We start from the raw sequence: 57671 nt of genomic DNA on the forward strand, positions 1-57671 counted from the left end.
AAGTAAATATTTCATCTACTTGTTAAGTGTCCCAATTTAGGACACTTAAGCAGTATAGGGGATTGGTCAAATGGTATGATAGGGGTCTCCAAAACCTTTGGTGGGAGTTCGATTCTCTCATCCCCTGCTAGAAAGCCTTGAAAACACTGAGTTTTCAGGGCTTTATTTTTTTAGGTGGGCAATGAAGTGGGCAAACTAAACGAAAGGAGAATGAACTATATTCATATAAAGATAACTCTATAATTGTCGGACAAGGCATAATGTATTAGAAGAGTTATGTATGTTGATAACAGAGAGGCGGTTGTGCCACAGATGAATTATGTGGTTGTATTTAATATTGATGGAAATGTTGTGAATGTTCTAGTTTTTTCCCATCAACTTGAGAGCTGTTCACACAAAATATAAATAGCAGAACTTGTGAACAAAAAGGTTTCTAAAGCATGGTTGACCAGATAGTTAGTTTCTGATAAGAAAGATTAGATTGTTGAACAATAATTAGCATTGACTTGCACAGGAAGTGCGGAAGTATAATTTATATAACTGGGGATATACTAAGCATATATCAGCAGATGATTGACACATATTTGTCAGAAGAAAGGGTGGTTATTATGATGTCATTATCAAATGCAGCGGATGGATTTTGTTCAACGATCGCGTGGAACTGTGCAGATAAAGAATTATTTGGAGATTGTCCGTTAGATACGGGGGATGAGGTTCAGGTGGTATCATCGTTTTTCGGAAATGTCATCGTCCGGGTACACGGACGATGCCTTGCAATTACCAAGGATACGGCAGAGCGGATCAAGATGTGCCAGCCGGACGCACAGTAAGAGATAAAATTTATAACTGTTCTTAAAGTCGTGGGCAAATGTTTTATTGTGTAAATGTCAAATGAAAATGAGTTGGTTGAAATAATAAATAATATATATTATTATTTATATATCAATAATTTGGAGGGAGACATTTACGAAAGAAAAAGAAGTATTTTATTATTATGTGCATTATTGATCATTGCACTCATACTGCCATGTAGTGGAAGCGAGACAGCATCTAAGTTTACTAAAAAGCAAAGGCAACATACAAGAAGTGTTTGGATAAATATTTTTATAAGACAAATGGTAAATCTTTAAAGTTTAAATATTATTATAAAGGAAAACTTAGAAGTAAAAGTACATAGAGTGATCAACATGGAATATATACACGTATAACAAAAATGTCTGATAAAGCATTTGTAGATGAATTTACCGGACGTATGGGTGTGTATATAAAGACATATTTCAAAAAGACAAAGTCGGGTGGAACAGAGGTCGCGAAATATAGCACACGCATGGATCCGGTAACAATAAACGAGTATTATGTAAATGGTAAGAGAACAACAAAAAAAGCTTATCAGAAAAAAGTAAAATCATTAGGAAAGTTAAAAAAAATTACATATCAGAATTATAATGATGTCTGGTAAAATGGGAATATATTTAATATGAATACAAACGCCTGCCATTGGATTGAATAAGAACCAATGACAGGCGTTTGTATTACCTGTGCGAGGACAGTAAGCTAAAGTCTGTATTTATACAATGTGCTCTGATAATTGCCCACGATATAAATATTATTTTGTAATAAACGTGCTGTAGATTGCTTTGATTGCTGTCTCGAAGTCACGGTTTTCAACACCGATGATGATGTTAAGCTCAGAAGAACCCTGATCGATCATCTTGATATTGATGCCCTTGTTTGCGAGAGCAGTGAAAAGCTTACCTGCTGTACCGCTGGCTGACTTCATACCACGACCTACAACCGCGATCAGTGCAAGACCGGATTCGATCTCAACAGAATCCGGTTCTGCCAGACGATGGATAGCAGATACAACGCTCTGTTCCTTATCGATGAATTCGTCTGCATGAACAACGATGGTCATAGTATCAATACCGGATGGCATATGCTCGAAGGAGATATTGTTCTCTTCAAATGCCTGAAGAACCTTACGACCGAAGCCGATCTCTGAATTCATCATTGCTTTTGTAATGAAGATTGTACAGAAATCTTTCTTTCCGGCAATACCGGTTACGACATAATCCTGCTTCTGGCAGGTACTTTCAACGATCCATGTTCCTGCATCTTCCGGTGCATTTGTATTCTTGATATTGATAGGAATACCACAGCTTCTTACTGGGAAGATTGCATCTTCGTGGAGAACAGAAGCACCCATGTAGGATAACTCACGAAGCTCGCGGTATGTGATATATTTGATCGGCTTTGGATCCGGAACGATTCTTGGGTCAGCTACAAGGAAACCGGATACATCTGTCCAGTTCTCATATACATCTGCGCGGCTGGCTCTTGCAACGATAGAACCTGTTACATCGGAACCACCACGAGAGAAGGTCTTAACATTTCCATCTTTACCCATTCCGTAGAAGCCGGGGATAACGGCGCGTTCATTTTGAGCGAGACGCTCGGTCAGACGCTTGTATGTCTTATAATCATTCAGATTTCCTTCTTCGTTGAAGAAGATGACTTCTGCCGAATCGATAAATGGAATACCAAGGTAAGCTGCCATGACTTTACCGTTTAAGTATTCACCTCTGGATGCAGCATAATCGCTCTGAGGATTCTCGGCGAGGTTCTTTTTGATCTCCGCAAAATCGTCATCCAGACTGAAATCCTTCAGCTCAAGACCTGTGATGATCTCATCGTATCTTGCTTTGATCGCCTTTAATTCTTCGTCAACATCATTGCCTTCGCTGGCGGTCTGATATGCATGAAGTAACATATCGGTTACCTTAGTATCTCCATCAAATCTTTTTCCCGGAGCAGAAGGAACAACATATACACGGCTATCATCTGCATGGATGATTTTACCGACCTTCTTGAACTGCTCTGCACTTGCCAGGGAACTTCCACCAAATTTAACAACTTTCTTCATAATAAACTCCTGCATTTTTATTTTTATTTACAAATTATCTCTATCTTAATATTATTGTGCCGATTAGACAAGGAAAAAATGTGATTTTTTTGAATTTTGAATGATCGAATAAAAACCTCTTGTATAATGGTTTTGTTTTAGGCAAAATGTTGAACCTTTTCAGAAATAATCTGAGATTTTTGATAGATGAAATATAAGAATATGGATTTCACACGTAAATTGTGCAAAATGACTGAAACAGCTGAAAAAATTCGTTATCTCCAAATGTGAAAAAATGCTGTACTTCCTTGAATTTGCTTGTTTTCTATACTAGAATAGCAGTCGAAAAGGTAGCATAATGCCCAAATGGCTAGAAGATTGAGGTGATAATGTGATTGATTATTATAAGTGCCAGTATCATTTTAACGCCAGCCATAGCTTTGATGGCAATAAAGAACAGGCACACAGTCATACATTTACGATGATACTGTATATTCGTAATCTTTCTGGCCGAGATATGGATTTTAAACGGCTTGACAGAATGATAGAGATTTTTCTCGGCAGATATGAGGGCTTATATCTGAATGAACTTTCCTGTTTTGTCGGGAATGCAAGTATAGAGGCAATCGGAGATTATTTTTACGAACAATTAAAGATAAAATTATCGGAATTGAATGCGGAGCTGATGCAGCTTGATATAGGGGATACACCGCTTGGGGTGTATCAGGTGTGTGATCGCATTTTGTTACCGACGGTTAATGAGAAACGGAGCAGAGAAAATCTGGAGGCAATCTTGTTCTATAAGAAACAGATGCCTGACCAGAAAAAATAGATAGGGACTCATTCGGATAAGATGGGTCTTTTTTGTGTGGAATGTCATAAAACAGACAGAAAGAAGGCATGTATGATGAGACATAAGAAAATCTGTAAAAAACTAATAACTGTAGGGATAGCGGTATTATTGATCGCTGTTTCCTGTATGCCAATGACAGGAATGAGGAGTCAGGCAGCAACGTTTGAAGATAATGGAAATACAGTAGATATATATACGGATAATGATTATTTGTGCATCCGTTATAATGGAAGCTGGTCAGGATATCTGAATGAGCGTTTTGACCTGTCGGCAGACGGAGTGTCACTGGATCGATTGAATGCGATCATATTGAATAATGGAAATAATGGAGACGGAAGTTCATTTTCAGTAAAGGATGCATGGAGTTCGGAAATCAGCGGGGCTTCCGGAATGGTTACAAATACCGGAAAAAAACAATATTACGGATATGAATTTATGACATGGAAGATTCAGGTTCCACTTGATACTTATGAGGCTTTTAATCTTGATACGCTGAAGGTAACATATAAAGGGCAGAGCACGGAAGTTGCGATTGGTACAAAGAATACTACGGAAGAAGCTTCTACAGAAAATACGGAAGAAATTACATCTGCTACAGAGAAGGACTCAACGGAAGAAATTCTGACGACCGAAGATACAACTGAAACTGAAAAAAATGATACAACAGTTCCCGGGACAACGGAACAGGGTGTTACTGAAGCAGTAAGTGAAGATACTACTGCAGACAGTACTGATGAGAGCACAACAGAGATATCCGGTACGGAATCAGAAGACAGCAGTGCAACAATTACTGAGACTACATCGGAGCATAACAATAATGCAAGCACTACCGGAGAAATGACGGACGAGGCAACAACAGAAACAACAGGCGGAATCTATGTAGGCGGCAATATCCAGATCGATGGATATTATGATGATTGGGAAGGAAGACCGAAGACGGAGATTACATATTCTAGTAATAACAAACAGTGTAATCATTATGGTCAGCTTGCATTAGACGGGGATACCTTATATGGCCATTTTAAGATGAATGAATTATATACCTCCGGTATGCAGCTTCAGATCTGGTATCTGACGATCAACGGCAAGACATTTGCCATGCAGATCCAGCCGGAAAAGAACGGAAATATCGACTGGAGTACGCAGGCTCCGAGATCAGAAGGAATCCATACTAACTTGAAAGCTTTTATCGGATATGGAAATAATAATGAATGTGACAGTAAAGTAGCATATACAGTGTATGATGCAGAACATAAGGATAATACGCCGGGAGATGAGGTGGAATTCTCGCTCAGTCTGAAACGTCTGGCAGAATTAACAGGTATTCCTGCGGATGAGATGGGAACTATCACGATCCAGAATCCGAATATCGGAGGTCAGGGTGTGTCGATTGCCGGATCTTCTACAGGACCGGTCGTAGGTGTGTTGATCGCTCTATTACTGGCAGCAGGCTATGTTGCAAAGAAAAGAAAGGATAAAAGGTAGAGGATGAACTGGCTGGTATTTGTCTGTCTTCTTGGTTGGATCTATATATTAACAGTATTATATCGGGCAGAATTGAATTTCTGGTATTATATCTGCGGAAGTGTGGGATTGTTTATTTTCAGTCTGATACTGATAGAACCGTATGTCGTAGTTCCGCTTCAAAAGGCTGTCTCTGCTGTTGCCGGTGTGATCGGTGGGCTGACGCATCTCTATGATTCTTATTTTCAGCAGGGGATTCTGTTTATCCAGAATGGCGGAACCAGTCTGTCCTTATATATTGATTTTGAGTGTTCCGGTGTGATCGAGATGCTGGCGTTTCTTGCACTGCTCTGGTTCTTTCCGGTTTATGACAAATATGAGAGAGTGGTTGTAAGTATGATCGGAGTGATGGCGATCTTCCTCGCAAATGTACTTCGAATCTTCTTTATCTGCCTGTTAGTTCATATATGGGGCATCGATATGTATTTCTTTGCACATACGATATTTGCCAGAATCCTGTTCTATGGATGTACAGTATTCCTGTATTTCTATGTATTCACGAAACCACAGATTGTCAGACAGAAGGTAGGTGCATTCCGTTATGACAGCAATTAAAAATATGCTTATGTCTTCCGTGATCTTCTGGGTGGCATGGATCGTCATTCCGTTGATCATGGAAGTGATTCCGACGGTCGGGAATTTTATCATCCTGTTAAAACGCAGGATCATGAAGAAGAAATATAAGCCGTTATCCCATTATCCGGAGGTATCTCTGATCGTTCCGGTCTATAATTCGGCTGAAACCCTGTATGCCTGTGTGCAGTCGATCTATCAATCGAATTACCCGAAGGATAAGATATTTGTTCTGCTTGTCAATAATATGAGTCAGGATAACAGCTTTGAGATATACAGCAAATGTCAGAAGGATTTCCCGAATCTTTCGATTAATTGGATGAATTCGAAGCAGGGAAAATCCAAAGCCCTTAATCTGGCATTGTTTAACTGCCAGGGTAAATATATTATCCATATTGACAGTGATGGAATGTTAGAACCGGATGCTATCAGAAATATTGTAACAATGTTTGAGAATGAACAGGAAGTCCACAGCCTGACCGGAACAGTACTGACGAATCCGGAGTTGATCGATCAGACGAATCGATGCGCTTTACGGTTACTGCAGAAGATGGAGTTTGGTGAATATTGTCAGGCATTTCTATCCGGCCGTAATTTCCAGTCGGAGTTGAACAGTATCTTTACTCTGTCGGGTGCTTTTTCGGCGTTCCGTAAATCTGCGATCATGAAGACGCAGTTATATAATACGGATACCCTGTGCGAGGATACGCATGTAACTTTTCAGGTACGGTTTCAGATGAAGAAACGTGTGGCACTTTGTCCGAATGCGATCTTTTTTGTAGATCCGATCGAGAGCTTAAATAAACTATATGTTCAAAGACAGCGGTGGCAGAGCGGTGAACTGGAAGTGCTTCATATGTTCCGAAAGGACAAGATGAACATTGGCAGGAGTTTCTTTAAAGATTTCGTCATGCGGATCCTTGTGTATGATCATACGTTTGCGTTTCCTCGAATGATCTGGTATTTTGCGATTATCTGTCTGGCATTTATCAATTATCCGATGAAGCTTATTGTGACATCACTCGTATTCTTATTCTTTTTATACAGTATGGCCAACTTCCTGTTGTATATCTGTATTATTCTGTTTTTAAAGGATTTTCCGTATTTGAGAAAATATTATGCAAGGAAATGGTATCTGATCTTTTTACTTCCGCTGTTTAATTTTATTGTATTCTGGTTCCGGTTTGCAGGAATTATTAATTCAACCAGAAAAACAAGAACATGGCGGACAAGAGACCTGCATGAAGAATGGAATGACTTTAAACAGGTCGTGATGCATGATTTTGCAGGAGCACACCGGGTGCTGGAGAAGATCAGAGATGAGGTAAATACCAGTGAATAAAGAGAAAAAACAATCATGGATAAAAAAATTATATACATCACCGAATCATAGGATTTTTTCGATATCCGCAACCGTGATCCTGTTTATTATGATATTTATGGGATGTATCTGTTATGAGCTGTTACAGAACCGGGAAGCAGTGATACAGGCGTATGTGGATGATCAGGAGGACTATCTACAGTTATTAGCCTGCAACATTCAGTCAGTTCAGAAGTCAGGAAAAGATGCGGAGGTTCTTGCTTTTTTACAGGAGCAGACTGTTTCCTCCGGAGAGAGGTTCTTGGTATATACAAGAGGTTCGGAAGTGCTGTGGGCAAAGAATGAGAATACAACGAATACATTAGGTAAATATGCAGAGATCACAGAATTCTGGAAGATGATACGTGAGCAGGATGTTGTGGTGGATACAGTCAGATGGACGGTCGGACAGGAAGAATGTACGATCAGTGTGGTGTCTGATACGGATAGTATTCTGGAACGGACATCGACAATAAAGCATGGATATTATATTGTAATTGCAACAGGACTTGTAAGTGTTGTTCTGCTCGGGCTGTTGATTGCATTGTTAGAATCCTGGAACAAGGCAGAGAAGAATTTGAAGGGTACGAAGAAAGAACTGGACAAACGTAACCGGAAGCTTGAAAAGGTGACGAGCAATGCCGGGAATATGGGGTTTGAAAAGGCTTTAGATGACGAGATGGCAAAGAATATCTATGTACAGAATCAATATAACAGCTCGCATGAATTCTATGATAATAATTTTCTTCGTATCATGCTTCAGAAATCGGATGATGAAGCGTTAAAACCGATCCATTATATGTTCATTCATCTGGACATGATGGATCGTTATTACAGCAGACAGGAGATTTTTCATTTTATGAGAAAGATTCGTTCCAGACTTCATCAGAATGAGATCATGGGTGAGGTGAAGAAAGGATTTTTTGTTATTCTGCTTTACAGGCTGGATGAACAGCAGGCAAAAGACAGGGCGGATGAGATTTATCGGTACTGTATCCGAAAGTCCGAGAATGCATATCGCTCGATACGATATGACTTAATCGATGTTGGGGTAAAAAAACCGGTGGATGTGTACGATGCTTATACCAGAAAGCAGGAGGAGGTGTAGCAGAATGAGATATCAACAGTATAAATTCAAATTCTATATGGATGCCAGGCATGCTATCTATATCGGTGGAAAATTAGGCGAAGTACATCCGCATACCTGGGAGATCGCTCTGCATGTGGTGAAGGGAAAGGAGAATTTTGAACCATTTCATATACTTGAAAAGGCAGTTGAGGAATTTCTGGAACCTTTTCAGAATAATTATCTGAATGATATAAAGCCGTTTGATATATTAAATCCAACGATCGAAAACGTATGCCTGTATTTTAAAGAAAAATTGCAGGAGATATTAAATGCAATGGGATGGATCTTCCTGATGATCGAGATGAGTGAGACACCGGGAAGAACATATGTGATCAGTATGCTGGATGAGCAGGAGATGGAGCAGAATCAGACGGTGCAGACGCTTACAGATCTGATCTTAGATGAGATAAAACATATTGGAGAGTAAGAGATATGACAGACAGTCACAAGAGAATCCGGAAAAACTGCATATGTATAAGCATCCTGTTACTTGCAGGTGCAGGGCTTGCACTGTATCTTGTGCTATCAGGATATGAGCCGTCCGGTGGTGATATCTGGGGACATCTCTATAAGTCGCAGGAAATGTATGAGAGCCTGAAAAAAGGGAATGTCTTTCCGTTGTTCTCCCCATACTGGTATAACGGAATCCAGCTTTTCAGATATTGGGGACCGCTCTCTTATTATATTATGGCGGGACTGATGTTTCTTACAGGGGGCGATCTTCTTTTGGCTTACAGGCTGCTTGCCTTTGTTATATTCGTAGTCGGTGGACTTCCGTGGATTCTCTGGGGGATCCATGAGAACCGCAGAGTGCTTGGAACCTTCTTCGGACTGCTCTGGTTCTTTATGCCGGAGCATATCAGAATTTATTTTACAGCGGGAAATCTGCCGCAGATGGTGACGACGATGCTTGTACCATATGCGATCTGGTTCTTATGGCTCTATGTAAGAAAGAAGAATAATTGTGCAGCTGTTGGATTGTTTGTTTGTATGACATTGATGAGTTTTACGCATCTGATGGTTACTGCGATCATGGGCGTATCTGCATTTTTATATCTGCTGATCGATCAGATATGGAATAAGGATACTAGAAGAAAAATATTTGCTCTTATCTATATGATCTGTGGAATCCTGACAGCGGGTATATGGGTGATTCCTTCTTTAAAAGGCGGGCTTGTGACGTCGGAGAGTGGAGACGGAAGTGTTATGTCAACTTTGATCTATCCACTTACGACGTCATTAAATCCATTTAAACGTCTGAGTGCAGGAAATGACAGCTTTTATTTCGGACTGGCCGCAGTACTTATCGCGATAGCCGGGATCCTGCTTGCAAGAGGCGGAAAGAAAGCCGGTTTTGTATTTTTACTGGTCATGCTTGCCTGTACAACGCCTGCTGCATACCGGATACTGGTAAAGCTTCCGTTCAGCCAGTTGTTCTGGATGACTCGGTTTGCGCCGATGACCTATGGTTTTTTCTTCAGTGCATGTCTGGAATGGGTTCGTCTGAAGAAAAAATATTGTGTGCTTCTGGCTGCGCTTTTGTGTGTAGACAGCATATCATGTATGAATCTGGATTTTTACAGCGTTGCTACATCAGATGAAACGAAAATGGAGATGCAGCAGCTCACGGAACTGACAGACCAGCGGACGGCTGTCATTGATAAGAGTTCTTACGGTTCTTATCCATCCTATGGAATCAGTGGCAGCAGTCATACGATGTACACGTATGGCTGGGCATGGCAGGGTGCTGAGACAGGAGATAATATTGTTCTGTTAAATGAAGCACTTGACCGAAAATACTATCGTTTTCTGTTTGATCGTGCAGTAGAGCTTGGAGCTGATACGGTTCTGATACGGAAGATTGATCTTGAGAAACAGGACATTACAATCTCTGATATTGAGCAGGATGCGGCAGCCAGCGGTTATTCTATGGTGCAAGAAATGACGACTGCATATACTTATAAACGTGAGACACCGGAGAACTTTGGAACGGTCACCGGATACTATGGGCTTGCAATCGGAAAATATGCAAATGAAATGACTCTGCTTTATCCGGCATTTGTGGCAGGAAGCTCGGATGTGATCGAGGATTATTCAGTGGAAGAATTGAGCCGGTATGATACTTTGTTCTTAACCGGATTTGAATACAGGAATCAGAGTAAGGCAGAAGCGATACTTACGGACGTGGCGGCAGCAGGTACCAGAGTTGTGATCGACAGTACCCATGTTCCGGCTAATAAGAGTAATAAACAGGAAATGTTTCTCGGTGTATTTGCACAGCAGATCCATTTTGATGAACGGTATCCGGTTCTTTCTTATCAGAACAGCGAGATCCGAAGTGATGACTTTGCGGAGGAAGACAGGGATTTTAGTACAGCTTATATAACCGGAACCGATACCGAGATCGGAACGTTTCAGATGGGCAATCAGAAGCTGACGTTTTTAGGTATGAAAGATGATCTGCCAAATGTATATTTCCTCGGACTGAATCTGATGTATGAAGCTGTTAGCAGGAAGGATGCGGCACTGGTTGACATCTTAAATGATGTGCTCGGGATATCAAATGAACAGCTTCCGGACAGAGAACTTGTTCCAATCACAATAGCTTATAAAGAAGATGGACTATCGATCGATGTTGATGCGGATTTTGATCAGGAAACAGGTGTCAATACGTCGATTGCGGCACAGGACATATTTACATCTGATCAGGAGATTTCCGAGCAGATGAATCTTCTTGTTGTGCATGAGAGGCATACAGAGATTTCCTTTGTATATCCTATGTTTGTACCGGGAATTATTATCACGATATCAGGATTTATATGTTTTATACTGTGCATATGTATGGATGTACGCGACAGAAGAAAGCATATTGTTTAACAGACCGGACAAGAGAGCATTGCAGGATAGACGGAATAAAAGGGTATTGTCGGACAGACCGGCTGCCGATTGTGTATTTGCGTCTGTTATGATAAAATGAGTAGAACAGGAATAATACCGGATGAATACTCCAATTATAAACAGGATGAAAATACAGAAAGGGAACGGTGTGTATGGAGCGAAATACGAAAAAAGTCAGTGATTCAATGGTAGAGCAGGTTTTTCAGGTGCGGCCGGAGCATTTAAATGGTGCCGGACGATTATTTGGCGGACAGTTAATGGCATGGATTGATGAAGTTGCAGGTCTTGTTGGGATTCGTCATTCAAATGGAGATGTGATCACAGCCTCGGTTGATAATCTGAAATTCATGCGAGGTGCTTATCTGAAGGATCTGATCGTATTAGTAGGCCGTATTACCTATGTTGGACATACCTCGATGGATGTCCGTGTGGATACTTATATCGAGGATCACAGAGGAATCCGGCGCTCGATCAATCGAGCGTATCTGACATTGGTGGCTGTCGATGAAAATGACAAACCAAGACCGGTTCCGGGGCTGACACTTGAGAACGAAAGTGAACAAGCAGAATGGCTGGCAGGAGAGAAACGGAGAGAACTCAGAGGACAGAGACGTAAAGAAGGTTTTTAGATAAGCCGGGGGTATGAATATGGCAAATATATTAGACTATCTGGAATGGCGGGGTGATCTGCCGTTTGAGACATCGGCTTTTAATGAGGTGGATGCAGTTGTATTTTCAAGATTTTCATATATACCGTTTGAGGGGATCGTGCCGGATGATTTTAATCATACTGTCACGGTAGCAGAGGCGGCAGAGCGTTTCTTAGGAGATGCGGAGCGCATGACACAGGTGATTTATGAAGATGATCTGAAGCTGCTTGCTGCAATGGGAGCAAGCCGACGATTTGGTGATCTGCTCTTATGCGGTTATGTGAATCAGTTGGATGAGGAGATACAGAAACAGTTTTCAGCAATCACAGTAAAAATATTTGACGATGTAAGCTGTGTGGTATATCGAGGAACCGATAAAACAGTTGTCGGTTGGCGGGAGGATTGTAATATGGCATTTCTTTCACCGGTTCCGTCCCAGCGGACAGCAGTCGAGTATTTGCGGCAGGCAGCAGAACAGATACCAGGAACATTCCTGCTGTGCGGACATTCCAAAGGCGGAAATCTTGCAATCTATGCAGCAGCAACCTGTGAACGTACTCTGCAGGATAGGATTCTGAAGGTATGCAGTATGGATGGTCCGGGATTTGAACCAAATGTGTTAGAGCTTGCCGGTTACAACCGAATGCTATCACGGATGATCACATACATACCACAGAATTCCGTAGTGGGGATGCTGCTTGAGCACAGAGAGAAATATGTCGTGATCCGAAGTATGCAGGAGGGCTTCATGCAGCATGATGTTTATAGCTGGGAGGTTTTTGGACCATCCCTGATCCATGAGGAGAGGATCACAGATGAATGTCGTGTGTTAAATGCTTCCTTAAAAGAATGGATCGACAATATGGACTACGACCAGCGCAGGCAGTTCGTAAACTCCCTGTTCGACCTGCTGGATGAATGCGATGCGAAGACCACGGATGATCTGCAAAATAACTGGCATAAGGATATCGGAAGGATTCTGACCTCGATCAAGAAGATGGACGAAGCCAACCGAAAAGTCATCAGCCAGACAATCCTGTCGCTATTAAAGATCACAAGAAAGAATGTATCGAACAGATCAGAAGATTAGAAAATGCCATATACAGGCGAGAAAGATTTAACTTTATTTATTTGTTCTGCCTGAGACGAAGTGCACAGCCCGGAAAGGAGGGGGGAGGGCTTATACACTTCGTCTCTTTATAAGATTAGTGTTAACTTCAATTTTGATCGGCATATACTGTTTGCTGTTAATAACAGAAATCAGTCGTTCTACTGCCATTTTTCCCATGTATTTAACAGGAACATTAACGGTTGTCAGATTTGGCTCCAGATAAGTGCACATCGGTACATTATCAAAGCCCACGATGGCAATATCCTCCGGAATACGATAACCGCGTTCTTTAAATGCTTTCATAGCACCGGCGGCGATCAGATCATTATCTGCAAAATAAGAATCAGCAATCGGTTCGTTATTATCTAATATTGCGAGCATCTCTGCATGTGCGCCATCCATATATGGCGGAAGCTGATGCACGATAGCTTTTGATGCGGCAAAACCTGCCATTCGAAGTGCCTGATAATATCCGTCGGCTCGTTCTTCAAAATTATGGATGCTGTAAGAAGAGTGTAGGTAGCCCGGCATCTTCTGGCGGCGCTGAATCAGGAAATGAGTTGCCTGCTGGGCGCCCTGTACATTATTAATATTGACACAGTCCATCTTTACGCTGTTGAAGTAGGTATCGACCACCACGATCGGAAGCGTCAGATATACAAATGGGAAGAAATCCTCTTTGTACATCTCTGTACCCAGTAAGATAACACCGTCACATTCCGATTTGATGATGTGGTTTAACTGGTTGGTGACACTTTCGGCAGCATATTCATAAACGTGGTGTGAATATAGGCGATAGCCATTTGCGCTGCAATTCTCATTAATGCTCTCAATCAGAACATCGAAGAAAGAGTTGTTTGAAATAACAGCTCCATGCTTCCTATATATAAGAAGATAGATTATTCCGGATGATTTCGATGGTTTCTTGATCTTTGTAAAATCATAAGCATAATTGTGTGCAGTTTCCAATACACGCTTTCGTGTCTCCGTGCTTACACCTGGCTTATCATTTAATGCCATGGATACGGCGGCTTCAGACAGATTAAGTATTTTAGCAAGTTCTTTAGCTGTAATTGACATGAAATACACTCCCTTCATATATGAATTAAGTTCCCGATTAATTGAATTATCATAAGCTGTATTATAGTCGTTAAACCTTGCATTCAGAAGAAAGTAATAATACATTCTGTCTGTATTGTAAAAACTGCACAAGATATAATCGAAAATTCAAAAAATATGCGGTTCTTTTTGGTATGTTTTCATTATACATAAAATGAAAATAAAAGCAATATTAAGTTTTAAATTAAGTTGATGATTAAGTTAATTATACTTAATTTACACTATTAATTAAGTTGCCGGAGGCATATAATCAGCTCATAACAAACGAACAGACAAAAAACGACAAAACGAAATATAAGAAAAGGACAAGGAGGATATAACATGGATAAGATTAAAATAGGTTATGCACCGACACGAAGAAGTATTTTCTCAGCACCGGATGCTGTAAAGTACAGAGGACTGACAGCAGAGAGATTTACAGAGCGAGATCGGAATTATGCCATGTGCAGTAAACGCACTGTTAAATGATGAAGGTATTCCGGTTGTATGTGAGACTGATATTCACGGAGCGATCACCTCACTGATGGTTGAGGCAGCAGGTATGGGAGAGTCAAGAAGCTTTTTTGCGGACTGGACGATCCGTCATCCTGACAATCCAAATGGTGAGCTGCTTCAGCACTGTGGACCATGGCCGATCTCAATCGCAAAGGGAAAAGCAAAGCTTACCTATCCACTTGCATTTAGCCATCCGGGAAGTATCACAGCGGAAGCAAAGATTGTTGAGAAGAATCAGCCGCTCCTTGCATATATAAGAGAGAGTCTTCCGGAGGCAGAAGAATCCATGATCTCTCATATGGCATTAAAGGAAATGTCAAAGAACGTGAAATTTGCAATTCGGACAGGTGAATTTACACCATATCCAAATATTATCCTTACAGCAGGAGTTGCATTCCCTGCATAAGTAATAACGACAGAAAAATACAGATTTTGGAGGTGAATGATGAAAGTTTTAAATATTGGTTCCATGAATCTTGATTATGTCTACAGTGTCGATCATATCATCGCACCGGGTGAGACGCAGGCAACCTACGGAATGAATGTATTTCTCGGAGGAAAAGGAATTAATCAGTCCATTGCACTTGCAAAGGCAGGTGTAGATATCTATCATGGTGGAATGATCGGAGAAGACGGACAGGTATTCTTGGATGCATGCAGAGATCATGGTGTGCATGATGAATTTATCCGTACGATCGATGAGAAGACCGGGCACACGATCATTCAGGTAGACAAGAATGCACAGAATTGCATTCTGCTCTTTGGAGGAGCAAATCAGAGCCTGACAGAGGAATATATAGATGAAGTATTAGAACATTTTGAAGCCGGAGATATTCTGTTACTTCAGAACGAAGTTAATAAGTTGGATTATATCATTGACCGGGCATATGACAGAAAGCTTGTGATTGCACTCAATCCATCTCCATATAATGAAAAGATTGAAGCTTGTGATCTTTCAAAGATCAGCATCTTCCTGTTAAATGAGATCGAGGGTGCACAGATCACAGGACTGACAGAGCCGAATGATATACTTGCTTCCATGAGAAAGCGTTTCCCGGAAGCAAAGATCGTACTGACACTTGGTAAAGATGGCGCAAGGTATTCAGACAAGGACTGTGAGTATGAACAGCCGATCTTTCCGGTAAAAGCAGTCGATACGACAGCAGCAGGAGATACCTTTACCGGATATTTTCTTGCAGGACTGATCCGCGGCATGGAGATACCGGATATCTTAAGAATGAGTGCGAAGGCATCTTCTATAGCAGTAACCAGAAATGGAGCTGTTCAGTCAATTCCAAAGAGAGAAGAAGTAGAGGCAGCATTGTCGGCAGACTGATACAGCAGATAAAGGAGAAAACAAGGCATGAAATTTGCATGTATGCATATAAAAGCAAAGCATGAATGACATGCCTGTAAATAAAAAGAATAAAAAGAAAATAAAGCGAGGTAAAGGAATATGAAATTTTTTATTGATACAGCAAATGTAGATGACATCAGAAAAGCAAATGACATGGGAGTGATCTGTGGTGTAACAACCAACCCATCTCTGATCGCAAAAGAAGGAAGAGATTTTAATGAAGTTATCAAAGAGATCACAACAATTGTAGATGGTCCTATCAGTGGAGAAGTAAAGGCAACAACTGTAGATGCAGAAGGCATGATCAAAGAAGGAAGAGAGATTGCAGCGATCCATCCCAATATGGTTGTTAAGATCCCTATGACAGTTGAAGGCTTAAAGGCAGTCAAGGTATTATCGGCAGAAGGAATCAAGACAAACGTAACTCTGATCTTTACGGCAAATCAGGCGCTTCTTGCAGCAAGAGCAGGTGCATCTTATGTATCTCCGTTCCTTGGAAGATTAGATGATATCAGCACAACAGGTATCAACCTGGTCGAAGATATCGTAACAATATTTGACAATTATGGTTTAGATACAGAGATCATCGCAGCCTCTGTAAGAAATCCTATCCACGTTACAGACTGTGCTCTTGCAGGTGCACATATTGCAACTGTACCATACAAGGTAATCGAGCAGATGACAAAGCACCCGTTAACAGATCAGGGTATTGCAAAGTTCCAGGCAGATTACAAGGCTGTATTTGGCGAATAAAAGTTATTTAGATTTATCAGAGGTTGGAGAATACAATGAATAAATTAGAACTTCAGAAAACTGCTGTAGAGGTTCGTAAAGGAATCGTATCAGCCGTACATTCTGCAAAAGCAGGACATCCGGCCCGGCAAAAGACCTGCTTCATAAGTGTGAACTCGACGCAGAGGGCATCTATAAGCAGATTAAAGCAGCATTATAGGTATATTCATTTATTCTTATAGTTCCTTTTTATATATTTCCTTTTTAAAGAGCTTATTGTAGATGTTTGAATAAAATGTTACAATAAGCTCGATTTTTTACTTTATAGGATAAGATGTCCTATAAAGTAAAAAACTATAGGAAAGGTGGTGAGAGAGAAAATTGGCAGAGTATAGGAATAATTACCGTCAGAGGGAAAACAGATCTGTATATGGGGAGACGAATTCCAGACGAAAGTCATATGGGAAAAACGGCAACTATACGGGAAATTCCGGAAAACCGAGAGAACAGAGATCAAGCCAGAAGCCATATTATAATGACCTGCGTATAGCAGAAAATGACAGAAATTATGTAGAATATTCCAAACTCAGACGAAAAATCATGGCAGATGATAACGTCAAATATATCTGTTCCAGAAATGAGAATGTGATTCATGATAAATGCTGTATCCTGGCGAGAAATATTAAGGACAGCGATCTGAAATATCTGGTCAATTATCCAAAGTGGATGAAACAATGTCCGAGATGTGCAATAGAAACATATATTCATATCGGGGCATTGGATCCTGAAAAAACAGTGGATTATGAGAATTTATTTAAGCGCATGATGATACCGGTTGACATGCTGAGACATATGTATGTTGACTGTGAGATGAAAACAAAAGTAAATGGGGATACATTGACGGTATGGCATAATGAAGATACCTGGAAGATTGTTTTTCTGGATCATCCGGGAAATGTCAGACTACTGCATAATAATTATCATGTGAAAGATGGGCATCGTGTATTTGAAAAAGGATTTCATATCCAGAGTGAATTTACATCCAATACCAAGATAAAATATGCCATTGAAAATATTGAAACATATTCGTGGAGTATGCACCGTGTGCATGAGAGAGAAGCTGTGCTGGAAAAGAAAAAGAATGAAAATGAAAAACAGGGATTCTGGTCACGGGTGGCACAGGCATTGCATCTTGCATTTCATAAGCAGGAAGAGGATGGAGTTAAAGATCAGACGGATGATACCAGAAAAGAAGATCCGACTGATTTTCAACTGGATTTTTCAGATTTTAATTTTGTAAAGAAGTTTGGTTATCCGGATAATGGTACCAGATGTATCTATGTCTGGAAGACAAAAAACGGGATATATCAATGGCAGATCGGAGAATATGTATCAAAGAAACGGCAGTTTGTGATCAAATTTTCAGATCAGACCTTTATAACGGACTGGCGGAAAGTAATCGCATGGAAATATGTATGGAAAGGTGACCTGAACTGGTCTTATGGTGAAAAAAATGAAGAGGACACTGATCGTAATTGATATGCAGAATGATTTTATTGATGGTTCACTTGGTACGAAAGAAGCAGAGGCAATCGTGGATCCGGTAAGAAATCTGATACAGGAATATAAGAACCGGGGAGACGAGGTGATTTATACCAGAGATACCCATGAAACAAATTATATGCAGACAAATGAGGGAAGGCATCTTCCAGTGGAACATTGTATAAAAGGAACAGCCGGCTGGGAGATCGCAGATGGAATATATGCAGATGGCTGTAAGATCATAGATAAGCCATCCTTTGGATATACAGGCTGGAATCAGTATGGATTTGAAGATGTCTGTCTGATCGGGCTTTGTACCGATATCTGTGTAGTATCAAATGCGCTTATCATAAAGGCATTATATCCGGAGATACGTGTGGCAGTTGATGTCAGATGTACGGCAGGCGTGACACCGGAATCAAAGGCGGCTGCACTTGAAACGATGAAGATGTGCCAGATTGAGCTGGTTGGTGAAGAATAAGCAGGATAAAAAGAACAAATGCAGTAAGAAAGGAAAGAAGACATGCTTGGAATTATAGGAGCAATGGACGAAGAAGTTGCAAAGTTAAAAGAAAAAATGGAACAGGTGCATATTATTGAAAAAGCAGGTATGCAGTTTTACAGAGGTACTTTGTGTGACCATGAAGTGGTTGTGGTAAAATGTGGTGTAGGTAAGGTTCATGCAGCAATGTGTACACAGGCAATGATCGACCTGTTTCCGGTAGACGGAATTGTAAATACCGGAATTGCAGGCTCGTTAAATGCAGACATCAACATCGGAGATATCGTGCTGGCAAAGGATGCATTAGAGCATGACATGGATGTCTCTGCTCTTGGATATGCTCCGGGAATCAATCCGGATTTAAAAGATGATGAAAATATTTTCAAGACAGATGAAAAAATGTTGGAGCTTGCTCTTACTGCAGCAAAGCGGGCAGAACTTTCCATCAAGGTCTTTACCGGACGTGTAGTCAGCGGAGATCAGTTCATATCAAGTAAAGACAAGAAAAAATGGCTGATTGAGACATTTGACGGAACCTGTGCAGAGATGGAGGGAGCATCGATCGGACATGTTGCAAGTCTGAACAAGATTCCATATCTGGTTGTCCGTGCGATTTCAGATAAAGCAGATGACAGTGCAGAAATGGATTATCCATCTTTTGCGGCTATGGCAATCGATAACAGTGTTGCACTTATGACAGAATTTGTAAAGTTATGTTAAAAGGAGGCAGTTGAAAAACTATGGAAAAGATAAAAAGTTTTCAGATCAATCATTTATTATTAAATCCTGGAATCTATGTATCCAGAAAGGATAAGGCTGGAGATGCAATCCTTACGACTTTTGATATCCGCATGACAAAGCCAAACTTTGAACCGGTTATGAATACAGCAGAGATTCATACGATCGAGCATCTGGCAGCTACTTATCTCAGAAATCACGAGGATTATAAGGACAAAGTAATCTATTTTGGACCGATGGGATGCAGAACCGGATTTTATCTGATTCTTGCAGGTGATTATAAGTCAGAGGATATCGTGGATCTGATGATCTCAATGTTTGAATTTATCCGCCATTATCATGATCCGATTCCGGGCGCAAATCCGAGAGAATGTGGAAATTATCAGGACATGAATCTGAACATGGCAAATTATCTGGCTGAGAAATTCTTGAAAGAGGTTTTATATAATATAGGTGAAGACCGCCTGAACTATCCAGAGGGTTGACCTTTTTTTTTCAAAGTGATACGATAACAGATAAAGATTGCCGGGAGAGTGCGGCAACCCATAATAAATATGGAAAAAGAATAAAATCGCGAGAGGTGTAAACGAATGAGTAAGAGTTTTGAAGATTTATTAGCCAAAGTTGCAAAATGCAGCAAGAAGACAGTATCTGTAGCGTGTGCTCAGGACAAGCCGGTTCTGGAAGCCGTTAAGGCAGCAAAGGAAAAAGGTATTGCAGATGCGATCCTTGTTGGTGATGAAGCTGAGATCAGAAAGATCGCTGCTGAACTTGATATGAATCTGGATGAGTATGAGATCATAAACGAACCGGACAGCATTCAGGCTGCACATAAGGCTGTAGAGCTGGTACATAATAATAAAGCAGATATGTATATGAAGGGTATCATTGATACAAAGAACTTCTTAAAGAGCGTTCTGGATAAGGAAGTAGGTTTAAGAACCGGTAAGCCGTTATCACATGTAGCAGTTTTTGAGGTTCCTGGTGTTGACAGATTATTATATCTTTCAGACGTAGCATTCATGACATATCCATCTCTTGAGGATAAGAAAGCGATTATTGAAAATACAGTAAAAGTTGTTCATGCATGTGGTATCCCATGCCCAAAGGTTGCTCCACTTGCGGCAGTTGAGGTTGTAAATCCTAAGATGCCTGTAACGGTAGATGCAGCAGAGCTTACAAAGATGAACGAGAATGGAGAGATCACAGGATGTATCGTTGACGGACCATTATCACTTGACCTTGCTATCGATCCGGAAGCAGCTAAGCATAAGGGAGCAGAAGATCGTAAGATCGTCGGAGATGCAGATATCCTTTTATTCCCTGATATCCACGCAGGAAACCTCGTATACAAGTGCCTGACACATACAACTGCAAGCAAGAACGGTTGTATCCTGACAGGAACAAAGGCGCCTGTTATCCTGACATCCAGATCAGACAGCTTTGAAGTAAAGATGAACTCTATTGCTCTTGCAGCAGTTGTTGCAGAAGCAATCAAGAATGAGCAGTAATCAGACCGTTATGGTTACGGAATAAATATATAAGAATTTTGGAGGAAGAATATGTCATACAAAATTTTGATCATCAATCCGGGTTCAACATCTACAAAGATAGGTGTATTTGAAGACGAGAATTTATTATTTGAAGAGACATTAAGACACACAACAGAGGAACTTGCGGGCTTCAACCTTATCGTTGAGCAGAAGGACTTCAGAAAGAAAGTTATCCTTGACATTCTTGCAGAGAAAAAATTTGACATCAAGACATTAGATGTATGTGTAGGTCGTGGTGGTATGTTAAAGCCAATTCCAGGTGGTACATATCCTGTAAGTGATGAATTATTAGAGGACTTAAAGATCGGTAAGCAGGGTCAGCATGCATCCAACCTTGGTGGTATCCTTGCAAGAGAGATCGGCGATGAGTTGGGAATCCCATCTTACATTGTAGACCCGGTTGTTGTAGATGAGCTGATGCCATCCTCCCGTTTATCCGGTGTACCTGAGCTTCCAAGAAGAAGTGTATTCCATGCGTTAAACCAGAAGGCAGTTGCAAAGAGATATGCAAAAGAGCATGGCAAGAAATATGAAGATCTGAACCTGATCGTTGTACACATGGGCGGCGGTGTATCTGTTGGTGCTCATTTAAACGGACGTATCGTTGATGTTAACAATGCATTAGATGGTGAAGGTGCATTTTCACCGGAGAGAGCAGGTGGAGTTCCATCAGGTGATCTTGTTAAGATGTGCTTTTCAGGAAAATATACACAACAGGAAGTTACAAAGAAACTTGTCGGTAACGGCGGATTCAATGCATATATCGGCAGCAATGATGCAAGAGATCTTGAGAAGCTCGTTCAGGAAGGTGATGAGCATGCAAAGCTTGTTCAGGACGCATTCCATCAGCAGGTAGCAAAGGATATCGGTGCTATGTCAACCGTACTTTGCGGCAAAGTAGATCAGATCATCTTAACAGGTGGTATCGCATATTCCAAGCATACATGTGCAGAACTGGAAAAGAGAGCCGGATTTATCGCTCCGTTTACAGTATATCCTGGTGAGGATGAACTTCTTGCACTTGCACAGGGAGCATTAAGAGTTATGAATGGCGAAGAAGAGCCGATGACATATTAATTTGATGATTGATTGACATTTTGCCTGTGAACCGTAAAAATACAAAAATTGGCATAATAGTTTTTCTTATAATACACATAATAGAATCAAGACAACAAAGTCTTAAATAAATGTATTGGAGGAAATGTATTATGGCAAGTTCAAATTCAACAGGAACAAGCAAGATGAGTGTTCCGGAAGCTAAGGACGCTATGAACAAGTTCAAAATGGAGGTTGCTAAGGAAATCGGTGTAAACCTCAAGGATGGTTACAATGGTGACTTAACATCTGCTCAGAGCGGATCAATCGGTGGCGAGATGGTTCGTCAGATGATCAAGAGACAGGAAGAACAGATGTCAGGCAGATAAGCGGTAAAATAAGAGAAATCTTTAGCTTTTGCTTAGCAGGAAGGGGTTATTGTCGAAAAGACAATAACCTTTTTCTGCGTTATTATGGAAAATGGACTGGACATATATCCAGTATATATGGTATAATCGGATGATTGATGCGGGTATTTTTATGCCCACAATAAAAACGAAATGATAAATGGATGCTAAATAATGCCTTATATATTATTAAAAGATGATGGCATAAGGCATCATTTGCATAATTTTAAGGAGGAAATAAAAAATGAGTTTAGCAGTAGAAAATCTGGAACACAGTATGGCAAAACTTACAATCACAGTACCGGCAGAGGAGTTTGGTAAGGCAATGACAACTGCCTACAATAAGCAGAAAGGTAAATTCAATGTACCTGGTTTCAGAAAGGGTCATGTACCACAGGCATTTATTGAGAAGATGTATGGACCTGCAGTATTTTATGAAGAGGCAGCTAATTCATTAATTAATGAGTATTATCCAAAGGAAGTAAGTGCATCAGATGTTGATGTTGTATCAAGACCGGTTATCGATGTAACTCAGATCGAAAAGGGCAAGGATTTCATCTTTACAGCAGAAGTAGCTGTTAAGCCTGAAGTTGAACTTGGCGATTATAAGGGACTCGAAGTAGAAAAGGCTGACGTAGAAGTAACAGATGATGAAGTTATGGCAGAGCTTTTAAAGGTTCAGAAAGAGAACTCAAGATATAACCCTGTAACAGATAGAGCAGCACAGATGGATGATGAAGTTACACTTGATTTCGAAGGATCAGTTGATGGTGTTCCTTTCGAAGGCGGTAAGGCTGAGAACTACAAGCTCGTTCTTGGTTCCCATTCATTCATTGATACATTTGAAGATCAGCTCGTTGGCAAGAACATCGATGAGGATGTAGAAGTAAATGTTACATTCCCAGAAGATTATCAGGCAGAAGATTTAGCAGGTAAGCCAGCAGTATTCAAATGCAAGATCAAAGAGATCAAGGCTGTAGAATTACCAGAGTTAGATGATGAATTTGCAAGTGAAGTTTCAGATTTTGAGACATTAGATGAATACAAAGAAGACATCAAGAGCAAGGCTGCTGAGAAGAAACAGAAGGATGCTGAGAACGAGAAAGAAAACAAGCTGATCGAGAAAGTAATCGAGAATGCTAAGATGGACGTTGCAGATGCACAGGTTGCAGATGTACAGGAAAGAATTAAAGATGAGTTCGCTCAGAATCTTCAGTATCAGGGAATCAACCTTGAGCAGTATATGCAGATCTGCAATATTACAGAGGAAGCATTAATGGAGAGAATCAAACCAGACGCAGAGAAGAGAATCAAATCCCGTCTTGTTCTGGAAGCAATTGCTGCTGCTGAAAACATTGAAGTATCAGACGATGAAGTACATGAAGAACTGGAAGCTATGGCAAAACAGTATCAGATGAATGTAGAAGATATCGAAGGCTTCATGGGTGATGCAGAAAAGGATAGCATTAAAAAGGATCTTGCTGTTAAAAAGGCAGTTAAGGTTGTTGTAGATAACGCAAAGGAAGTTTAATCCATAATTTCTGATTGCGATATTTTGGAGGTGTAAATATGAGTTTAGTACCTTATGTCATTGAACAGACCAGCCGTGGTGAACGTTCATATGATATTTATTCAAGACTTCTGAAAGACAGAATTATCTTTCTGGGAGAAGAAGTAAATGATACATCAGCAAGTATAGTGATCGCACAGCTCCTGTTCCTGGAGTCCGAAGATCCATCCAAGGATATCTCATTGTATATCAACAGTCCGGGCGGTTCTGTAACAGCAGGACTTGGGATTTATGATACAATGCAGTACATCAAATGTGATGTATCTACAATCTGCTGTGGAATGGCAGCAAGTATGGGTGCATTCCTGCTTGCAGGTGGTGCAAAAGGTAAGAGATTTGCACTTCCAAATGCCGAGATCATGATCCATCAGCCATCCGGCGGATCACAGGGTCAGGCTACAGAGATTGAAATTGCTGCGAAGCATATTTTAAAGACAAAAGAGAAATTAAATAGAATGTTAAGCGAGAATACCGGAAAGCCATATGAGACCATCGCTGCTGATACAGAGAGAGATAACTGGATGTCAGCAGAAGAAGCATGTGCATATGGTCTGATTGATAGTGTGATCGCAAAAAGATAGTATAAAGAGGTATTGGAATGGCAAATCGTAGTGAAGATAGAAAACTACTTAGATGTTCCTTCTGTAATAAGACGCAGGATCAGGTCAGAAAACTTATAGCAGGACCAAACGCTTACATTTGTGATGAGTGCGTACAGATATGTGCAGAGATCGTTGACGAAGAGCTGGAAGAAACAGGTGCTGAAGATTCCATTAATTTACTGAAACCAAAGGAGATCCGTGAATTTCTGGATCAGTATGTAATTGGTCAGGAAGAAGCGAAGAAGGTTTTATCCGTTGCAGTATACAATCATTATAAGCGTATCATGGCGGATAAGGACTTTGATGTAGAGCTTCAGAAGAGTAATATTCTTATGGTCGGACCAACCGGTTCCGGTAAGACATATCTGGCACAGACACTTGCGAAGATCTTGAATGTTCCGTTTGCCATTGCCGATGCAACTGCATTGACAGAGGCCGGATATGTTGGTGAGGATGTAGAGAATATTCTGCTGAAGCTGATTCAGGCGGCCGATTATGATGTAGAACGTGCAGAGCATGGAATTATCTATATTGATGAGATCGATAAGATCACGAAGAAGAGTGAGAATGTATCCATTACCAGAGATGTATCCGGTGAAGGTGTACAGCAGGCGCTGTTAAAGATCGTGGAGGGAACGGTTGCATCAGTGCCACCACAGGGGGGCAGAAAACATCCACATCAGGAATTTATACAGATCGATACATCAAATATTTTATTTATTTGCGGTGGTGCATTTGATGGTCTGGAGAAGATCATTGACAACAGAATCGGCAAGAAAGCCATCGGCTTCAATGCAGAGGTTGTTGATAAGACAGAGCAGGATATCGGAGAACTGTTAAAGCAGGTTACTCCTCAGGACTTTGTAAAATATGGCCTGATCCCTGAATTTGTCGGACGTCTGCCGATCACAGTTACACTTGATCTGTTGAATAAGGATGCGCTTGTAAGAATCCTGACAGATACAAAGAGTGCGATCTGCAAGCAGTATAAGAAATTATTTGAATTAGATGGCGTGGAATTGGAATTTGATAAGGATGCGCTTTACGCTATAGCAGAAGAAGCGATGGAGAGAAAGACCGGAGCCAGAGGACTTCGTTCTATCATAGAGAAAGCAACGCTTGATCTTATGTATGAGATTCCATCAGATGACAGAGTTGCAAAATGCGTGATCACAAAAGAAGTTATAACGGATGGAGCACAACCAGAAATCACTTATTCTGATAATCCGGCTGAGAAAAAGCAGATAAAGAAGAAGCGTTCAGTAAAAAACAGTGATGAAATAGCTTAAGCAGAAAGCCGGGATGTTATGCATCCCGGTTTTTTGATATAAAGGAGATAAAAGTATGGATAATATCGTCTGGAACAGACCGATGATCGTTTTGAACAATATTGTTATAATGCCAGATACTTCCTCACATCTGGATGTGATCAGCAAGGAATCCTGTGAAGCAGTTGCCAATGCGATGAAAGGTGATTGCAGCATCCTGCTGGTTACGGCAAAGGAAGTAAAGGAGAATAGCAAGGTTCCTGATCTTTATCCGATCGGTGTTACAGCAAAGATCAAACAATATCTGAAAATGCCGAACAAAACAGTTCGCATTCTGATCGAAGCAGAAAAACGTGCAAGGATCGTTTCATTTTATAAGGAAGATGGAGCATATAATGCAGACTTTGAATATATAGATACAGAAGAAACAAACCATCTGGATGAAGTAGAGGAAAAAACATTGATCCGTATGCTTACGGATAAGCTCAGACAAGCATTTGCAAATGGAATGGGAACAAATAAGCTGTTATATAAAAAACTGCTTACGATCGATGACCTTGCAAAATTTGCCGATGGAGTGACAGAATTCATTCCTGCGCCATATACGAAGAAGCAGGAGATACTGGAAACTCTCGATGTAAAAGAACGTGTAATGAAGATCCTTCAGACGATGGATGAGGAGATGGAGATTTTAGCCATCCGTCAGGAGATTCAGGAGAAATTACAGGACTGCGTAAATAAGCATCAGAGAGAATATGTTCTCCGGGAACAGATGAAGGTCATAAAGAAAGAGCTTGGCGAGGATGATAATACAGAAAAAGCGGCAGATGAATATATGGAGCGTTTACAGAATCTGACTGCTCCGGAGGAAGTCAAAGAGAAGCTTACGAAAGAGATATCCAGACTTCGTGCATTGCCGCCGATGGCTGCTGAATCCGGTATCCTTACAAACTATATCGAGACTTTGCTCGACTATCCATGGGGCAAATCTTCAAAAGAGAATGATAATCTGGAAAAGGCAATTAAGATTCTGGAACGGGATCATTATGGTCTGGAAGAAGTAAAGGAACGGATTATAGATTATCTGGCGGTTCATATCTTAAATGAAAAAGGCAACATGCCGATCCTGTGTCTGGTTGGACCTCCGGGAACCGGTAAGACATCGATCGCAAGATCGATCGCTACCGCGACAGGAAAAGAATATGTCCGTATGTCACTTGGCGGCGTTCGGGATGAAGCAGAGATCCGTGGACACAGAAGAACCTATATCGGTGCTATGCCGGGCAGGATCGCACAGTCGATCGCAAAGACAAAGACAGAGAATCCGCTGGTACTGCTTGATGAGATAGACAAGGTAAGCAGCGACTACAAGGGAGATGTATCCTCTGCTTTGTTAGAGGTTTTAGACAGCGAACAGAATAATAAATTTTACGATCATTATTTTGAAGTGCCGATCGACCTGAGCAAGGTATTATTTATCGCAACAGCAAATGATGCATCCCTGATTCCGGGACCGTTAGCCGATCGTATGGAGATGATCGAGATCAGCGGATACACGGAAAATGAGAAGTTCAACATTGCAAAGCTGTATCTGGTCAATAAGGCGATCGAGAGAAACGGACTGACAAAGAAGCAGTTCAAGATCAATGGATCAGCGATCAAATATATCATCCGTCATTACACCAGAGAAGCTGGTGTGCGTGATCTGGAGCGAAATATTGATAAGATATGTAGAAAAGCATGCAGAATGATCCTTACAGAACAGGTGGAGACGGTAAAAGTAACAAAGGACATGATACCACAGCTTCTCGGAACAGAGAAGTACATGGATGACAGCTATGATCTGACCAATAAGGTAGGCTCTGTACGAGGTCTTGCATGGACTGCGGTAGGTGGAGTAACACTTAATATAGAAGTAAATATCATGCCGGGAAATGGCAGTATACAGCTTACCGGAAAATTAGGAGATGTCATGAAGGAGTCTGCTGTTACAGGTTTATCGTATATCCGTACGATGAAGGAATCAGAGACACTGGGTGAAGATTATTTTGAAAAGCATGATATCCACATCCATATTCCGGAAGGAGCAGTTCCAAAGGATGGACCTTCTGCGGGAATCACGATGGCGACAGCCATTTATTCTGCGATATTTAATAAGCCGGTAAGAGGAGATCTTGCGATGACAGGAGAGATCACTCTGCGGGGTAGCGTACTTCCTATCGGTGGTTTAAAAGAAAAGCTTCTGGCAGCAAAAACGATCGGTATTAAGAAGGTGCTGATCCCTGAGATGAACCGCAGAGACCTTAATGATATCAGTACAGAGATTACAGACGGACTGGATATTACCTGTGTGAAAACAATGGAACAGGTGCTTAGTCTTGCACTTGCAAAAGGAGAAAAGAAATGATAATTAAGAGTGCTGAACTTGAAACAGTATGTGGAATTACAAGTACACTTCCAGAGACAGAGATGCCAGAGATCGCATTTGCCGGTAAGTCAAATGTAGGAAAATCCTCCTTGATCAATGGATTGTTAAACCGGAAGTCGCTCGCAAGAACATCATCACAGCCGGGCAAGACACAGACGATCAATTATTATAATATTAATCATGATCTGTATTTTGTCGATCTTCCGGGATATGGCTATGCACAGGTATCCGTAGAGATCCGTGCAAAATGGGGTAAGATGGTAGAATGGTATCTGCATACCTCAAAACAGTTGCGGCTTGTATTTTTGTTGATTGATATCCGTCATGAGCCATCAGAGAATGATTGCATCATGTATGACTGGATTGTAAAAAACGGATATGAACCGGTAATTATTGCAACAAAGCTTGATAAGATCAAGAGAAGCCAGATCCAGAAGAATCTGAAGATCATCAGACAGAAGATCCAGCCGGTAGAGGGAACGATCATAATTCCGTTCTCGGCACAGACCAAGCAGGGAAAAGAAGAGATCCTGCAATTGATCGAAGACCGGATCGCAGAATCAGAATAAATGATCAGGACTGTTTTTCGCCCTTATCATCAGAATACAGCCAGAGAGTATTGACGAGATAGTCATATACTTCGGCACTTTTCGCACGCCAGTTATCACAGATAGCAACGGCGTGCGTTTTTGTTGGTACGTTAAATTTCAGATCGACCAGAGTTTCTTTCCGATCCTTGATCACACAGGTAACGACATATTCGCCATAATCATTTAAGGCATAATCGGCATAGATCTCAGATTCGTTTTTCAGATTAATTTTCTGATTATCGAAATAGTCCAGGATATCCTGTTTAATAGCATATGGAATACGGTTTTCAAACATGCTTAAGGCTTCTTCACCCTTGTCAGTGATCTTATAATGGGAAGAAGACCGTATCATGGAGACATAGACAAAATCACACTCGATCAGTCCATTAATGGCTTCCTGAAGCGTGAAGTAGTTCGTATATCCCTTTGTCAGAACAAAATCGGAAATCTGGGAATTGGTCAGTGTGAAATCCACACGATCCAGCATGTATAATATAATTAATTTGTATAAGACGATCGATTCAGTATTCATAATAATATCCTTTGTATGTTTTGTAAGAATAAATGTATCACAAGAAAAGCATAAAATCAATGAAGCAATGCTGCGGTGAAAGAAAATGTATTGTAATTCTACACTGACAAAGGATATACTTTAAACCTCTGAATTGACAAATATATAATGATATGTTAATTTAATATATAATATTAATTCTATATAATTTATCTAAATGGGGCGGGGAATATATCATTCATATGGTACAACAGGACATTCATAAACATGAATGTGATATTCGTACAGAAATCCACAGAATATTTTAATTTGATATGTTGCTTCATTGAATAATTTTATAGACAATCTATTTTGAGTTTAAAGTATAGGTAAATGCAACTGAAGAAGTAGATGATATAAATATGAAAGGAGTGATACCATTAGATAGATTGATATTGAGCTAGTAATTATACAATATAAAATGTATCGATTCTATAGGTTAATAATGTAATTATTTTTTATTATATTCAAAGGAGAGAGAAAAACGATAATGGTTAAAAGAAGATTTATGGGAACAATTCTTGCTGTGGTAATGGCATTTGCTAGTATAGGGAACTTTTATAATATTTCAAAAGCGGACGAAAATGTGACAGGGCAGGAAAAAAGTTCTGGAAATGAAGCAAGAGACTTAAAGGTAAGTGAAGGTAATTATATTGATACAAACGATTTGAAAATGATACCAGAAATAAAAGATTTGAGCAGAAAGGAACAGAGTGTCGTAAATAAGGCGGTAGAAAAAGCTACACAGAGCGGTGAGACAGCTGGTAAAATATTAAATAAGCTGGATGAGGAGAGCGATGCTATTGATGTTGGCGTAAAAGAGGTGCTTGATACATATTTCAGTGAGAAGGTTGTTGATGAAGAAAAAGTAGAAGAATTTGATGCTACGTTAAATATTGATATTAAAGATAAGATTGAAGCGTACAAGGTGGCAAGAGAGGAACGTGATAACGATAAAAATCTTGGATATGTAACGGGTGAGGAACTTGTAATATTTGACAAGGATACTTCAAAAGGAGAAATAGATGCAATAGTAAGTGGAATTTCTGATTCCTATGAGATAATTTTCGACAATGATTTTGAAATAGACGAAACATTAAGTGAACGCAAAAAGGAACGACTGAGAGCACTTGAAAATTATGAAACTGATATTGTGGTAAAGGTTAATCTTGATTTGGATCAAACTGTAGAAAGTGCAGCGAAAGAATTTGAACAATTTGAATGTGTTATAGAAGCTGAAGAAAATATTAAATGTGAAGCAGCAGGACTTACAGGTGAAGTAAATGATACATATAGTGGTAAGCAGTATTATTTGGACACATGCAACTTCAAAGACGCATGGGATTGCGCTGATACAACAGGCTGTTATGATATATGGATTGCAGTAGTAGATACTGGATGTAATATAAAACACCCTGATCTAAAAGGCTCAATAGTGAGTAAATATGCTGTCGATATCACGCAGAAGGATAAGAATGGAAATTATGTCAGATTGTCAGATTTGGAGAAACCATATGATAATAATCATGGTACTGTTGTGACAGGTATAATAGCAGCTAATGCAAACAACTCAAAAGGAATTGCAGGAGCGGCAAAGGGATGGGATAATGCTAATTGTAGAGTTATACCGATCAAGGTTTCACATGGAGGAGATTTTAATGGGGACTTTCGGGATCCAGATGGAATTACTCCGTGGATTGATCATGCTGATATAATAAAAGGAATTGACTATGCCATAAATTCAGGTGCTGAGGTTATCAATTTGAGCCTTGGCGAGTATAAATATAGTAGTAGTTACCAAAAAGTAATTAATAAAGCAGAAAAAGCAGGTGTTGTAGTTGTAGCTGCGGCAGGAAATGAGAGTACAAATAATAAGATTTTTCCGGCTTCTATAGACAATGTTATTGGTGTAGGAGGAACAGAGGGAAAAAGTATTAATAAAAAATGGATTGATTCTAATTATGGTACATGGGTTAATATAGTTGCTCCAGCCACAGGCTTTATTTCAACAAACACAGGTGATAATGGGTATTATACTAAAAATACATATAAAGGAACTTCATACTCAACACCGCTTGTTTCTTCTACAGTTGGATTGATGTTATGCGTCAATCCTATACTGGAACCATCAGAAATAAGAAAGCTGTTATATGACAGTTCTACGAAGATAAAAAGTTCTTATTTTAACTGTGGATTTCTAAATGCAGGTCTGGCAGTAGAATATGCCAAATATACTGAGTTTAAGAATAGCAGAATTAAGTTGACAAATGTAAAAGCAGCTTCAGGTAAAAAAATAAAAATATACTGGGATATGGTGGATTTATATGGACCAGAGATAATCCAGATATATAGAGCAACAAGCAAAGATGGAAAATACACTGAAATAAAAACAATTAAATGTGATGATTCTTATAATTATGAATCGAATGAATTTACTGACAAAAATGTAACTGCGGGAACAACTTATTATTATAAGGTGAGGGGTGCTATGAAATATGGAAGTGGTTATAAATATACCCCTTTTTCAAAGGTGTTGTCTGCAAAAGCAGTCAATTAATTCGGGAGGATTATATATGAAAAAAATAATAAGTTATATTTTAAGCGTAGTGCTTGTTATGTCCATAGTAATATCGTCAAGTATAAACCAGGCCAAAGAGAAGGATGCTGTTTGCAATACGGTTAAGACAAAAAAACTTATAGTGTATACATATAGCGGATACGAAATGAAAGTGCCTAAAAATCTGGTAAAAGCCAAGTGGATTGTTTCGAATAAAGAAATGGTTATGGTTACCAAAATTGAAAAGGATGGAACGAGGATTGGAATTGATACAAATGGCATAACAGGAACATGTACGATTAAAGCAAAGATTAATGGAAAGGTTAAATATAAAATAAATCTTACTATTAAGAAGAGAATTAGGGAAAAGAAATATAATGGAAAAAAGGTAAATGCATCTGAAATAAATTTCTCTAATAGAACATGGATATTGACATATAGAATGTATAATGGGTCGAATAAAAAAGTAAGATATTCAACTAGTCGGTATTTGCAAAAATATGTAAATGGTAAGTGGAAAAATGTAGATTATTTGCCGGATTATGTTGATTTAGGTATTATAAATTATGTACCTGCGCACACATCTCGATTGGGATATTATAGATTGTCAGACTATTATGATATATCAAAGCTGACACCTGGAACATACAGGCTATATGTACATTATTCTACAAAGAGAAAATCGGATTCATTTGTCAAGTTTAAGATTAAATAAGTGAAACAGAGGTTGGGGTTATTTGGCAGAGGAGATATATTAACCAAATCTGTACAGTTTGCTATCTTGAGTTTCTACAAAATACAACTTATTTGTATATAGAATAAGGAGTGATGGAGCAGGGGGTGACGACTGTGCGGGATGTTTCTCCAGTATATATAAGATTGCTATATGCAGTGGGTAAAGACCGGACAATACGGTCTCCACTGCTTTTTTTGTTTCCAGATATCAAAAGCATAAAATCAATGAAGCAATGTTCCCGGAAAAGAAAATGATTTACAAAACTTTTTTTTATGCTATACTAAGGCTATTAAATACAACGCTCATATGGCATCCGGATATCTGATAAGCAGGATGCACAGGTAGTCATACAGTTGATATACCTGTTTCGAAAAGAATTCATTAGGATAATCCCCAAGAATAAGAATGTGTGTGAATTGAATAAAACGGATAAAATCGGAAGGAGTAGAAGATGGATTTTAGAAATGCATCATTAGAGGAATTGAAGCAATTCGTAAAGGAGCATAAGATAAAGGGTGTATCAGCACTTCGTAAGCCGGCTCTGATCGAATTCCTTGAGAAGAATTACAGTGGTGAAGCAGATCCTGCGACGAAAAAAAATGAGGAAAAACCACGAAGAAACGATGCAGAAAAGATAAAAAAGACAGAAAAAGTACGAAAGCGAGAAAAGGTAGAGCAGACGGAAAAACCTGCGGAAGCAGAGCAGGAAGAACAACAGGAAAAATCGGAAGATGCTGTGAAGAAAGTGGACAGGAACAGAGCTGAGAATGGACAGAGATCAGTAGATTCCGGTAGAAGACAGCATAGAAGCAATACCGGACGGCAGACCAACCGGAATGGAAAAAGACAGGACTATCGGTCACAGGGGTATAATAACAGAAATAACAATTCCAATCATGGAAACAATACACCAATTGTAAATAACGGAAGAAAAGACCATGTTCAGGAGAACAAACCGCTTGCAGCCGAGATGACAAAGCTGGAAATGAATATGGAAAAAGCAGTTCTTGAAAAGTCTGCAATGGAAGAGAAAAAAGTAGCTGTTGAAAGTTCTGTAGTATCAGAAAAGAAAGCAGCATATGAAAAATCAGTTATAGAAGAAAAAAATACGGCTGCAGATACAGAGATAAAAGCAGAGGTAAGAATGGAGACGAAGCCTGAGAACAGGCAGGAAGGATCATCTGCTCAGCAGGAACCAAATGGACCGGAGCTTGACAGCGGTAAGATGGCACATGGAATCCTGGAAGTAATGCAGGAAGGATATGGATTTATAAGAAGTGCCAATTATCTGCCGGGAGATCAGGATATCTATGTATCACCGGCGCAGATCCGTAGATTTGGACTTAAGACCGGAGATATCATAATGGGAAATATCCGCGTAAAGACGCAGGGAGAAAAGTTTGGCGCATTATTATATGTAGCTTCTGTCAATGGAGAAAGTCCTGCAAGCATTGCAGGAAGAAAAGCATTTGAAGATCTGACGCCGATTTTCCCGAATGAACGGATCAATATGGATGGGGAGGACAGCCCGATTCCGATCCGTATGATCGATCTGCTGTCACCGATCGGTAAAGGACAGCGTGGTATGATCGTTTCCCCTCCAAAGACAGGTAAGACAACCTTGCTGAAACAGATCGCAAAATGTATCAGTACCAGATACAGTGAGATTCATTTGCTGGTGCTTCTGATTGATGAAAGACCGGAGGAAGTAACGGATATCAGGGAATCCATAGAGGGACCAAATGTAGAAGTTATTTATTCGACATTTGATGAGCTGCCGGAGCATCATAAGCGTGTATCGGAAATGGTGATCGAACGTGCAAAACGATTGGTAGAGCAGAAGAAAGATGTCGTGATCTTACTTGACAGTATTACAAGACTTGCAAGAGCGTACAACCTTACAGTTCCACCAAGTGGAAGAACCTTATCCGGTGGTCTTGATCCTGCGGCGTTACATATGCCGAAGAAATTCTTTGGTGCTGCCCGTAATATGCGTGAGGGTGGAAGTCTTACGATCCTTGCGACAGCGCTGGTTGAGACAGGAAGCAAGATGGATGATGTCGTATTCGAGGAATTCAAAGGAACCGGTAATATGGAACTGGTGCTTGACCGGAAGCTCGCAGAAAAGAGAATCTTCCCTGCAATCGACATTGCAAAATCCAGTACCAGACGGGATGATCTGTTATTATCACCGGAAGAACAGGAAGTTGTATACGCACTTCACAAGATATTATCCGGTAATAAGGCAGAGGATATGCTGGAGGATGTACTGAAATTATTCGTCCGAACCAAGAATAATAAAGAGTTTATCTATTATGTTAAAAAATCATTATTAAGAAAATAAAAAAACACTTGCATTTCTATGTCGGTTTGTGTTAGAATACAAAAGCTGTGTTTTATGAAGAAGTGAGGCTGATGGCCTATTCTCATATATCAATAATATAATAAAGAGGTGAGATTAAATGAGAGAAGGAATACATCCAAATTATTATCAGGCAAAGGTTGTATGTAACTGCGGAAACGAATTTGTTACAGGTTCTACAAAAGAAGAAATTCATGTAGAAATTTGCTCAAAGTGTCATTCATTCTATACAGGCCAGCAGAAGGCAGCTAAGGCTCGTGGTAGAATTGATATGTTCAACCGTAAGTACGGTGTTTCACAGTCAAACTAATAAAAAGGATGATAGGTTGAGGTTAAAGCTTTTAATCTCAGCCTATTTTTGTTTTAGGAAACAATTTTACGAGGTATAGAATTTGAAAAGAGCCAGAATAGGTGGTCAGGCGGTGATCGAAGGCGTAATGATGAAATACGAGGATCAGTACGCAGTAGCAGTCAGAAAGCCGGATCAGGAAATTGAAGTTAAAGTAGAAAGCTATACACCGATAGGTGAAAAATATAAAATCCTGAAATTGCCGATTCTTCGTGGAGTGGTTAATTTCTTTGAGTCGCTGGTAATTGGAGTTAAAACGCTGACATATTCAGCCGATTTTTATGAAGAGGAAGAACCGACTGGAAAGAGTGAAAATAAAGATGATTCCAGGTTGTCAGATACAGAAAGTAATAATGGAAGCGGTTCAGGTGAGAACGGCAGTAAAAACAATAAAAAAGAAAGCAGTACAGGAGATGATCTGATGATGATCGGAACCGTTATTGTATCACTTGCCATTGCGATCGCATTATTCATGCTGCTTCCGGCATTTATTGCAGGACTGCTTGAGCATGTGACAAAAAGCAATGTATTGATAGCGGTAGCGGAAGGTGTGCTTCGGTTGGTGATCTTTCTTGCATATGTAGTATTAATATCATTGATGAAGGATATCAAACGTGTATTTATGTATCATGGTGCAGAGCATAAGACGATCAACTGTTTTGAAGCAGGCGATCCGCTGACTCCGGAAAATGTAAAGAAACATTCCAGATACCATAAACGCTGTGGAACCAGTTTTTTGGTAGTCGTTATGATCATAAGCATTATTGTATTTATGTTTATAAATGTGAAGTCTATGTGGCTGCGATTGCTGTCGCGTGTACTTCTGGTTCCGATTATTGCGGGAATCTCGTATGAATTTATCATGTTTGCAGGCAGAAGTGACTCAAAGCTTGCGAATATATTAAGTGTACCCGGTATGTGGGTACAGCGTCTTACGACGAAGGAACCGGATCTTGAGATGTGTGAGGTGGCAATTCGTTCGGTAGAAGCGGTGATCGACTGGCGTGCTTATCAGGACGCTATGAAGCGTGGAGAGATCGAAGATTAAGAAGTTGAAATGATGCCAGTGAATGTAAAAGGAAATAGACGTATGACTCAGTATCAGCTTGTAACAGCAGGAAAAGAAAAACTGAACGAACATAATGTGCCGGATGCAGATATCGATGCAGAGTTATTATGGCTCTTTGTATCAAAGCAGGATAAGATGGCATATATTATGAACCGGCAGGAAGATGTTACCGAAACAATTCGTTCTTCCTATGAAGCGTTGATCGATAAAAGGTCAAAACGTATTCCGTTACAATATATAACAGGCATACAGTGCTTTATGGGGTATGATTTTGAGACTGCACCGGATGTACTGATTCCAAGATTTGACACAGAAGTTCTGGTGGAACAGGCAAACCGCTTGATTCAGGACATACATTCTGATAAGATGTCTGTGCTGGATATGTGCTGTGGTTCCGGGTGCATTGGATTGTCGGTAGCACTTATGAATCAGAATATTCATATAGATCTGTGTGATATCTCAGATTCCGCGATCGCACTTACGACAAAAAATGCGAAACGATTAGAAGTATCTGATTATACTGTTATAAAATCAGATTTATTTGATAAGATAGATAAAAGATATGATATGATCCTGTCCAACCCACCATATATAGAGAGCAAAGTGATTGACGGATTGATGCCGGAGGTTCGGGATTATGAGCCGAGGCTGGCATTGGACGGCGATGCGGACGGATTGAAGTTTTACAGAGCAATTATAGAAAATGCGGAGAGTTATTTAAATGAAAAAGGATATATTTTATTTGAAATTGGTAATCATCAGGCACATGATGTGCAGCAGCTCCTTGTAGATAAGCATTTTGAAGATGTACGCGTAGTGAAAGACCTCGCAGAAAATGACAGGGTTGTAATTGGAAGAAAAGCCTGAAAAAAGGCTGGATATATTAACAGACACATGAACAGGAAATGAGCATGTGCTGCAGGAGGATTATTATGTTTGATAAATTAGAAGATTTAGTAGACAGACTTGATACATTAAATAACCAGTTGACAGATCCGGATATCGTATCTGATCAGAACAAATTCCGCAAATTAATGAAGGAGCAGAGTGAACTGACTCCTATCGTAGAAAAGTACAAAGAATATAAAGATGCAAAACAGACGATCGAAGACAGTCTGCTTATGTTAGAAGAAGAAAATGATGAAGAGCTTCGTGAAATGGCGAAGGAAGAATTAAATGAAGCAAAGGCAACAGTAGAAAAGACGGAAAATGAATTAAAGATTCTGCTTCTTCCAAAAGATCCGAACGATTCCAAGAATGTTATCGTCGAGATCCGTGCAGGTGCAGGCGGAGATGAAGCCGCATTATTTGCATATGAGATCTACAGAATGTATCAGAAATACGTTGATCAGTTCAAATGGAAAGTAGAACTGATGAGCGTGAATGAGAATGGAATCGGTGGTTTCAAGGAAGCGGTATTCATGATCACAGGTGATGGTGCATATTCCAAGATGAAATATGAGAGTGGAGTTCACCGTGTACAGAGAATCCCGAAGACAGAGTCTGGCGGAAGAATCCATACCTCAACTGTAACAGTTGCAGTTATGCCAGAAGCAGAGGAAGTTGATGTAGAGATCAATGAAAATGATATCCGTATCGATGTCATGCGAGCATCCGGTAACGGTGGTCAGTGTGTCAATACAACAGATTCAGCCGTTCGTCTGACACATATACCAACCGGTATCGTGATTTACAGCCAGACCGAGAAGTCCCAGCTTCAGAATAAGGCGAAGGCATTTGCGCTGCTCCGTTCCAAGCTGTATGATATGGAGCTTCAGAAGCAGCATGATGCAGAAGCTGCAGACCGTAAGAGCCAGATCGGAACCGGAGATCGTTCAGAGAAGATTCGTACTTATAACTTCCCGGAAGGCCGTGTAACCGATCACAGAATCAAACTCACCTTGTATAAGCTGGAACAGATCTTAAACGGTGATCTGAATGAGATTATCGACAGTCTGATCGCAGCAGACCAGGCAGCCAAGCTTTCACAGGTGAATGAGGAAGAATAAAAGAAACCCTCGATATTGAAAAAAACAAGTTGGCATCTGCCTGATCCGGCAGATGCCATTTTTAAGTAAAAGAGGGTGTTGGCGAAATAAACCGAATAAATAGTTCAAATTGATTGACATATTTTTGAATAAGTGGTTATATTATATGTGGCTTAAATGGACATACTAATGATAATTTACAGATATGAAATGAGGTAGCTAGATGTATAAAAAGAATGTAAGGTTCTTTTTTGCTTTGTTCATGGGCAAACTGGCAAGAACCATGCAGAGAATGTTGAAGATGAACGCAAGTTATTTTCCGGGAAAGCTGGCAGTCAAGCTTTGTCCGGATTTCATGGGATGTATAGATAAACCGAAAACGATCATAACAGTAACAGGAACCAACGGCAAGACAACAGTATGTAATATGATCATAGATATTTTGGAGGCAAATGGCTATGACGTTTTGAACAACCGTGCTGGTTCTAATGTGAATGCTGGAGTAGCGAGTTCATTGATCGCAGGAAGTACTCTGACAGGAAAGGCAAAGAAAGAATATGCAGTATTTGAAGTCGATGAAAGAAGTTCAAAGCTGATCTATCCATATGTAAAGCCAACATATGCGGTATGTACGAACCTGTTCCGTGATTCCATTCAGAGAAATGCAAACCCGGAGTTTATTTTTAACTTTATCAATAATAATATGCCAAAAGAATCACATCTGATCTTAAATGCGGATGATCTGATTAGTTCAAATCTTGGATCGGAAAATGAAAAAACATACTTTTCAATCAACAGACTTCCATCTGACCGGGAGGAATGTATTAATCTGATCAATGATATGCGGATCTGTCCAAAGTGTCATCATAAATTAAAATATAACTATGTCCGGTATCATCATATTGGAAAAGCTGTCTGTGAGTTCTGTGGATATACGTCACCGGAAGGCGATTATAAGGCAGATGTTGATTATGAGAACAAAGTAATAACAGTTACACATAATGAGAGCAGGGAACAGTATCCGATGATCAGTAACAGTACATTTAATCTGTACAATGAGTTGACTGCAGTTACCGCTCTTCGTGAATTTGGTTTGACAGGTGAGCAGATCCGGAACGCGATCCAGAATCTTAATATTGTGGAATCGAGATATTCCAGAAGTACAGTGGATGGGATCACGATAGTGACCAATATGGCAAAAGGACAGAATCCAATTGCATGTTCCTGTGTATTTGATTATGTGTCTAAGGAACCGGGAAATAAAGAGGTCATTCTTTTGCTGGAAGATATATTTGACCGGAAAAATTCATCTGAAAATATGACATGGATCTTTGATACGGATTTTGAGTTCTTAAATCAGCCGAATATTACGAACATTGTAATAGGTGGTCTGCGGACGAAAGATTATAAGCTCCGTTTAATGATGGCCGGGGTTCCGGAAGAAAAGATCAAAGAGACAACGGATGAAGCAGGTGCATATAAATCCCTGAATCTGGATGGAACAGACAGTGTATACATTCTTCATGATATTCATGAAAATGATACAGCGCTTGTACTTCGGGATAATCTGAAACAATATTTGAAGGAAAGAGAGGCATAACAAATGGGAACAGATATTACAATAGAAGTTCTATATGGAGAATTTGCCAATCTTTTCGGTGAATTACAGAACGTAAATTATTTAAAAGACTGTATGCCGGAGGCAACAGTTATTTATACCGGCTTATATGATAAACCGGCATTTACAGAGGGCAGGGCAAACCTTGTATATATGGGAGCAATGACAGAGAATCAGCAGGAATTGGCGATTCAGGCATTGAAACCATATAAGAAAGAGCTGGAAGAGCAAATCGAGGCTGGAACAGTATTTCTCTTTACCGGGAATGCAGTCGAGATCGTTGAACAGTACATTGAGAATGAAGATGGAAGTCGAATAGAAGGACTTGGTATTTTTAATACCTATGCAAAGAGAGATATGATGCATAGATATCATTCTCTTGTATTTGGACAGTATGAAGATATAAAGCTGGTTGGTTTTAAAGCGCAGTTCAGTCATTCTTATGGAGATAATTCAAAGGATTATTTCTATGATGTGATTCGCGGGGATGGTTTTCATCCGGGAATAAAACAAGAAGGTTTGAAGAGAAAGAATTTCTTTGCAACATATACAGTTGGACCATTTCTTATTATGAATCCGTTGTTTGTGAAATATCTGATGCAATTACTTGGTATAAAAGAACCGGTTCTTGCGTATGAATCCGTTATTATGGAAGCATACAGACAGCGTTTGGAAGAGTTTGAAGATGAAAAATTAAAATATCAGTAAGAGAATATAAAGGAAAAACTTCCGGATATGACCTTGTATTGTAAAACAGAGGTTCCTATCCGGAAGTTTTTATTTTACAAAGTTATCAGGAGAGTTGGCGTTTTTGCTATATAAGTATATTAACAAATATTCACTTGACAAAAAACAGGTAACATGAAACTATGGATGTAGGATTTTTTGTTACAGGAAGGAATGGGAGGTTACTTAATATGGATATAAATAATACACCGCCAAATTTTGGAGAACAGCCGAATTATAATAATGTACCGCCAAACTATAATAATGTGCCACCAAACTTTGGAGGACAGCCAAACTATAATAATGTGCCACCAAACTTTGGAGGACAGCCAAACTATAATAATGTACCACCGAATTTTGGAGGACAATCAAACTATAATAATGTGCCGCCAAATTTTGGATGGCAGTCAAATTACGATTATAAGCCGAGAAGATCAAGACCGGGGGTATCGCCCGAACGGTTTGAGATTTTTGGCGGTTTTGCGTTTGGTTATGCCATGATCTACAGTGTGCTGATGTACCGGAATTATGCAAGTATCTGTGCTGTATTCATGGCAGTTATGACCGTTTTGTTTATGAGTTTCAGTATCATGCGCCATGAGAAGAATCTGCCGGTAAATGACGGAGAATCGTTATCTTTTGGGAAACTTTTTGGAAAGCAGACGAAGCTGATTCCGCATTATGCAGGTATCCTTTTGCTTGGGGTATCAGTTTGCAGGACCGATGATTCATTTTTGATCGTTTTGGATCATCTTTGCATTTTATTCCTTGTGTGTGCAGGGCTTCTCCGGTATTTTGATGATCTTAAAAACATGGGATTTGTCGAATATGGTCTTACGGTTATCGAGAAGATGGCAGAGCCGTTTACCTGTTTTGACCGTTTTTTCTCAGACTACAGACAATATAACAGAGAACATGAAAATGCAAGAAAACGTGCGAAATTTGTCTATATTCTGATCGGTGTTGTCGTTGCGATTCCGTTGCTGTTCGTAATGATCAGCCTGCTTTCCAGTGCAGATCAGATCTTTGGAGATGCAGTTGAAACATTACTTGGAAATATTTTCCTATCATGGGATGCAATCTGGTTTCTTGTATTTGCATTTGCGGCGTTATTATTTACATATGGTATCATTGTGTCAGCACCGTTTGGAAGCAGATATCACAGACAGACAAAAGAAGGAACACATGAACCGATCATTGCGATCACGGCAATGGGACTGCTTACCCTGGTGTATCTGTTGTTTTCAGTGATCCAGATCCTATATCTGTTTACAAATAATATGTCACTGCCGGATGATATGACTTATGCGGAATATGCCAGACAGGGATTCTTCCAGCTTATGTTCGTATCGGTGCTGAATGTGATACTGGTGCTGATCTGTCATGCAATCTTTCGTAAAAGCACAGTGCTTAATATCGTACTGACTATTATGTCAGCCTGTACCTATGTGATGATCGCATCCTCGGCGCTTCGTATGACTATGTATATCAAAGCATATGATCTTACTTATATGAGAATACTGGTGTTTGCAGCACTGGCTGTTCTTGCTGTGGTACTTGCAGGAGTGATCGTCAGAATCTATACTGACCATTTCCCGCTGGTACGTTATTCGATGTTTGTGATCGTTACTGTATATATCATCGTATCGTTCCTTCGTCCGGCTTATCTGGTTGCCAGATATAATCTGGAAAATCAGGATCCGAAGGATGTGGATTTCCGGTATGTGACGTCACTTGGTGCAGATGGAGCGGAAGAAGTATATGAGTTCATTGTAGATAACTATATGACGGGACAGGATGATGATTACTACGAGTACGATAACTACCAATACGACGATTATTATAACAAATATAATAATTATAAGGATATCAAGGGATTCTCGTATAACAGAATGGAATGGTATTTTAATGGAATTCGGGATACCTATAAAGAAAAAGGTGCGATCCGTGGATTTAACTTTTCAAGGAACAAGGCAGAGAAGTATGCAAAACGTTTCTTTAAATGGTACGGGAAAGAAGAATAAAGTGCGTTAAATTAAGATTAAAATACGTTGCACCTATTGTAAAAAAATGGGAAATAGTATAAAATAAAACTAAATTTGGGGCATACAGATGAGAGGTCAGAATGCCGCCGGATAAAAGATGATTTTATGGAGGTAGTAGAAAAATGAAAAAAGCAACAAAGAGATTATTAGCTGCATTTTTAGCCCTTGCAATGGTATTCACATTATTAGCAGTACCTGCAACAAGCATGAAGGATGTCAGCGCTGCAACCAGTAAGACTGTGTATATTAACCCGTATAGTGACAGAGTCGTTTCCTATAAGCCGGGACGTGTAACTCAGGCATCCGGTGTTATCAGTATCATGGGATGTACAAAGGCATCTCAGATCAAAAAGTTAAAATGTTCAAACAAGAACATGAAAGTATCAGCCAAAGATGGATATATTCGTGTAGACTATGGAAAGAAAGCTGGTAAGGCAACTATTACATGTACAGTAAAGGGTGTTAAGCTGAAAACTACATTTACTGTAAAGAAATATACCAATCCTGTAAGTTCAATCAAGATTGGAAGCAAGAATTATACATCAAGCTTTGCAAAGAATACTTACACCTATACTTCAAAGAAAGTATCAAAGAAGACACTGAGCGTAAAGGCTAAAAAGGGATGGACCATTAAGTCAGTCAGCGTATATAATGGTGGAAGCAAATATTATAATGTAAATAAATCCAGTTATTCCAAGAAGATTACATTAAGTAAGAAATATTCAGATGTGATCGTTGTTATGTACCAGAAGAGTACAGGACTTACAGAGTCTTTAATGGTAACATACAGATAATTAAAACATAGAATTAATGAAAAGGTGTTGATATATATATCAGAACAGATTATATGTCAGCACCTTTTTGTTGTGCCTGTTTATAAGGTGTGGTATACTTTACATAGCGATTTGGTAAAATATATCATGTGGTTTTAAAAACCATATTTGCCATAAAATGGTAATGGAGGATGTTAAAATGAATGATTATGTTATATTGACAGATTCATCCTGTGATCTGCCGGATGATATCGTGAAGAAATATCAACTGGAGATCTTACAGCTTGATTTTATTGTTGAGGGCGAGGGAAGTTTTCATAATGATCAGGCAGATATTGAGAAAGTATATAGCAAATTAAGGAATGGGGCAAATATCAAGACTTCTGCAGCAAATATCTCGCAGGCATCGGAGGCAATAGAAGCTTTATTTAATCAGAAGAAAGATATCTTATATCTGGGCTTTTCATCCGGGCTTAGTTCTACTTATCAGACCGTGTATATGGCCGGTCAGGAATTGATGGAGGAGTATCCGGAACGAAAGATGGTCAGTGTTGATACTCTTGCGGCATCTATGGGACAGGGACTTTTGGTATACAAAGCATGTCAGGCAAGAGATGAAGGAAAAGGTCTGGAAGAAAATGCACAGTATATCGAAGATATAAAATTAAAACTGTGTCACTGGTTTACAGTAGACGATCTGTTTTTCTTAAAAAGAGGCGGACGAGTATCCGGTGTGACAGCGACAGTTGGCACAATGCTGTCGATCAAGCCGATCCTGCATGTGGATGACGAGGGACATCTGATCAATGTAAGTAAGGTCAGAGGAAGAAAAGCAGCGATCACAGAGCTTGCAAACCGGATGGAGAAGCTGGCGGTACATCCGGAAGATCAGGATATTTTTATCAGTCATGGTGATTGTATAGAAGATGCAGAGAAACTTGCTTCTATTATTAAAGAGCGGTTCGGAAATGACAGGATCACGATATCCTATGTCGGTCCGGTGATCGGAGCACATTCGGGTCCGGGAACACTGGCATTGTTCTTCCTTGGAGAACACAGATAAACAGCTTCTTACAGAATAAGGATAGCCGGAACAAAGTTTGATTAAATAAAAAAATAATTGAGAATCATTCCTAATAACTATTGACATTTATCAAAAATTGTGTAAAATAGAATCATAGAAATTGATAACGTTTCTCAATAAGAATAATAATAGCAAAAAGCAAAGGAGATTTTAATTATGGCAAAGTTTGTATGTAGTGTATGTGGATATGTATATGAAGGAGAAGAAGCTCCTGCACAGTGCCCTGTATGTAAGGCACCTGCTGAGAAGTTTATCAAACAGAGTGATGATAAGACATGGGCATCTGAGCATGTTGTAGGTGTAGCACAGGGTGCACCGGAAGATATCATGGAAGATTTAAGAGCAAACTTCCAGGGCGAATGTTCAGAAGTTGGTATGTACCTTGCAATGGCTCGTGTAGCATTCAGAGAAGGCTATCCTGAGATTGGTAATTACTGGGAGAAGGCAGCTTATGAAGAAGCAGAGCATGCAGCTAAGTTTGCAGAGCTTCTTGGTGAAGTAGTTACAGATTCAACAAAGAAGAACCTTGAGATGAGAGTAGAAGCAGAGCATGGTGCAACTGCCGGTAAGACAGATCTTGCAAAACGTGCAAAAGCACTGAATCTGGATGCAATCCATGATACTGTTCATGAGATGGCAAGGGATGAGGCAAGACATGGAAAGGCATTTGAAGGTCTCTTAAAGAGATACTTCGGTTAATCATTCTATGAATGATCGTGCAGAATAGCACAGAACACTAATTAAGAAGTAAATATATAATACACTCTAATAAAAAATCCGGCTGACAGGAATTTCCCATCAGTCGGATTTTGTGTTAGTCTTTCAATTTAAAAGATGAAGTTCCATCGCCATCAAAGGTGTCAGGATCTAAGCCGCTTGTGGTTGCTTCAGATGTATTGTTATCTGAAAATGGAGTCGTTGGCTCCTGTGCATTGGGATCGGCATAGCCTGAATTCATGCTAGTGTTCATATCAGGAGTTGTTGGATTGCCATAAGCACCGGTATATGGTTCTGGCTGGATATCCGGACCGTATACAGTGTTCTTGTGACGGATAATACCTAATATAATGAGCAGGATACCAAGACCGAGAACTACAAGACCAATAATGATAGATGTACGGCATCCCTCTTTTGTCATGATCTTAATATAGTATGGAAGCATATAAGAATCCAGTGTAGCTTTTTCTGTGGAGGTAAGAGTGATATCATAGGCAGATTCATACATGTCGTAGATATAATTTCTCATATATCCCATAATCTCACTGTCTGATTTGCATAATTTGCCGATGTAGTGTAATGTACCCGGATCTGCACCTGACTGGGACCAGGTGTAATCGGATAAAGCTTCAAGCTCAGACTTTTTTGATTCAGCAATATTCAGTCCAATGTAGTATTCGTTGTCTTTAAGTGCACTTATCAGATAATACTGGTCTGTTGTTCTTTTGAATACATAATTTGTAGTTTCAACATTCTCACAGAAAGAATAAAAAGCATAGTCAACATCAATCTCTACATATTTTCCGGCATCCAGATCCTTTTCAGATGCGGTATTCAGATTGAGCAGATCCCCATTCAGTTTGCTGTAATCCCGGATTCCCTGAAAGGCAAATACGATCCCGATGATTATCAATATAATGCCTGGAATCAGGAGATCGGAAAATTTCTTCGTCCTCTTATTTTTGTTAAACATATAATGTCCTCCCATTTTTGTTTTTGTGAGCAAAATTCTTCTTTTTGTAGTACAATAGAATACAAGTTACGCTCTTTTGAAATTTTATCAAATCCGCCATTTTTCGACAATGTGAAATCTGCTGAAAAAAAGCAGCTATTATAAAGGTATACGGGATGTTTGAATATTATTTTTTGGATAATTTGACCAAAGTAAATTATTTTAGAAAAACACGGGAGAAGAAATGGCAAGATGAAAGAACAGTAAGGTAAAAGAATAAAGAATGAGTCGAATGAACATATCAGAAAAGGATTTAGACAGAGATGCAGAAGAATAATTCAACAAATAAAGCAAAATCCACAAATGCAAATAAAGCTAAAACTTCAGGCGGATCAAGAACAACAAATAGAAAAGCAAATAAAAATACAGACAGATCGGCAAACAGTAAGTTCTCATCAGGAAAAAGAAAGCAGAATACAGCAGAAAGTAAAAAAAAGTTTCTTTATATAATTCCGGTTATCATATGGATGGTATTTATATTCTATATGTCAGGAAAGACCGGACAGGAATCCTCCGGACAGAGTGGGAAGATCAGTTTGTTTATAACAAATCTCTTGGAAAAGGTACGGCAGGATTCACCGCAGGAGATGCAGAATCTACAAGATATTCTGGAGCTTGTTATAAGAAAGACTGCACATATGACAGAATATGCGATCCTGTTCTTACTTTCATATCTGGCAACGGTGAAGATATCCATGAGCCAGAGCAGATTTTATAACAGAAGCATAGCTGTCTTAATTTCGTTATTATATGCATGTTCGGATGAGATGCATCAGTTATTGGTTCCGGGCAGGAGCGGAAAAATGATCGATGTCGGGATCGATATGGCAGGAGTGTTGATTGTTCTAATATGTATGATTCTGTCTAAGAATACGAAATGGAAGATCATTTGTGGAGTACTTTTGGGAGTGCTGTTGGTTGCAGCATTTGTCGTTCTGCTATTTGTCCCGTTTTGAAAAACTGACGCAGGACTTCGATCATTTCCGTGTGCAGCGGTTTACTTCATGCTGAAAAAATGATATATTAATGAATATATGTTATGCCAAAAGGAGCCGGAGAAATGACATTAGAGGAAGTTAGAAAGCAGATCGACGTGGTTGATAAGCAGATCAAGTCGCTGTTTAAGGAACGAATGATACTTGCAGATCAAGTCGCAAGGGTAAAGGCGGAATCAGAGGATGCTATATATAAGCCGGATCGGGAAGAAGCGATCATAACGAAGCTGACCGGGGATGTAGACGACAGCATCAAGAAAGAATATACGGCACTGATCAAGCGTATTATGGAGGTCAGCAGAAAGTATCAGTATGGGAGAACATTAGAACTTCGTAATTGTCTGAATGTATCGTTTGTGACGGAGGAACCGAAGGTAAAGAAGCTTGCCATGCTGAAACATGAACTTTACATATGTCAGGGCTATTCCAGAGATCTGGTAAATACGGTCAGTGATTATGAACAGGTCATGGAGCTGATCCGGAAGGATGAAGCAGATGCCGGAATGGGTATATTTGAGGATATCAGCTATGGCGTATCGGATTCCCTGCATGAAGCACTTGCCATGAATGATCTCTATATTTACAGGTGTGATGAGGTGTTGGACGAGGGACACCGGAAGAAGGTCGTTACATTCGGGAAACAACTGGTAGTTCTGCCGGAGCATAACCGGTTAAAGATCGTATTTGTATGCAAGAATAAGAGCGGAAGTCTGGCGAGTGTATTATCGATGATATCCGATTATGGCGTGAATCTGACCGAGATCCATTCGGTGCCGTTCCGTGGAGGAGAATGGAATTATCGGTTTTATATCGAGTTAAACGGAAACCTGCTTCAGAAAGAGATCCAGGCACTTGTATTCCAGTTGATAAATGAGACAGAGACATTTAAGATACTTGGAAGCTATTATTGTGAACAATAAATTTTTATATATAAGGGAGAAAAGACATGATAGACAAATTAGTAAAAAAAATCAAAGAGACAAAGGCACCGATCGTTGTTGGACTGGATCCGATGCTTTCCTATGTGCCGGAATATATAAAGAAGACAGCATTTGATGAATATGGTGAGACTTTAGAGGGCGCAGCGGAAGCCATCTGGCAGTACAATAAGGGTATTGTGGACGCAGTTCATGATCTGATCCCTGCTGTTAAGCCGCAGATTGCTATGTATGAGCAGTTTGGTATCGAGGGCTTAAAGGTATTCCAGAAGACGGTTGATTATTGTAAGTCAAAGGATCTGGTTGTGATCGCAGATATTAAAAGAGGCGATATCGGATCAACATCTGCAGCATATGCAGTCGGACATCTTGGAAAGGTTGCGGTCGGAAGTAAGACATATTCCGTATTTGGTGAAGATTTTGCAACTGTAAATCCATATCTTGGTACCGATGGAATCAAGCCTTTTGTAGATGTATGTAAGGAAGAGAAGAAGGGAATCTTTGTACTGGTCAAGACATCAAATCCTTCATCCGGTGAATTCCAGGATCGTCTGATCGATGGTAAGCCGTTATATGAGCTGGTTGGCGCTATGGTTAATGAATGGGGCAAAGATACGATCGGTGAGAGCGGTTACAGCAGTGTCGGTGCTGTTGTAGGAGCAACGTATCCAGAGATGGGTAAGGTACTTCGTAAGATCATGCCGAAGTCATTTATTCTTGTTCCGGGCTACGGAGCACAGGGCGGTAAGGCTGCTGATCTGGTACATTATTTCAATGAAGACGGACTTGGTGCGATCGTAAATTCATCCAGAGGGATCATTGCAGCATACAAGCAGGAGAAATATGCTTCATTTGGCGAAGCAAATTATGCAGATGCTTCCCGTCAGGCTGTTGTTGATATGATCGAAGATATCAACAGCGTATTATAAATATCGGATTTATCAGAAAAACAGTATGCAGTACACGATGCGTGGTGATAGTGGAGGCGTACAGATCATATGCAAGAGATCACGGGAGGACATAGATACATGGGAAAAGTAAAGATAACAGCAGAGGTTGTGAGCCAGACCTGTATAGCAACAGATATATATAGTCTGATCCTGAAAGCAGGGGAGATTGTATCGCAGGCGGTTGCAGGTCAGTTTGTTTCTGTATATTCAAAGGATGGAAGTCGCATGCTTCCAAGACCGATCAGTTTATGTGGAATTGATAAAGAAGCAGGTACGCTTCGTCTGGTATATCGTATCGCTGGAAAGGGAACAAATGAGTTCTCAAAATTACAGGCAGGAGATACGGTTGATATTCTTGGTCCGCTTGGAAATGGCTTTATGAAGGAGTCTGGAAAAGCAATTCTGATCGGTGGAGGAATCGGAATTCCACCGATGCTGCAGCTCGCAAAAGAGCTGGACTGTGAGAAGTCCATCGTACTTGGATACCGGGATGAGCTTTTCTTAAATGAAGAATTTGAACCATATGGTAGTGTGTATCTGTCTTCCGAAGATGGAATGCATGGAACAAAGGGAAATGTAATAGATGCGATCAAAGCATGTGCGGTAACCGGTGATATCATATATGCCTGTGGCCCGACTCCGATGCTTCGGGGAATCAAACAGTATGCGGCAGAGCAGAATATCCGTTGTGAGATTTCATTGGAAGAAAAGATGGCATGTGGTGTAGGTGCCTGTCTTGCCTGTGTCTGTCAGACAAAGAATGTGGATGAGCATTCAAAGGTACACAATGCAAGGATCTGTGCAGATGGTCCTGTCTTTTATGCTGAGGAGGTGGAACTGTAATGAGTAAAGTAAATATGGCGGTAAACATCGCAGGAGTAGAATGGAAGAATCCAATTACAGTTGCATCCGGTACATTTGGTTCAGGTATGGAGTATTCGGAATTTGTCGATCTGAACCGTCTGGGAGCAGTTACGACAAAGGGTGTGGCAAATGTTCCGTGGCCGGGCAATCCGACACCCAGAATTGCAGAGACATATGGCGGAATGATGAATGCCATCGGACTTCAAAATCCGGGTATTGATACTTTTATAAAAAGAGATCTTCCGTTCCTTGCAAAATATGATACAAAAGTGATCGTAAATGTATGCGGAAAGTCAAAGGAAGATTATATAGATGTCGTAGAACGGCTGGCAGATACAGATATTGATATGCTTGAGATGAATGTATCCTGCCCGAATGTAAAAGAGGGAGGAATTGCATTTGGTCAGAAGCCGGAAGCTCTTTATGATATAACACAGGCAGTAAAGAAGGTTGCAAAGCAGCCGGTGATCATGAAGCTCAGTCCGAATGTTACAGATATTACTGAGATGGCAAGAGCTGCGGAAGCAGGCGGAGCAGATGCGCTGTCACTTATTAATACACTTACAGGCATGAAGATTGATGTTAAGCGTCGTACATTTGCTGTAAAGAATAAGACTGCCGGGGTATCAGGTCCCGCGATCCATCCGATCGCAGTACGGATGGTGTATCAGGTCGCAAATGCTGTCAAGCTTCCGATCATAGGCATGGGCGGTATCGCTACGACTGAGGATGCTCTCGAAATGATCATGGCAGGTGCATCGGCAATTGCAGTCGGCACAGCAAACTTCAATAATCCATATGCAACAGTGGAGATTACAGATGGAATTGAGAAGTATCTGATCGAGAATCAGATTGATGATATAAATGAGTTGATTGGGTGTGTAAAATAAAAGATATTGGGTTATCTGCTTTACAGGATGTATTGGGGAGGCAGTTAGTTGGTTATGGAAAAACAATTTGAGGAAATTATATATTCCAGATATCAGGCACGTATCAGAGATATGAAGATTCTAAAGGTAGATGAGGGATTTGAACAGATCCTTGGTTATTCCGCGGAAGATGTAGAGCGCTTACAGCTTCATGTAAAGGATATTATGCTGGATGAAGATTGGGAGGATTATACAAAGATCATCTATGCAAAGATGTCGAGCCGGGGAGAAGCATATCTGGGACATCGGTTAAAAAAGAAAAATGGTGAAATTATATATGTATTTTGTTTTGGGAGGGCATTTCAGTCGGAAGAAGGAGAAATGTGCGGGGAGATCCTTATTACAGATATAACAAATACCAAGAAGTTGTCGAAGCAGCTTGAAAATCTGACCGATATCAATTCTGAACTAAATATGGAATTAGCGGATAAGAATCGTATGCTGGAGTCTATTCTCAATAATCTGGCGGGCGGTGTCGGAGTATTTGATATCGGAAATACGAAGATCACAGTAGAATATATCAGTGAGAGCTTTTATAAGATGTTCAACCTGAAAAAAGGTCAGCTTGGTACAGAAGGAAATGAATATATCAATCTGGCATTTGCAGAAGATCGGAAAGAACTGAAACGACAGATTAAGGAGACCTTGTTGTCAAATAAGATGACAATTGGTGAATATCGCTTTATTAATAAAAATAATCCGGAATCATATTATTGGGTGCAGGTATGCCTGTCGCTCCTTGCAGCAAGAAAAAGCGTTTTTTCCATATGCGCTGTTTGTGTAGATATTACGAATAAAAAGAAAGAAGAACTGGAAAAGAGTGCACAGACCGAGATGTTGAAGTTAGTGGCGCAGGGAAGTGATGAACTCTTGTTTACCTATACGGTTGAAGATGACAGCATGGTTATATCTAAATATATGGATGGCAGAACCGTAACGGTTTTTGATGATAAAGATTTTATTGCAAACCTTGCTCAGTGTCAGTTGATCTACTCGGAAGACAAAAAAGAGGTATCAGACGTATTGGCTGAACTGACAGCTGTTAAGGATACCGAAACCGTTGAAATCAGGGTCGATTTTATCGGTAACGGTATGTATCTCTGGCATCGTGCAATGCTTGTCAGTGTTGCTGATACAAACGGTGTGGTAAAAAAGATTGTAGGTAAGTTGTATTCGATTCATGAGGAGAAACTGCAGAGTCAGGAATTAATTCTGCGTGCGGAACGTGATTCCCTTACAGGGGTTTATAATCATAGCACCTTTGTGTCTAAAGTATCCAGGTTTCTTGTGGAATTTGATGAGACGCTGTGTGCACTCTATATGATCGATCTGGATGATTTTAAATTAGTAAATGACGCATTGGGACATTATGCCGGAGATGATTTGTTGTGTGACACAGCAGTTGTTCTGGAGAGTGTTGCAAATACATATGGTGGATTTTGTGGTCGTCTCGGTGGAGATGAATTTTCTATGTTTATTCCGGATATAGTCGATGAAGATACGGCATGTATGGTTGCGAAGACACTTAATAAAGGAATTCGTGCGATTAAATGTAAGGCGGAGCACTCGGCATCAATCGGTATTGCAGTTGATACTATATCAAAGTCATTAAAATTCGATTCTTTATATTATAAAGCAGATCAGGCGTTATATTATTCCAAGCGGCAGGGCAAAGACCGCTGTATGCTTTTCTGTGAGAAGATGGATGAGGCTAAACCGGTATTAAATTCCAAGTTCAGCAGTTATTCGGATGAAGAGGATTATCTGTTGGATGACATCTCAGATGTTGTATATGTAACGGAGATGAATTCTTATAAGCTGCAATATATGAATAAGGCAGCCAAGCTTGGTGTTGGTCTGGATGAAGATGATACTTCTTATATTGACAAGCATTGTTATAAGGTGCTTCAGGGTATGGATCTTCCGTGCAGCTTCTGCACGAATAAGCTGTTATCAACGGAGAAGAGTTTTATCTCGCATCATAAGAATCTCAATAACGGAAAAGAATATGTTTTAAAAGACAGGATTGTAAACTGGCATGGAAGAAAGTGTCGTATGGAGATGGCTGTTGATATTTCTGATGCCGATAAAGTAACACAGGTTCTTTCTAACCGTTATGATATTGAGGATGCGTTGGTATCCAGTATTACACAGATTTCTACAGGAGTAGAGCATTCCTTAAATTACAGCAAACTGTTAGAAACACTTGGAGAGTATTATGGCGCAAAACATGCTTGTCTGGTGGAATGTGATTCCAATAAGTTATATGAATGTCATGAATGGAAATCAGCAAATAGTAATTCGTATGGGAAAAAACTGGAGATCTTTTATAAAGAAACTGTCCGGAAAGAACTGCAGAGTATATCTAGTAAAAAAGGTGCACTGATCATTAATCATATTTCGGACTACCCATACAAAACATCGGATCTGTATTCGTTTTTTTTGGAAAACAGGATATGGTCAATGTATTCTGTTCCGATCAAAGACAATAAGTCTGAGATTATTGGAAGGATCATTATCTTTAATCCGCAGCTTCACAGTGGTGACCTGAAGCTTATGAATCTTTTGTCTTTGTATATTGGAAATGATATTGTCAGCCGGGCGCTTGCAGAAGAACGAAATTATGAAGTGACGCATGATCGTATAACGGGAGCATATAATCGTATCTGCTATATGGATTATATAAACCGCAGACAGAATCTGGAATCAGTGGGTATCGTGATTATTGATATCAATGAAGTGCGTAATATATTTGATGAATTTGGACAGTCCTTTGTTGATAATCTGATGATTGATTATTACAGACTGTTAGATAAGGTATTTCCGAAATCCTGTATTTATCGGATTGGGGATGACGATTTTGCTGTAATTTGTGAGAATATTTCACAGTGTGATTTCCTGGATCAGGTTCGTGCATTGAAAGGTCAGCTTAAGATTGGCGATTTTACGGCATGTATCGGATATGTATGGGATGATTATGAGAAAGATATCAAGCGGATGGAAAACCATGCGTATGATATGCTCTATATGGAGAAACAGAAGTGGTACGATCAGAAGGATGAACATTCTTATAAATGGAGTACATTAACGAGAGAGCTTGTAAAAAAAGACATTAAAGACGGAATGTTCTTTGTGTATTTACAGCCGAAGGTGGACTATTCGAATGGTCGTTGTTATGGTGCAGAAGCTCTGGTGAGATATGCCAAACCGGATAACCTCGCAAATGTGATCGATCGTCTGGAAAAAAGCAGAAATATAAAGTATATGGATCTCTTTGTGCTTGAAAATGTATGTAAAATGCTTATACGTTGGAAAAAAGAAGGGTATAATCTGATCCCGGTCTCCTGTAATTTTTCCAGAATATCTCTGTTGGAAGAAGATATGCCGGAGCGTATCAATGCGATTGTTGAATCTTATGGAGTTCCAAAGGATATGATCGAGATCGAGATTACAGAGTCTGTTGGTGAGATGGAACATGAGATGGTTACCAGAATTGCAAATAAACTGCATACTGCAGGTTTCAGGATTGCCATGGATGACTTTGGAACAAAATATTCCAATGTATCGATTCTTTCTTCTATGAAGTTTGATGTGATCAAGCTGGATCGGAGTATGGTTTATAATATAGACAAGAATATAGCCAGCAGAACGATTCTAAGACATCTGGTTGAGATGTGCACAGATCTTGGAGTGGAATGTATAGCGGAAGGAGTAGAGACCAAGGAACAGGCAGAATACCTGAAGGAAATGGGATGCAACCATATTCAGGGCTATCTGTATAGTAAGCCTGTGGATATCGAATCCTTCGAGCAGGTCTATATGAAAAGAGAAGAATAAATAAAAGACTCCCTATAGACGACATATATATCTTTATTTCGCAGAACACTTTCGTTCTATCTTCACGTAGCGGTGCTAAACTCATCACTTTACAGTGATTCGTTAAGAACCGACGTTCAGATAGGTCTGCTACATAAAATATATATGCTGTCTGTAGGGAGTTTTTTATTTTTTCTTCCGGATATGAACTTCAGGGATGGCGACATCATAGGAGATGTTCGCTTCCTCCTTGGAAGATTCTGTATGTACAGGATTCGAAGTGTCAGCGTCATTCGAATCCGAGTCTGACTGCGTATGAATTTCAGGGATTGCGAGATTGTCGTAAGTCAGATTATAATCTTTTTTCTTATCTTTTCTATGTCCGAACATGAGAATATCCTCCTTTTATAACAGGTTGATGAAGAATGTAATAACAAGGCTGTTGATAAAGTCTGCAAATAAACTGCCAACAAGCGGAATCAGGAGATAGGCTTTTACGGATGGCGAATATTTATCACAGATTGCCTGCATATTTGCCATGGCATTTGGTGTTGCCCCCATTCCAAAACCACAGGTTCCGGCAACCAGAACAGCAGCATCGTAGTCACGTCCCATGATGTTGAATTCAACAAAGTATGTGAACAGACAGATCAGAATAACCTGACTGGTCAGCAGGATAAATAATGGAAGAGCGAGAGATGCAAGCTGCCATAGTTTTAATGTGATCATTGCAATACCGAGGAACAGGGAGAGAGCAATACCGCCAAGATCGTTGATCTCACCCATATGAATCGTGAACTTACCGGAATATTCACCGATATTTCGAATCAGTGCGGCTGCGATCATAGCACCGATGTAGATTGGAAAAGTTAACCCGGTTTTTGTTAGTAACCATGAGAATATCGTTCCGAGTCCTATTGCAAGGATCAATTGAAAAACAGCGGCTGCATACATATTTGTATGACGTTCATGTTTCTTTTCTTCTTCGATCAAAAGGCTGTCATCTTCAGGCACAACCGTTTCTAACAGATTCTTTTTCTCGATCAGTCGTTTTCCGAGTGGACCGCCGATCAGACTTCCGGCGATCAAACCAAAGGTTGCAGCTGCGGTACAGATTGTGGTTGCACCGGATATGTCAAAGTCTTCCAGAACCGGACCGAAGGCACCTGCGGTTCCGTGTCCGCCGACCATTGGGATTGATCCGGTACACATACCGATCAGAGGGTCAAGTCCAAGGATCCTGGACATACCGACAGCAAGCAGGTTTTGAAGTACGATCAGAGCAATAACAAGCCCCAGAAAGACCGCCAGTGATTTGCCACCGCTCTTTAAGACCTTCAGATTTGCCTGAAAACCTACAGAGGTAAAGAAGAATACCATACAGACTTCCCGTAGGGTATCATCAAAGGAAAATTCTGCCAATCCCGTACTGTAACAGATACAGGTGAAGATTGCAAATAAGAGTCCGCCGATAACAGGAGAAGGTATACAGAATTTTTCCAGAAAGAAGATTCTTTTTTTCAAAAATGTTCCAAGCATCAACACAAGGACGGCAATCGCAAGTGTCTGATACATATCTAATTGAATTTTCATAATTACCCTTTCTTATGTTCAGAAATTATCGTACATCAACGGTAATCCCTTTTTCTTTGTAGTAAGCAGCAGCCCCTTTGTGAAATGGGATCGTGATGCCCTTTGTTGCTGCCTGTTCATTTAACTGCATATCGATCGAAAGTGAATATTGCAGATCATTTGCATGTTCAAACAGCAGCCTCGTAAGATCTTCTACAGTATCCTTCGATAAGTCGTTATCTGCAAGCATGACAGCCTGCACACAGACCGTTGATACATCCTCGGTCTGACCGGAATAGGTATTTGCGGGAATGGTAAAATCGGAGTAATACGAATAAGCAGACAATAGCTTATTTTTACAACTGTCGTTAAGTCCGATCAAACGGATATCACAGGTTCTTGTCAGCTCTTCAATGACCGTGGTCTGAATGCCTGCTGTAACAAAGAAAGCATCAATTTCACCGGAAACCAGGCTTTCGGCAGCATCGATATAGTCAAGGTTTGTGGTTTTGACCAGATCGTTATTCAGACCGGCAACCTCAAGGATCTGTTTTGCATTTCGTTCCGTACCGGAATCGGATGCTCCGATGCTTATGGTTTTTCCGGTCAGGTCATCGAGAGACTTGATGTTTGAATCTTTTTTTACAATGATCTGGCAGGCTTCCGGATACAGAGAGGCGATAGCGGAATATCCACTGATGGATTTCCCTACAAATGTGCCTGTGCCGTTTACTGCGTCGTCAATCATATCATTTTGTGCAATACAGAGATCAATGTAACCGTCGGCAAGCAGTCGTAGATTTGCCGCAGATCCGGCAGTCTTCTTTACTTCAATGCTGTAATCAGGGGCATCGTTGTTGAACAGACCGGCATAAGCATTTGCAAAGGTATAATAGATACCGCCGATATCTGCCGCACCGAATCGGATGGCGTCTTTTTTGCTGCTGCATCCTGTTCCGATAGTGGAAATAAGCAGGATCAGACAGAGAAAAAGTGCTGTTTTTTTCTTCATATTGATAAAATTTCCTTTCTAATGTATATATTTTTTCGTAAATATGGTAATATAGGACGGAATTGTTCTAA

53 protein-coding genes, 1 tRNA gene and 2 pseudogenes are annotated in these 57671 nt (G+C 40.0%); 49 read left to right on the top strand and 7 right to left on the bottom strand.

The features are described 5' to 3' along the window. Positions 1–56: 56 nt before the first annotated feature. The 3 genes from WKT03_RS02445 to WKT03_RS02455 all read left to right on the top strand — a co-directional run bounded on the left by WKT03_RS02445 (position 57) and on the right by WKT03_RS02455 (position 1459). A tRNA-Trp gene (locus WKT03_RS02445) sits at positions 57–127 on the top strand. 484 nt (positions 128–611) lie between these two features. Beyond that, the gene (locus WKT03_RS02450) at positions 612–830 is read left to right on the top strand and encodes a FeoA domain-containing protein (RefSeq protein WP_340390871.1); all 219 of its coding nucleotides are present in this window, start codon (positions 612–614) and stop codon (positions 828–830) included. Between the two features lie 383 nt (positions 831–1213). Continuing rightward, complete coding sequence (locus WKT03_RS02455) at positions 1214–1459, top strand: hypothetical protein (protein WP_340390872.1); 246 nt, start codon at positions 1214–1216, stop codon at positions 1457–1459. Between the two features lie 147 nt (positions 1460–1606). Here WKT03_RS02455 and WKT03_RS02460 read toward each other — a convergent pair whose 3' ends face one another. Then, positions 1607–2923, bottom strand: coding sequence for an aspartate kinase (locus WKT03_RS02460; protein WP_044944857.1), 1317 nt, complete (start codon positions 2921–2923; stop codon positions 1607–1609). 370 nt (positions 2924–3293) lie between these two features. Between WKT03_RS02460 and WKT03_RS02465 the strand changes: the two genes are divergently transcribed. The 9 genes from WKT03_RS02465 (at position 3294) to WKT03_RS02505 (ending at position 12979) form a co-directional block, all read left to right on the top strand. Further along, positions 3294–3734 carry a 6-carboxytetrahydropterin synthase gene (locus WKT03_RS02465; protein WP_173788722.1) on the top strand — a complete coding sequence of 147 codons (441 nt, stop codon included), beginning with the start codon at positions 3294–3296 and terminating at the stop codon, positions 3732–3734. Positions 3735–3809: 75 nt separating this feature from the next. Continuing rightward, positions 3810–5240 carry a Firmicu-CTERM sorting domain-containing protein gene (locus WKT03_RS02470; RefSeq protein WP_340390873.1) on the top strand — a complete coding sequence of 477 codons (1431 nt, stop codon included), beginning with the start codon at positions 3810–3812 and terminating at the stop codon, positions 5238–5240. A 3-nt stretch (positions 5241–5243) separates the two neighbouring features. Next, positions 5244–5834 carry an exosortase family protein XrtG gene (gene xrtG, locus WKT03_RS02475; protein WP_340390874.1) on the top strand — a complete coding sequence of 197 codons (591 nt, stop codon included), beginning with the start codon at positions 5244–5246 and terminating at the stop codon, positions 5832–5834. Next, complete coding sequence (locus tag WKT03_RS02480) at positions 5821–7194, top strand: TIGR03111 family XrtG-associated glycosyltransferase (RefSeq protein ID WP_021944136.1); 1374 nt, start codon at positions 5821–5823, stop codon at positions 7192–7194. The genes xrtG and WKT03_RS02480 overlap by 14 nt, the downstream gene beginning before the upstream one ends. Continuing rightward, positions 7187–8320, top strand: coding sequence for a hypothetical protein (locus tag WKT03_RS02485; protein WP_340390875.1), 1134 nt, complete (start codon positions 7187–7189; stop codon positions 8318–8320). Before WKT03_RS02480 ends, WKT03_RS02485 begins: the two co-directional genes overlap by 8 nt. A 4-nt stretch (positions 8321–8324) precedes the next feature. Continuing rightward, positions 8325–8768, top strand: a complete 444-nt coding sequence (locus tag WKT03_RS02490) for a 6-carboxytetrahydropterin synthase (RefSeq protein ID WP_173788718.1) — start codon at positions 8325–8327, stop codon at positions 8766–8768. A gap of 5 nt (positions 8769–8773) precedes the next feature. Further along, positions 8774–11218 (top strand): 6-pyruvoyl-tetrahydropterin synthase-related protein, encoded by a 2445-nt coding sequence (locus WKT03_RS02495; RefSeq protein ID WP_173788717.1) that lies wholly within the window; start codon positions 8774–8776, stop codon positions 11216–11218. A 173-nt stretch (positions 11219–11391) separates the two neighbouring features. Continuing rightward, positions 11392–11868, top strand: a complete 477-nt coding sequence (locus WKT03_RS02500; RefSeq protein WP_008400583.1) for an acyl-CoA thioesterase — start codon at positions 11392–11394, stop codon at positions 11866–11868. Positions 11869–11887: 19 nt separating this feature from the next. Next, the gene (locus WKT03_RS02505) at positions 11888–12979 is read left to right on the top strand and encodes a DUF2974 domain-containing protein (RefSeq protein ID WP_340390876.1); all 1092 of its coding nucleotides are present in this window, start codon (positions 11888–11890) and stop codon (positions 12977–12979) included. A gap of 90 nt (positions 12980–13069) precedes the next feature. Here WKT03_RS02505 and WKT03_RS02510 read toward each other — a convergent pair whose 3' ends face one another. Further along, entirely contained in the window at positions 13070–14080 is a 1011-nt protein-coding gene (locus tag WKT03_RS02510; RefSeq protein WP_021944141.1) for a LacI family DNA-binding transcriptional regulator, read from the bottom strand. Positions 14081–14440: 360 nt separating this feature from the next. Here WKT03_RS02510 and WKT03_RS02515 point away from each other — a divergent pair, with 360 nt between their 5' ends. From WKT03_RS02515 to yihA, 18 genes and pseudogenes are all read left to right on the top strand, one after another. Beyond that, positions 14441–14587: a hypothetical protein gene (locus tag WKT03_RS02515; protein ID WP_021944142.1), complete on the top strand. Its 147-nt coding sequence runs from the start codon at positions 14441–14443 to the stop codon at positions 14585–14587. Continuing rightward, a pseudogene (locus WKT03_RS12620) lies at positions 14535–14834 on the top strand (L-fucose/L-arabinose isomerase family protein); the annotation flags it as partial. The gene WKT03_RS02515 and the pseudogene WKT03_RS12620, both read left to right, overlap by 53 nt. Further along, positions 14835–15020 (top strand): RbsD/FucU domain-containing protein, encoded by a 186-nt coding sequence (locus WKT03_RS12625; protein ID WP_431833952.1) that lies wholly within the window; start codon positions 14835–14837, stop codon positions 15018–15020. It abuts the pseudogene before it with no gap. A 39-nt stretch (positions 15021–15059) separates the two neighbouring features. Next, the gene (locus tag WKT03_RS02525) at positions 15060–15950 is read left to right on the top strand and encodes a ribokinase (RefSeq protein WP_340390878.1); all 891 of its coding nucleotides are present in this window, start codon (positions 15060–15062) and stop codon (positions 15948–15950) included. Positions 15951–16070: 120 nt separating this feature from the next. Beyond that, positions 16071–16724 (top strand): fructose-6-phosphate aldolase, encoded by a 654-nt coding sequence (gene fsa / locus WKT03_RS02530; RefSeq protein WP_340390879.1) that lies wholly within the window; start codon positions 16071–16073, stop codon positions 16722–16724. 35 nt (positions 16725–16759) lie between these two features. Then, positions 16760–16846, top strand: a pseudogene (locus tag WKT03_RS02535) (transketolase); the annotation flags it as partial. Between the two features lie 238 nt (positions 16847–17084). Continuing rightward, positions 17085–18242 carry a hypothetical protein gene (locus tag WKT03_RS02540; RefSeq protein ID WP_340390880.1) on the top strand — a complete coding sequence of 386 codons (1158 nt, stop codon included), beginning with the start codon at positions 17085–17087 and terminating at the stop codon, positions 18240–18242. Continuing rightward, positions 18217–18726 (top strand): cysteine hydrolase family protein, encoded by a 510-nt coding sequence (locus tag WKT03_RS02545; RefSeq protein ID WP_340390881.1) that lies wholly within the window; start codon positions 18217–18219, stop codon positions 18724–18726. Before WKT03_RS02540 ends, WKT03_RS02545 begins: the two co-directional genes overlap by 26 nt. Positions 18727–18768: 42 nt before the next feature. Beyond that, a complete protein-coding gene (locus tag WKT03_RS02550) occupies positions 18769–19467 on the top strand; it encodes a 5'-methylthioadenosine/adenosylhomocysteine nucleosidase (RefSeq protein ID WP_340390882.1) in 699 nt (232 codons plus the stop codon). A 20-nt stretch (positions 19468–19487) separates the two neighbouring features. After that, positions 19488–19970, top strand: coding sequence for an S-ribosylhomocysteine lyase (locus WKT03_RS02555; RefSeq protein ID WP_340390883.1), 483 nt, complete (start codon positions 19488–19490; stop codon positions 19968–19970). A 105-nt stretch (positions 19971–20075) separates the two neighbouring features. Then, the gene (ptb, locus tag WKT03_RS02560) at positions 20076–20996 is read left to right on the top strand and encodes a phosphate butyryltransferase (protein ID WP_021944151.1); all 921 of its coding nucleotides are present in this window, start codon (positions 20076–20078) and stop codon (positions 20994–20996) included. Between the two features lie 51 nt (positions 20997–21047). Further along, a complete protein-coding gene (gene buk, locus WKT03_RS02565; RefSeq protein ID WP_021944152.1) occupies positions 21048–22115 on the top strand; it encodes a butyrate kinase in 1068 nt (355 codons plus the stop codon). A 131-nt stretch (positions 22116–22246) separates the two neighbouring features. Then, a complete protein-coding gene (locus WKT03_RS02570) occupies positions 22247–22462 on the top strand; it encodes an alpha/beta-type small acid-soluble spore protein (RefSeq protein WP_021944153.1) in 216 nt (71 codons plus the stop codon). 262 nt (positions 22463–22724) lie between these two features. Then, positions 22725–24011, top strand: a complete 1287-nt coding sequence (gene tig, locus WKT03_RS02575) for a trigger factor (protein ID WP_008400597.1) — start codon at positions 22725–22727, stop codon at positions 24009–24011. 38 nt (positions 24012–24049) lie between these two features. Next, on the top strand, positions 24050–24631 hold the full coding sequence (gene clpP / locus WKT03_RS02580) for an ATP-dependent Clp endopeptidase proteolytic subunit ClpP (RefSeq protein WP_008400599.1): 582 nt from the start codon (positions 24050–24052) through the stop codon (positions 24629–24631). Positions 24632–24648: 17 nt separating this feature from the next. Then, the gene (gene clpX / locus WKT03_RS02585) at positions 24649–25941 is read left to right on the top strand and encodes an ATP-dependent Clp protease ATP-binding subunit ClpX (protein ID WP_021944155.1); all 1293 of its coding nucleotides are present in this window, start codon (positions 24649–24651) and stop codon (positions 25939–25941) included. Positions 25942–25996: 55 nt separating this feature from the next. Continuing rightward, complete coding sequence (gene lon / locus WKT03_RS02590; protein ID WP_021944156.1) at positions 25997–28327, top strand: endopeptidase La; 2331 nt, start codon at positions 25997–25999, stop codon at positions 28325–28327. Beyond that, positions 28324–28917: a ribosome biogenesis GTP-binding protein YihA/YsxC gene (yihA, locus tag WKT03_RS02595; RefSeq protein ID WP_340390884.1), complete on the top strand. Its 594-nt coding sequence runs from the start codon at positions 28324–28326 to the stop codon at positions 28915–28917. The genes lon and yihA overlap by 4 nt, the downstream gene beginning before the upstream one ends. 4 nt (positions 28918–28921) lie before the next feature. Here the strand turns inward: yihA and WKT03_RS02600 are convergent, their stop codons facing one another. After that, positions 28922–29470, bottom strand: a complete 549-nt coding sequence (locus tag WKT03_RS02600) for a DUF4364 family protein (RefSeq protein WP_021944158.1) — start codon at positions 29468–29470, stop codon at positions 28922–28924. 508 nt (positions 29471–29978) lie between these two features. Between WKT03_RS02600 and WKT03_RS02605 the strand changes: the two genes are divergently transcribed. From WKT03_RS02605 to WKT03_RS02665, 13 genes are all read left to right on the top strand, one after another. Continuing rightward, a complete protein-coding gene (locus WKT03_RS02605) occupies positions 29979–32045 on the top strand; it encodes a S8 family peptidase (protein WP_340390885.1) in 2067 nt (688 codons plus the stop codon). 16 nt (positions 32046–32061) lie between these two features. Beyond that, entirely contained in the window at positions 32062–32760 is a 699-nt protein-coding gene (locus WKT03_RS02610) for an immunoglobulin-like domain-containing protein (protein WP_340390886.1), read from the top strand. 472 nt (positions 32761–33232) lie between these two features. Next, entirely contained in the window at positions 33233–35125 is a 1893-nt protein-coding gene (rho, locus tag WKT03_RS02615; protein ID WP_340390887.1) for a transcription termination factor Rho, read from the top strand. A 118-nt stretch (positions 35126–35243) separates the two neighbouring features. Beyond that, positions 35244–35453 carry a 50S ribosomal protein L31 gene (rpmE, locus tag WKT03_RS02620; RefSeq protein ID WP_008400609.1) on the top strand — a complete coding sequence of 70 codons (210 nt, stop codon included), beginning with the start codon at positions 35244–35246 and terminating at the stop codon, positions 35451–35453. Positions 35454–35535: 82 nt separating this feature from the next. Then, positions 35536–36540 carry a DUF1385 domain-containing protein gene (locus tag WKT03_RS02625; RefSeq protein ID WP_021944160.1) on the top strand — a complete coding sequence of 335 codons (1005 nt, stop codon included), beginning with the start codon at positions 35536–35538 and terminating at the stop codon, positions 36538–36540. Positions 36541–36549: 9 nt separating this feature from the next. After that, entirely contained in the window at positions 36550–37428 is an 879-nt protein-coding gene (gene prmC, locus WKT03_RS02630) for a peptide chain release factor N(5)-glutamine methyltransferase (protein ID WP_117784768.1), read from the top strand. A gap of 65 nt (positions 37429–37493) precedes the next feature. Further along, positions 37494–38570 (top strand): peptide chain release factor 1, encoded by a 1077-nt coding sequence (prfA, locus tag WKT03_RS02635; protein ID WP_008400612.1) that lies wholly within the window; start codon positions 37494–37496, stop codon positions 38568–38570. 202 nt (positions 38571–38772) lie between these two features. Continuing rightward, positions 38773–40149, top strand: a complete 1377-nt coding sequence (locus WKT03_RS02640) for a Mur ligase family protein (RefSeq protein ID WP_021944162.1) — start codon at positions 38773–38775, stop codon at positions 40147–40149. Between the two features lie 3 nt (positions 40150–40152). Beyond that, complete coding sequence (locus WKT03_RS02645) at positions 40153–40875, top strand: hypothetical protein (RefSeq protein WP_021944163.1); 723 nt, start codon at positions 40153–40155, stop codon at positions 40873–40875. A gap of 209 nt (positions 40876–41084) precedes the next feature. Beyond that, a complete protein-coding gene (locus WKT03_RS02650; protein WP_182428113.1) occupies positions 41085–42917 on the top strand; it encodes a DUF4153 domain-containing protein in 1833 nt (610 codons plus the stop codon). Between the two features lie 143 nt (positions 42918–43060). Beyond that, a complete protein-coding gene (locus WKT03_RS02655) occupies positions 43061–43732 on the top strand; it encodes a hypothetical protein (RefSeq protein ID WP_117807478.1) in 672 nt (223 codons plus the stop codon). A 178-nt stretch (positions 43733–43910) separates the two neighbouring features. Further along, positions 43911–44774: a DegV family protein gene (locus WKT03_RS02660; protein ID WP_117822580.1), complete on the top strand. Its 864-nt coding sequence runs from the start codon at positions 43911–43913 to the stop codon at positions 44772–44774. A 177-nt stretch (positions 44775–44951) separates the two neighbouring features. Continuing rightward, complete coding sequence (locus WKT03_RS02665) at positions 44952–45494, top strand: NADH peroxidase (protein ID WP_008400622.1); 543 nt, start codon at positions 44952–44954, stop codon at positions 45492–45494. A 115-nt stretch (positions 45495–45609) separates the two neighbouring features. Here the strand turns inward: WKT03_RS02665 and WKT03_RS02670 are convergent, their stop codons facing one another. Further along, positions 45610–46485 carry a DUF6709 family protein gene (locus WKT03_RS02670; RefSeq protein ID WP_118675381.1) on the bottom strand — a complete coding sequence of 292 codons (876 nt, stop codon included), beginning with the start codon at positions 46483–46485 and terminating at the stop codon, positions 45610–45612. Between the two features lie 302 nt (positions 46486–46787). Between WKT03_RS02670 and WKT03_RS02675 the strand changes: the two genes are divergently transcribed. The 6 genes from WKT03_RS02675 (at position 46788) to WKT03_RS02700 (ending at position 55037) form a co-directional block, all read left to right on the top strand. Next, on the top strand, positions 46788–47480 hold the full coding sequence (locus tag WKT03_RS02675) for a VanZ family protein (RefSeq protein ID WP_118484093.1): 693 nt from the start codon (positions 46788–46790) through the stop codon (positions 47478–47480). A gap of 104 nt (positions 47481–47584) precedes the next feature. Further along, positions 47585–48439: a chorismate mutase gene (locus tag WKT03_RS02680; RefSeq protein WP_117822583.1), complete on the top strand. Its 855-nt coding sequence runs from the start codon at positions 47585–47587 to the stop codon at positions 48437–48439. A gap of 26 nt (positions 48440–48465) precedes the next feature. Then, on the top strand, positions 48466–49386 hold the full coding sequence (gene pyrF, locus WKT03_RS02685) for an orotidine-5'-phosphate decarboxylase (protein WP_008400628.1): 921 nt from the start codon (positions 48466–48468) through the stop codon (positions 49384–49386). 99 nt (positions 49387–49485) lie between these two features. Further along, entirely contained in the window at positions 49486–50250 is a 765-nt protein-coding gene (locus WKT03_RS02690; protein ID WP_117807484.1) for a dihydroorotate dehydrogenase electron transfer subunit, read from the top strand. Then, the gene (locus tag WKT03_RS02695; RefSeq protein ID WP_008400631.1) at positions 50250–51161 is read left to right on the top strand and encodes a dihydroorotate dehydrogenase; all 912 of its coding nucleotides are present in this window, start codon (positions 50250–50252) and stop codon (positions 51159–51161) included. The genes WKT03_RS02690 and WKT03_RS02695 overlap by 1 nt, the downstream gene beginning before the upstream one ends. 54 nt (positions 51162–51215) lie before the next feature. After that, on the top strand, positions 51216–55037 hold the full coding sequence (locus WKT03_RS02700; RefSeq protein WP_340390888.1) for a bifunctional diguanylate cyclase/phosphodiesterase: 3822 nt from the start codon (positions 51216–51218) through the stop codon (positions 55035–55037). Positions 55038–55202: 165 nt separating this feature from the next. On the opposite strand, the gene WKT03_RS02705 is transcribed toward WKT03_RS02700, so the two are convergent. Genes WKT03_RS02705 through WKT03_RS02715 form a run of 3 tightly spaced genes read right to left on the bottom strand, consistent with a single transcriptional unit; the run spans position 55203 to position 57600 of the window. Further along, a complete protein-coding gene (locus tag WKT03_RS02705) occupies positions 55203–55406 on the bottom strand; it encodes a hypothetical protein (protein ID WP_117807487.1) in 204 nt (67 codons plus the stop codon). A gap of 15 nt (positions 55407–55421) precedes the next feature. Beyond that, positions 55422–56609, bottom strand: a complete 1188-nt coding sequence (gltS, locus tag WKT03_RS02710; RefSeq protein WP_008400636.1) for a sodium/glutamate symporter — start codon at positions 56607–56609, stop codon at positions 55422–55424. A gap of 25 nt (positions 56610–56634) precedes the next feature. Continuing rightward, positions 56635–57600: a TAXI family TRAP transporter solute-binding subunit gene (locus WKT03_RS02715; RefSeq protein ID WP_118675379.1), complete on the bottom strand. Its 966-nt coding sequence runs from the start codon at positions 57598–57600 to the stop codon at positions 56635–56637. Positions 57601–57671: the final 71 nt, after the last annotated feature.

Origin of the sequence: Coprococcus sp. HCN-4056, assembly GCF_037892645.1 — a bacterium.
Lineage (GTDB): Bacteria > Bacillota > Clostridia > Lachnospirales > Lachnospiraceae > Coprococcus > Coprococcus ammoniilyticus.

Excerpts from the sequence above, each read along its gene's own strand:
- WKT03_RS02450 (WP_340390871.1), top strand. The coding sequence starts at position 612 with ATGTCATTATCAAATGCAGCGGATGGATTTTGTTCAACGATCGCGTGG.
- WKT03_RS02455 (WP_340390872.1), top strand. The coding sequence starts at position 1,214 with ATGTCTGATAAAGCATTTGTAGATGAATTTACCGGACGTATGGGTGTG.
- WKT03_RS02460 (WP_044944857.1), bottom strand. The coding sequence starts at position 2,923 with ATGAAGAAAGTTGTTAAATTTGGTGGAAGTTCCCTGGCAAGTGCAGAG.
- WKT03_RS02470 (WP_340390873.1), top strand. The coding sequence starts at position 3,810 with ATGAGACATAAGAAAATCTGTAAAAAACTAATAACTGTAGGGATAGCG.
- xrtG (WP_340390874.1), top strand. The coding sequence starts at position 5,244 with ATGAACTGGCTGGTATTTGTCTGTCTTCTTGGTTGGATCTATATATTA.
- WKT03_RS02480 (WP_021944136.1), top strand. The coding sequence starts at position 5,821 with ATGACAGCAATTAAAAATATGCTTATGTCTTCCGTGATCTTCTGGGTG.
- WKT03_RS02490 (WP_173788718.1), top strand. The coding sequence starts at position 8,325 with ATGAGATATCAACAGTATAAATTCAAATTCTATATGGATGCCAGGCAT.
- WKT03_RS02495 (WP_173788717.1), top strand. The coding sequence starts at position 8,774 with ATGACAGACAGTCACAAGAGAATCCGGAAAAACTGCATATGTATAAGC.
- WKT03_RS02500 (WP_008400583.1), top strand. The coding sequence starts at position 11,392 with ATGGAGCGAAATACGAAAAAAGTCAGTGATTCAATGGTAGAGCAGGTT.
- WKT03_RS02505 (WP_340390876.1), top strand. The coding sequence starts at position 11,888 with ATGGCAAATATATTAGACTATCTGGAATGGCGGGGTGATCTGCCGTTT.
- WKT03_RS02510 (WP_021944141.1), bottom strand. The coding sequence starts at position 14,080 with ATGTCAATTACAGCTAAAGAACTTGCTAAAATACTTAATCTGTCTGAA.
- WKT03_RS02515 (WP_021944142.1), top strand. The coding sequence starts at position 14,441 with ATGGATAAGATTAAAATAGGTTATGCACCGACACGAAGAAGTATTTTC.
- WKT03_RS02525 (WP_340390878.1), top strand. The coding sequence starts at position 15,060 with ATGAAAGTTTTAAATATTGGTTCCATGAATCTTGATTATGTCTACAGT.
- fsa (WP_340390879.1), top strand. The coding sequence starts at position 16,071 with ATGAAATTTTTTATTGATACAGCAAATGTAGATGACATCAGAAAAGCA.
- WKT03_RS02545 (WP_340390881.1), top strand. The coding sequence starts at position 18,217 with ATGAAGAGGACACTGATCGTAATTGATATGCAGAATGATTTTATTGAT.
- WKT03_RS02550 (WP_340390882.1), top strand. The coding sequence starts at position 18,769 with ATGCTTGGAATTATAGGAGCAATGGACGAAGAAGTTGCAAAGTTAAAA.
- WKT03_RS02555 (WP_340390883.1), top strand. The coding sequence starts at position 19,488 with ATGGAAAAGATAAAAAGTTTTCAGATCAATCATTTATTATTAAATCCT.
- ptb (WP_021944151.1), top strand. The coding sequence starts at position 20,076 with ATGAGTAAGAGTTTTGAAGATTTATTAGCCAAAGTTGCAAAATGCAGC.
- buk (WP_021944152.1), top strand. The coding sequence starts at position 21,048 with ATGTCATACAAAATTTTGATCATCAATCCGGGTTCAACATCTACAAAG.
- WKT03_RS02570 (WP_021944153.1), top strand. The coding sequence starts at position 22,247 with ATGGCAAGTTCAAATTCAACAGGAACAAGCAAGATGAGTGTTCCGGAA.
- tig (WP_008400597.1), top strand. The coding sequence starts at position 22,725 with ATGAGTTTAGCAGTAGAAAATCTGGAACACAGTATGGCAAAACTTACA.
- clpP (WP_008400599.1), top strand. The coding sequence starts at position 24,050 with ATGAGTTTAGTACCTTATGTCATTGAACAGACCAGCCGTGGTGAACGT.
- clpX (WP_021944155.1), top strand. The coding sequence starts at position 24,649 with ATGGCAAATCGTAGTGAAGATAGAAAACTACTTAGATGTTCCTTCTGT.
- lon (WP_021944156.1), top strand. The coding sequence starts at position 25,997 with ATGGATAATATCGTCTGGAACAGACCGATGATCGTTTTGAACAATATT.
- yihA (WP_340390884.1), top strand. The coding sequence starts at position 28,324 with ATGATAATTAAGAGTGCTGAACTTGAAACAGTATGTGGAATTACAAGT.
- WKT03_RS02600 (WP_021944158.1), bottom strand. The coding sequence starts at position 29,470 with ATGAATACTGAATCGATCGTCTTATACAAATTAATTATATTATACATG.
- WKT03_RS02605 (WP_340390885.1), top strand. The coding sequence starts at position 29,979 with ATGGTTAAAAGAAGATTTATGGGAACAATTCTTGCTGTGGTAATGGCA.
- WKT03_RS02610 (WP_340390886.1), top strand. The coding sequence starts at position 32,062 with ATGAAAAAAATAATAAGTTATATTTTAAGCGTAGTGCTTGTTATGTCC.
- rho (WP_340390887.1), top strand. The coding sequence starts at position 33,233 with ATGGATTTTAGAAATGCATCATTAGAGGAATTGAAGCAATTCGTAAAG.
- rpmE (WP_008400609.1), top strand. The coding sequence starts at position 35,244 with ATGAGAGAAGGAATACATCCAAATTATTATCAGGCAAAGGTTGTATGT.
- prmC (WP_117784768.1), top strand. The coding sequence starts at position 36,550 with ATGATGCCAGTGAATGTAAAAGGAAATAGACGTATGACTCAGTATCAG.
- prfA (WP_008400612.1), top strand. The coding sequence starts at position 37,494 with ATGTTTGATAAATTAGAAGATTTAGTAGACAGACTTGATACATTAAAT.
- WKT03_RS02640 (WP_021944162.1), top strand. The coding sequence starts at position 38,773 with ATGTATAAAAAGAATGTAAGGTTCTTTTTTGCTTTGTTCATGGGCAAA.
- WKT03_RS02645 (WP_021944163.1), top strand. The coding sequence starts at position 40,153 with ATGGGAACAGATATTACAATAGAAGTTCTATATGGAGAATTTGCCAAT.
- WKT03_RS02650 (WP_182428113.1), top strand. The coding sequence starts at position 41,085 with ATGGATATAAATAATACACCGCCAAATTTTGGAGAACAGCCGAATTAT.
- WKT03_RS02655 (WP_117807478.1), top strand. The coding sequence starts at position 43,061 with ATGAAAAAAGCAACAAAGAGATTATTAGCTGCATTTTTAGCCCTTGCA.
- WKT03_RS02660 (WP_117822580.1), top strand. The coding sequence starts at position 43,911 with ATGAATGATTATGTTATATTGACAGATTCATCCTGTGATCTGCCGGAT.
- WKT03_RS02665 (WP_008400622.1), top strand. The coding sequence starts at position 44,952 with ATGGCAAAGTTTGTATGTAGTGTATGTGGATATGTATATGAAGGAGAA.
- WKT03_RS02670 (WP_118675381.1), bottom strand. The coding sequence starts at position 46,485 with ATGTTTAACAAAAATAAGAGGACGAAGAAATTTTCCGATCTCCTGATT.
- WKT03_RS02675 (WP_118484093.1), top strand. The coding sequence starts at position 46,788 with ATGCAGAAGAATAATTCAACAAATAAAGCAAAATCCACAAATGCAAAT.
- WKT03_RS02680 (WP_117822583.1), top strand. The coding sequence starts at position 47,585 with ATGACATTAGAGGAAGTTAGAAAGCAGATCGACGTGGTTGATAAGCAG.
- pyrF (WP_008400628.1), top strand. The coding sequence starts at position 48,466 with ATGATAGACAAATTAGTAAAAAAAATCAAAGAGACAAAGGCACCGATC.
- WKT03_RS02690 (WP_117807484.1), top strand. The coding sequence starts at position 49,486 with ATGGGAAAAGTAAAGATAACAGCAGAGGTTGTGAGCCAGACCTGTATA.
- WKT03_RS02695 (WP_008400631.1), top strand. The coding sequence starts at position 50,250 with ATGAGTAAAGTAAATATGGCGGTAAACATCGCAGGAGTAGAATGGAAG.
- WKT03_RS02700 (WP_340390888.1), top strand. The coding sequence starts at position 51,216 with ATGGAAAAACAATTTGAGGAAATTATATATTCCAGATATCAGGCACGT.
- WKT03_RS02705 (WP_117807487.1), bottom strand. The coding sequence starts at position 55,406 with ATGTTCGGACATAGAAAAGATAAGAAAAAAGATTATAATCTGACTTAC.
- gltS (WP_008400636.1), bottom strand. The coding sequence starts at position 56,609 with ATGAAAATTCAATTAGATATGTATCAGACACTTGCGATTGCCGTCCTT.
- WKT03_RS02715 (WP_118675379.1), bottom strand. The coding sequence starts at position 57,600 with ATGAAGAAAAAAACAGCACTTTTTCTCTGTCTGATCCTGCTTATTTCC.